The following is a 47057-nucleotide window of genomic DNA, read 5'->3' as shown; positions in this document are numbered from 1 at the left end:
ATCAGGATCACGCCGCTTTCGTTGCGCACACTTTGCAGTCTTTTCAATTCAGCCATAAGTATCAAGCTCCGCTGCGCGGATTGCGCAGTTTGATGGTTTTGGTCAACGTGCGGCGTACATAGCGGTCAGCTGTCCCCGCCGGGCGGTCTTCGAGTGCCGGGCGAGTTGAGGAGTCATACTGATCAGGTACTTTCGACCGCGCGACGATACTCACCCGCACGGCCACAATGCTGCTGTCGTCGGCAGGGTCGTTGACAAATGCCGCCGGGGTGTACCCCGCTGCCGGATAATCGATCTTGCCGTCGCGCGGGCTGACATCGACTCCGTAGGCAAACTGGATATCTTCGATGCCTTCGGCGACCACCTGCCGATCAGCCCCCCGCAGCTTGCTAAAATCCTTGGTGACCAGGCAGGGAAAGTTTTGTTTGGGATCCGTCGGGTAGCAATCAGCTCTGATCGAATAGGTGATCGCCTGGAGCATATAGACCGGGAGATTGTTCGCGTATTCGTTGTGGGTGTCGGGGGTAACCATGATGGCGTTACTTGATCCTCCGTCGAGAGAGACAGTACTGTAATCGCTGGCTGCGAGATATTCGACACCGCCAATGCTCAGGTGTTTCCTCGAAGTGAACAGTGGTGGTTCCGGTGTTCCGCCAGCGGGGAATTTGTCGCGATACAGAGGCTTGAGCGAGACAGTTTCAGGGAATGGCGCATCTTCGTGGTTGCCGTCGATGAAGCGGGTTTCCATATACCCCGCGATCTGGTCGTCGCCATTGAAGTCGGGGTTGATGTAGATCTTTTTGCCGACGGTATTATAGATGGTGCCGACCTTGTACCCAACGCCCAACAAAGTGATTTCGTCGGGGGCGGAGGAGCTGTTGGTTGCGGTGACCGGCGTTGAAAAACTGCCGCCATCGAAGGCCAGGGTTCTGTTATCTTCCGGCAAACCAAACCCGGCCTGACGAATATCCTGCGTAATCCGCTCCATTGCCACGCGCAGATTCTGCTGGATTTCGGAGACCTGCTCCTGTTTGCGGGCGGTGCGCGTGGTGGAAAAAAAGACGCTGTAGGCTCCGGAGGCCACCAGCATGCCGATGACCATCGCGACGAGCATTTCGGTCAGGGTAAAGCCGCGCTGATTTTTTAACAGGTGCATCATGTCAGGTTCCCCAGGTTTCCATGATCGTGGCAAATTGCAGGGTTTTGGTTGTCCCTGCCCCCCAGGTGACTTGTACGGTGATCGTGGAGGTCTTCTCAATCGGACTTTCCGTGACCACCGAGACGGTGCCGGTCAATCCCGGGAGTCTGGTGTCTGCCATGCGTTGTTTCCACTGGGTGCAATCGCCTCTGGCCGGGTCGGAGCCGGTGCAGGTGTTGGCGGTGTTGATGCCGTGATAAATCCCCGGATTATTGCCGCCGTTGACACGAATCCGTTCAACCATCTCTTCGACCAGTTGCACCACCACGGTATCGTCACGAGATTTGGCGTTGCTGCTCAACGCCGAAAGCTGCATGCTCGCAACCCCGAGCATACCGACCGAGAGGATGGTGATCGAGATCAGCACTTCAACGAGGGTGAAGCCTTTTGCGTTTTTTCGTGCAGTACAAAAGAGTTTTTTCGCAAGGGCCGAATATTTACGACACATAAAGTGGCTCCCTGTCATGGGCACGGGGTTGGGGGTGTTGGTTTCTCAATTTTTACCGATCCGGTGCCGGTGTTCGGCACATAAACCTTCCAGACGTTACTGCTCATTGAAATACGGACACTCCCGCCACCGGAAGTGCCGTTGGGATAAAAAACAAAATCGGTCGGCTTGTTACCGGTGGTTGGCGCACAGGCGGTGATCTGGCCATAGCTCGACACTCCGGTATAGGCTTTTTCTTCAATCCCCGGAGATTTTTCCACCCACACTTCATAGTTTCCGGTGTTGTCGTCACTAAACCGCAAACCGGTGACCTTCCCTTCCTTGATCGCCTGCGTGCGAACTTTGAGCGCATCGCTGTAAATCTGCCGCGCGGCACCTTTTAACTGGTAGGAACGCACCGTCGGCCCAAGAGCGACAAACGCAATCGCCGAGAGCGCGGCAAAGATGGCGATGACAACCAGAAGCTCAACCAGGGTGAATCCGGCTTCACGGGGATGTTTACCGCCTGATTGAGGCACTGGTTTTCGATCAGTAATCACGGACATTGATGGCCTCCACTTACGCATGCACAAGGAGAGGTGCAATGGATATTCCTTTTAAAATAAAAGGTAAGTTGCTGAAATGATAGTTTTCCATAAGTATTGTCAGGGCGCGACGCCGCTGCACATGCAAACTTTGCACTGTTTTCCTGTTTGAGGGCACCCCCCCCTTTCCGCTGCGCTCCCTTCCCCCCTGTTTCACAGGGGGGATAGCGGGGGGTCAGATTTCATATTCCTTGATCTTGTACTGTAAATTACGCAGACTGATTTCCAGCAATTCCGCAGCATGGGTGCGGTTGCCACCGGTGGCGTGCAGAGCTTTGCGAATATACTCTTTTTCCAGACGGGCAACGGCGGTTTTCAAGGAATATTCCGACCCGTTCTTTGCCCCCCGTAGCTGCGCGTCCCACGGCAGATCGGCGGTGTCAATGCAATCGCCGGGGGAAAAGACGATCATCTTTTCGACAAAATTTTCCAGCTCGCGAATATTCCCCGGCCAGTTGTACTTGCGCAGTCTGGTGATGGCTTCTGCCGTCAGCCGGGGCGGGGGGCGATTTTCACGTGAGGCGATGTGGTGCAAAAAATGCTCGGCGAGTGGCCCGATGTCCTCGCGCCGCTCGCGCAGTGCGGGGAGGCGGACTTCGGTGACGGCCAGACGATAATACAGATCTTCACGAAAGGTGCCGCGCGCGACTTCGTCATGCAGGTTTTTAACGGTCGCGGCAACGATGCGCACATCTACCCGGCGCGGTCTGGTTTCGCCGATCCGCAGGACTTCCCCCTCTTGCAGTACGCGCAGCAGTTTGGGCTGAAGGGCCAGCGGCAGTTCGCCGATCTCGTCGAGAAACAGGGTGCCACCGCTGGCGGCGGTAAAGAGACCGTCATGATGACGGTCGGCGCCGGTGAAGGAACCACGGGCGTGGCCAAAGAGTTCGCTCTCCATCAGCCCGGCAGGGATCGCGCTGCAATTAACGGCGATAAACGGCCCGGCGGCGCGGGGGCTGCCGCTGTGCAGTGCCCGCGCGATCAGTTCCTTGCCGGTGCCGGTTTCGCCGCTGATCAGCACCGGGACATGGCTGGCGGCCAGTTTTTCAACCATCACCGTGACCTGCTGCATGACCGGGCTGCGAAACACCACAAGCGGCCGGGTCGCACTCCCCTGACAGTGGCTCAACGCGGTCGCCAGCTTGCGGTTTTCGTCCTGTAGCCGCAGCCTTTCTTCGGCCTTTTTCAGTGTTAACAAGACTTCGTCCGGCTTGAACGGCTTGGAGATATAGTCGTAAGCGCCGTTTTTCATGCACTCAAGGGCGGTCTCGATCGAGCCGTAGGCACTCATCATAATCACCGTCGGGGCGAGGGAGCGTTGGCGTAATTCGCGCAGCAAACTCAGACCATCAAGTCCTGGCATGCGGATGTCACACAAGACCAGATCAAAATCCTCTGTTGCAAGGAGGGTGAGTGCCGCAGCGCCGTTGGCCACTTCGGTGACCCGGTAGTGCTCACGCTCCAGTGTCAGGCGCAGCATGTGGCGCATCGACGCCTCATCGTCAATCAGCAGAATGTTCAGTTGTTCACCTCGCACCGGTTACTCCACAAGCGGTAGTATTAGCGTTAACAGCGTCCCTTTTCCGGGCGCGCTGTCAACGTCGATGCGGCCTTTGGCGTCGTCGATAATCCGCGCGCAGACTGCCAGCCCCAGCCCGCGTCCCTGGTCGGGATCTTTGGTGGTGTAGAAGGGGTCAAAGATATGCGCCAGGATCTCGGCCGACATGCCGCAGCCGTCGTCGCGCACCGAAATTTTCACGGTGTTGTGCTCAATTGCAGTGGTCAGGACAATCTGTCCTCCGGCAGTCGTTGCGTCTCTGGCATTAAGCAACAGATTGACCAGGACCTGTTGCAGGCGGTGCCGATCGATCCGCACAGTTGCCGGGGTGGTGGCCGGAGTGCAAACGAATTGGCGGGAGTCGAAGATCCCCTGATGGCGGAGGAACTCGACCGCCGCGGTCGTCACTTCATTGATATCGACCGCGTCCAGGGTTTCGGCGGCGGGGCGGGCGTAGTCGAGCAAGTCACGCACCAGCCGATCGATCCGCGTTATTTCGATCATCGCTCGTTCCGCCAGCTCCTGCGCAAGGGTTGCGTCGGGTTCGTTGCGGATTAACGCCAGATAACCGCTGACCGCGCCGAGGGGATTGCCGAGTTCATGCGCCATGCCCGCGGCCAGATGACCAACGGTTGCCAGTTTTTCGGAACGCGCCAGCCGCTGTTGTGCATTGCGTAGTTCACTGTTGGCGGCTTCCAGAGAAGCGATATGCTCTTCGCTTTCGGCGCGGCTTTCCTTGAGTGCGGTGACCATGGTTGCAAACGCTGCTGACAATTCCGCAATTTCACGCGGGCCGGTGACTTGCGGTGCCTGTTCCAGGTCGCCGGCGGCAATGCGTTCGGTAGCGATGCGCAAACGTCCGATCGGGCGAACCACGTTACGGTTAAGCAGATAAAAACCGCAGCCGCTGAGGAGGATGCCGAAAATCAGGACATAACCGATAAACCAGCGTTGCGCCGCTCGAATCCGCATGGCCATCTCGGCAAGAGAAAAACGCAGTTGAACCGCGCCGACAAATTGCCCGCCACGGATCAGGGGCACCGAGATCAAAAAATGACCTTCGCTGTTGCTGCCGAACCAGGCGGGGCTGTCATAGCTCAGGCGGGTTGAATTTTCAAGCGTCTGGCGAACGGTCTGTAACGCGTTCATATCGAGAATAAAATCGAAGCGAGAGGACAATTGTTCGATCGGTGCCAGGGTGTCGTCTACCAGGCTCCAGGCATCGACCGGGACGGATGTCGGCAACGGCTGAGATTCGCCCAGACCGCGTTTTTCGGGAGGGAGGGATAATGATGCGGCAAAGATTTCCGCCGTTGCGGAAAAGGCCGCGATCTGTTGCGCCACCAGTTCCCGTTCGGTTAATTTGAGCAGCAGAAATCCGGAAAAAAGCAGGGCCGCACCGAGCAGGATGATAACATGGACAATGATTTCGGTCCGTAACCCGACCGGTTTTGCCATACGGACTCCGCAACTGCAAATACTTAAATAGAGAAAAAACATCAAAACCAGCAGATGACTCAAAATAGCATAACATGTGTCGCAGGCAAAGCAGAGAGCACAACGATTTTTTCAGCAGTGATTAAAGTGCTGATAATTGTGTACACCCCCTTGACACTGCCCTGTTAAATCATTAAATTACCGACGACCAAACTATTTGGAGGTAACGCATTATGCCAATGTACGAATATCAATGTGAAGCATGCGGGCTGGTTTTTGAGGCTCGCCAGAAATTTTCAGATGCGCCGCTGACTGAATGTCGCGCGTGCCAGGGGCAGGTCAAGAAGCTCATCTCCCAGAACGGATTTGCTCTTAAGGGGGGCGGCTGGTTCGACCAGGGCTATGGTGCGCAAGGTGCCGCACCCTGTGCTGCGGCAGAAGCGGGTGGCGGTTGCGCCGGTTGCCCGAAAGCGGTCAACGCATAAACTGATCTGCATCCCCGGCATTGTCCGGGGATTTTTTTTGGTCTTCCCCTCTCACGATTCCGCAACTCCGGCGGTCGCCTGTTGACGCACAAAAAATTGCCGGGGAACATTCCTGCTGCTTTACTTTCTTAAATCGGTTTCGTATAGTTTTGTTTCTTGTTTTCAGGAGGAAATAATATGGGTAAAATCATCGATGGCAAGGCGATCGCCGCGACGATGCGCGAGACGATCAAGGCAGATGTGGAGACGTTGACGGCGCAAGGGGTGACCCCCGGTTTGGCGGTGGTGCTGGTCGGCGAGGATCCGGCGAGTCGGGTCTATGTGTCGATGAAGGAAAAGGCGTGCGAGCAGGCCGGAATTTTTTCCGACGAACACAAGCTGTCCGCCGCAACGACCGAAGCTCAACTGTTGGCGTTGATCGATGAAATCAACAACGATGCGCGCATCGACGGCATTCTGGTGCAGCTGCCGCTGCCGCCGCATATCGACGAAAGTAAAATTCTCGAAGCGATTTCCCCGGCCAAGGATGCTGATGGCTTCCACCCGTATAATGTCGGGCGACTGGTGACCGGCAACCCCCTCTTTCAGCCGTGTACCCCTTATGGGGTGATGAAGATGCTCGAACATACCGGCGTTGACCTGAAGGGGAAAGAGGTGGTGGTGGTCGGACGGTCGAATATCGTTGGCAAACCGGTGGCGCTGATGTGTCTGGCCGAGCACGCGACGGTAACGATCTGTCATTCGCGCACCCGCGATCTTGCTGCCCAGGTCGGGCGTGCCGACGTGGTGATTGCCGCTGTCGGACAACCGGAGATGATCAAGGGTGCCTGGATCAAGGAAGGTGCGGTAGTTATCGATGTCGGGGTCAATCGCGTGGGGGATAAAAAACTGGTCGGTGATGTCGAATTTGCCGCGGCCAAAGAACGCGCCAGTGCCATTACTCCAGTGCCGGGCGGGGTCGGTCCGATGACGATCACCATGCTGCTCTACAATACGGTTGAAAGCGCCAAGCGCCGCGCCCGCAGATAAATCTTTTTTTGGGAGCAGCCCTGCATGATCATCAGTGAACAAAAAAGCCAGACTGAACTGCTTGCCCAACTGACGGAGAAAGAGCATATTTTTCTGATCGGTTGCGCGGCCTGTGCGACGGCTTGCAAGGTTGGCGGCGAGGAAGAAGTCTTCCAGATGCAGGAATGGCTGCAAACCCTCGGCAAAGAGGTGACCGGCAGCGTGGTGATCGATGAGGCGTGTCACATCATGCGCGCCGGGCGCGACCTGCGCCACCACAAAGTGGCGGTCGCCGCTGCCGATGCCCTGCTGGTGCTGGCGTGTGGTGCGGGGGTCCAGTCGATCTCAGCGTGCAGTGAAAAGCGCGTGGTCGGCGGACTTAACAGTCTGTTTCTCGGCAATATCCGCCGGTTAGGTCAGTTTGAGGAAAAATGTTCTCTGTGTGGCGAGTGTATCCTCAATGAAACGGCCGGTATCTGTCCGGTGACGATCTGTGCCAAGGGGTTGCTGAACGGACCGTGCGGCGGGGTGGAAGACGGCAAGTGCGAGACCGACCGGGAGCTGGACTGCGCCTGGCATCTGATCTTTGAACGACTCAAGGTACAGGGGCGGAGCGGAGTTTTTGCGCGCATCGTGGAACCGAAAAACTGGGGGAAAAAATTTAAACCGGGGCGCCATGAAAACAGGAAATAATACGGATTCGCGCCCATGAGTACCTTACGCCAGAAGATCGAAGCGGGCACTTTCGTGATTACGGCGGAGGTGGCGCCCCCCAAGGGGGTTGATGTGACAACAGCGCTGGCGACGGTGCGGTCGCTGGTCGGGATCGACGCGGTGAATGTCACCGACAATCAGGGGGCCAACATGCGCATGAGTTCGTTGGCACTGGCGTCCTTGTTGCCGCGCGAAGGGATCGAGCCGATTCTGCAGCTGACCTGTCGCGACCGTAACCGCATGGCGTTGCAATCTGACCTGCTCGGTGCGGCGGCGCTCGGTGTCACGAATCTGCTGCTGATCTCCGGCGACCACCCCGGCTTTGGTGATCATCCCCAGGCGCGGGCGGTATTTGATCTTGATTCCGTGCAGTTGTTGCAGACGGTGGGGCGGTTGAACAGCGGAGAGGATCTTTCCGGGGCGAAGTTGACCGGTGTGCCACAGTTTTTTGCCGGTGCGGCAATGACGCCGGAAGCGGAACCGTTTGAGCTGATTTTTCAGAAATACCGTAAAAAAGTGGAGGCCGGGGCACATTTTTTTCAAACCCAGGCGGTTTACGATCTGGCCAGAATGGAGCACTTCATGGCTGCCGCGCGGCCGCTGGGGCGACCGGTACTCCTCGGCGTGCTGTTGTTGCGGAGTGCGGGGATGGCACGTTTTCTCAATGCCCATATCCCCGGTGTCCGGGTCAGCGCGGCGTTGATCGAGCGCCTTGCCGCCGCCAAGAATCCTCTCGATGAAGGGATTGCAATCGCGCGTGAGCAGGTCGCCTATGCCCGCGAACACTGCCAGGGCGTGCATCTGATGACCCTCGGGCATGAAGACCGGATCCCTGCTATCCTGCGCTGAAGGAGCTGAATATGTTGAAGGTAACACCGTTGAACCGGGTGCATCGTGCGTTGGGCGCACGGATGGTCGATTTTGGTGGCTGGGATATGCCGGTGCAGTATGCCGGGGTGATCGAAGAGCATCTCGCCACCCGCGCGGCAGCAGGACTGTTCGATGTGTCCCACATGGGGGAGGTCGAAGTCAGTGGTGCCAACGCGCTCGACTATATTCAGCATCTGACCCTCAATGATGCTGCCAGACTGGTCGACGGGCAGGTGCAGTACAATGCTATCTGTTACCCTGACGGGGGGGTGGTCGATGATGTGACGGTCTATCGTTTCAGTGCGACGTACTACCTGTTTTGTGTCAATGCGTCGAATACCGATAAAGATTTTGCCTGGATGGAAAAAGTTCTTGCGGAACGCGATTTTGGCAATGTGGTGCTGCGCAATCGCAGTGATGAATTTGCCCAACTGGCGTTGCAGGGGCCGCTGGCAGAACAGATTCTGGCACGACTCACCACGGTCGATCTGGGGGCGATCCGTTACTACCATTTCAATGCCGGGGAGGTGGCGGGCAGCGAGACGATTATTTCCCGCACCGGTTATACGGGCGAGGATGGCTTTGAGCTTTACTGTGCCGCTGCCGACGCGGAAAAGGTGTGGCATGCCCTGATGACGGCCGGCGCGGACGACGGTCTGATGCCGATCGGTCTCGGCGCGCGTGACACGCTGCGTCTGGAAATGAAATACGCCCTTTACGGCCACGAACTTTCCGAGCGGATCACGCCGCTGGAAGCGGGGCTGGGCTGGATCACCAAACTCGACAAGGGGGATTTCATCGGTGGCGCTGCACTGCGCCAGCAAAAGGAGGCCGGTGTACCGCGCACGCTGGTGGCACTGCGCATCACCGAATCCGGTATCCCGCGCGCCGATTACCCGCTCTTTTGCGGTGAGCGCGAGGTTGGGGTGGTGACCAGCGGCACGATGTCGCCGTCGTTGCGCTGCGGGATCGGTCTGGGGCTGGTGGCGCGTGACTGCGCCGCGATCGGGACGCAATTAACGGTCGGTATTCGTAAAAAACGGGTCGCGGCGCAGATCGTTAAACCGCCTTTTATCGACAGATAAGCGTTGTTGAAACGCACCATATAGAACTGTTCAGCTTTTTATGTAGGAGCGGCTTTAGCCGCGAACAATCGCGCCTGAAGGCGACTCTTACAGCGTCATTCCGGCAAGATTTTAGCCGGAATCCAGATTTTTGAGGGTTAAAGCCTGGATCCCCGACAGGAGCGCTCGGGGATGACGGCCTTTGGTCGAGCAGGTGAATAATTACCAATTTAAATGATTCAAGGAGCGAAGACGCATGGAATTTCCGGACGAGTTGAAGTACACCGAAGAGCATGAATGGGTGTTGGTTGAGGACGACAGTGTGACGGTCGGTATTACTGATTTTGCCCAGGATGCGCTGGGGGATGTGGTTTTTGTCGAACTCCCCGATGTCGGCGAGATGGTGGAGCTGGGCAAGCCGTTCGGCGTGGTCGAATCGGTCAAGGCGGTCTCCGATATCTATGCCCCGGTCAGTGGCGAGGTGATCGAAATCAATGAGGCGTTGACTGACGAGCCGGAAGTGGTCAATTCCTCCCCCTACGAGGATGCCTGGATGATCAAGATCAAACCGAGCAATCCGGAGGAATTCAACGATCTGCTGTCGGTCGATGAATATCGCGCCCTGACCGAAGAGGACTGATGGCGTCGCCATTCACTCTTTTCGCTGACACATTATTACAACCGGGAGGCGCGGATGCGCTATCTGCCACAAACTGAAACTGATATCCGGGAGATGCTGGAGACCATTGCCGTCGATGATATCGAGGCCCTCTTCAGTGCGATCCCCGCTGAAGTCCGCTTGCAGCGACCGTTACGGTTGCCGGAGGCAATGGCTGAAAGTGAACTGCTGAGTGAACTGAAGCGTCTGGCGGCGGCCAACGCCGATCCTGACCGCTATCTGTCGTTTCTTGGCGGCGGAGCCTACAACCACTTTATCCCGGCGGTGGTTGACCAGCTGATTTCACGCAGTGAATTCTACACCGCCTATACCCCCTATCAGCCGGAGATCAGCCAGGGCACGTTGCAGGCGATCTTCGAATACCAGACGCTGATCTGTCAGCTGACCGGCATGGATGTCGCCAATGCGTCGCTGTATGATGGGGCCTCGGCGTGCGCCGAGGCGGGGTTGATGGCAGTGCGGGCGGCGCGTCAGCGGCGCAAGGTGTTGCTGTCTGGCGCGTTGCATCCAGAGTATCGGGAGACGGTACGAACTTACTGCCAGTATCTGCAGATTGAGCTGGTGGAAGTGCCGTTTGGCGCAGACGGCATAACCGATCGGGAGCGGCTGACCGAACTGCTCGATGCGGAGACTGCGGCGGTGGTGGTCGGCTATCCGAATTTTTTCGGAGTCGTCGAACCGCTGGCCGATTTTGCAGCAGCAGCCCAGGCTGCGGGGGCGCGACTGGTGGCGGCGGTTGCTGAGCCGCTGGCGCTCGGGCTGTTCAAGTCGCCGGGTGAACTCGGTGCCGATATCGTTGCCGGAGAAGGGCAGAGCTTCGGTATTCCGGTGTCGTTCGGCGGGCCGTACCTGGGGTTCTTTGCCGCCCGCGACAAGGATGTGCGCAGTATGCCCGGTCGCCTGATCGGGGAAACGGTGGATCGTGACGGGAAGCGTGGCTTTGTGCTCACTCTGGCGACCCGTGAACAACACATCCGCCGCGAAAAAGCGACCTCGAACATCTGTTCCAACGAGGGGCTTTGTGCGTTGACCGCGACGGTCTATCTGGCGCTGCTCGGCAAGCAGGGGTTGCGTGAAGTGGCACAGCAGAACTATGCCAAAGCAGCCTAAGCCAGGGAACAGATCGCGGCGTTGCCACATTGCTCCCTGCCGTTTGCGGCGCCGACATTCAACGAATTTGTGGTCGAGACCGACGCACCGGCCGCGGTGGTACTGCAACGCCTGGCTGGTGAGCGGATCCTTGCCGGGCTTGATCTGCAGCGTTACTATCCACAGATGGCAAACCGCTTGCTGGTCTGCGTGACAGAACAAAACTCACGGGCGCAGATCGATACGCTGGTCGCGGCGCTGGCAGGAGGTGCGGCATGAAGGGGGTCGGAACCAGCGGGTTGATACTGAACGAAAAACTGCTTTTCGAATACTCCGCCGCGGGGCGCAAAGGATATAAGTCTGGCGCAACTCGATGTGCCGGAGTCAACGCCGCCGCAGGAGCTCATCCGCGATGAGATTCCCGGTTTCCCGGAGCTGTCGGAGGTCGATGTGGTGCGCCATTTTACCGACTTTCAACCTGGAACTACGGTGTCGATTCCGGTTTTTATCGGCTCGGCAGCTGCACCATGAAATACAACCCCAAGGTCAACGAAACGGCTGCGCGTCTGCCCGGTCTGGCGCAACTTCATCCTGCCACGCCGCAGTCGCTGGCGCAGGGAGCGCTGGAGTTGATGTATGGCTTGCAGGGTGCGCTGGCAGAAATTTCCGGGTTTGCGGCGCTGACGTTGCAACCCGCCGCTGGATCGCACGGCGAACTGACTGGCATGCTGATGATTCGTGCCTGGCACGAGGCGCAGGGACGCCCGCGCACCAAGGTCTTGATCCCCGACACCGCTCACGGCACCAACCCGGCCTCGGCAGCGATGTGCGGTTACGAGGTCGTGCCGATCGCCGGGACCGGAGGGGTGCTCAGCGCCGCGCGGGTTGCGGCGCTGATGGATGAGGATGTTGCCGCGCTGATGGTGACCAATCCGAATACCCTCGGTCTGTTCGAGGCGGAAATTCGCGAAATATGCGCCGTTGTTCACGCCAGGGGTGGACTGGTTTACTGTGACGGGGCCAATCTGAATGCCTTGCTGGGGATCGCGCGCCCCGCCGATATGGGGATCGACGTGATGCACTTCAATCTGCACAAGTCTTGCCAATGATTGTCACACCCTCGACCTCGCCAAGCGCTTGATCGATTACGGATATCATCCGCCGACGATTTATTTTCCGTTGGTGGTTCACGGGGCGATCATGATCGAGCCGACTGAAACCGAAAGTAAGGAAGTGATCGACGCGTTTTGCGATGCGATGCTGGCCATTGCTGCCGAAGCGCAGGACAACCCCGCATTGCTCCATGCTGCACCCGTGCGCACCAAGGTGCAGCGCCTTGACGAGACCGGGGCGGCGCGTAAGCCGAAGCTGAAATGGACCGGGTGATCCCGTTTTACAGCAAGTAACTACTGTTCAGCTCTTTTGTAGGAGCGGCTTTAGCCGCGAACCATCGCGCCTTAAGGCGACTCCTGCAGCGTCATTCCGGCAGGGGTTTAGCCGGGATCCAGGGTTTTCAGGGTTGAAAGTCTGGATCCCCGACAGGATCGCTCGGGGATGACGACCTTTGGGTGGGCAAGTGAATAGTTACTACAGCAATACATAAACAGGAAATGGGTCGCTCTTGAGTGGCCCATTTCAGTTTATGCGGTTCAGTTGACATCGCGGCGTTGTCCGGAAATCTGATAAATAAAAGAGACGGAGAATTCCAGAAATTCCTGCTGATAATGGGAGGGAAACTCACCGTAAGGGGCACCGCGCCGCACTGCACCAATGGCGGTTTCATCGAGGATGGCATAACCGGAAGAACGAAGCAGTTTCACGTCGGCGACGCTGCCGTCGCGGTTGATGCGGATGCCCAGCAGTGCCACCCCTTCCTGCCCGCGCTCTCCCGCAGCAACCGGGTAGTTCCAAACCATGCGGATATTATCGCGAAAGCGGTAAAAAAATGAGCTGAGCAGGTCGTTTTGCAGGTCGAAATGCAGATATTCCCCTTCGCGCATGTCGTCGCGCCGGGCGCGGCGCGCTTCCTTGCCAAGGGTGGCGACAGCGGTTGCATCAGCAAGTTGCAGATACGATTTCGGGTCGAGGGCCGCAACTCCCTCCGGTTTTGGCGGGCTGGTCAGCGCGCTGTCAGGGCGTGCTTCGCCCGTTTTCCGGTCGGCCTCAGGGGTGGGCGGCGACGGCAGACCGGATTGCGGTGCGCCGGTGTGCCCGACCTCCGTCTCTTGGGTCTGGGGCGCGGCGGAAAATGGTGTGGTATCTTCAAAGGAGTCGCCTTGGGGGGCGGTTTCGACGGCGACCACCTGATTGATTGGGCCGAGACGTTTGGCCGGTCGGTCGCGGGGGATATCGAGTTGCTTATCCGGTTCGACATCAAGCTCGATTTTGCGCGGCTCCACGGAACGAATTTCAACAAAGACCGGTTTTTCCTGCACCGTTGGTGGCGACATCCTGACCCCCGGCAAGAATTGCAATGCCAGAAGGTGGAGCAGCAGTGAGAGGATAAGAAACCCCCACAGAAAAAGAGTGTGATGTTGTTTCAGGTTCATCGTGGGTAGATTAATCTCCGATAAAATTTGATGGCGTCGCAAAAAGTCCGCCCTACTGCGTTACGCCGGTTTTTCAGGACCTCGACCTACCTGCTGTAGGCCTTCGCCCCTGAAAAACCACCAGGCCTTGTAGGACGAAATTTTTGCTTAGCCATCCCATGAGTTTTTGCGAGTGCATCAAAATTTCGCCCATTATACACAAACTTTTTTATCCAGGTCAAAGAATGCACCGCACGTCGTCCGCGAGCCGATAAACGGTTGACCGGCGCGTCCTCTTCAGGTATAAAAGGAAAGTTTTGAGATAAATAAAGCTTTGTTTTGGAGGAGAAGAGCCATGCATCTAGTTGACCAGATTAAAGCAAAAGCAAGAGCAAATCGTCAGACTGTCGTGTTGCCGGAGGGCTACGACGAGCGCATGGTCGAGGCGGCGGGGAAGATTGTCGCCGACGGGCTGGCCAATGTTGTCCTGCTCGGCAACGTTGCCGCGTTGCAGGCCAAAGCGGCAGAGCTCGGTGCGTCGCTTGAAGGGGTCGAATTAATTGACCCGAAGAGTGCCACCACCCTGGATGTTTATGCGGCGGACCTTTGCGAAATCCGCAAAAAAAAGAAACTGACTACAGATGACGCAAAAAAACTTCTGACGGGGGAAGACAATCTTTATTTCGGAGCCATGATGGTTCAGAAAGGGGATGCGGGGGGGATGGTTGCCGGGGCGTTCAATACCACCGGTGATGTGCTGCGGGCGGCCTTTCAGGTGATCGGTACGGCTGCCGGGATGAAAACCGTGTCTTCGGTTTTTCTGATGGTTACCAAAACGCCGGAATTCGGTGTGAACGGTACCTTGTGCTTCGCCGATTGTGCGGTGAACCCGAACCCCGACGCCCAGGCGCTGGCCGAGATCGCGGTGGCGACGGCGAGCAGTTGCAAGAGCTTCCTCGGGGTTGACGCGAAGGTCGCCATGCTTTCGTTCTCGACCAAAGGAAGCGCCAAGCATGAGGATGCCGACAAGGTTCTCGAGGCGCTGCGCATCGCCAAAGAGCTTGCACCTGATTTACAAATTGACGGCGAATTGCAGGCCGATGCGGCGTTGTTGCCGAAGGTTGGCGCCAAGAAGGCCCCTGGTTCGTTAGTGGCGGGGCAGGCGAACACACTGGTCTTCCCCGATCTTGATTCGGGAAATATCGGCTACAAACTGGTCGAGCGCCTCGCCGGGGCGGAGGCCGTTGGCCCGATTATTCAGGGGTTGGCCAAGCCGGTGAATGATCTGTCGCGCGGTTGTTCGGTGGATGATATTATCTCGGTCGCGGCGATCACCGCGGTACAGGCGCAGGGCTGATTCCCCGAACCGACGCAGAAAAAGTGTAACCAAAAGAAAGCCCCCGACAGAATCTCTTCTGCCGGGGGCTTTCTTTTGTCGCGTTGCAACGGATGATCAGAGTTGGAAATCGCTACTCGCGAAGGTGTAGGGATATTTCATGTGATCGGTATAGGTCCCTTCGAGGATGGCGACAACATCCTCGGTGAAGACCAGCTCTTCGTTGGTTGGAATAACGAAGACCTTGATTGGGGAATCTGGTGTGGTGATGACACTCTCGCGCTTGCGGGTCATGGTGTTACGATTGACTTCCTTGTCGACAATAATACCCAGGTGCTCAAGTCCCTCGAGGGCAATCTCGCGAATTTTCCATCCCATTTCGCCGACACCGGCGGTAAAAACGACAGCATCGAGTTTTCCGGTCGCGGCCAGGTACGAGCCAATATATTTTTTGAGGCGGTAGCCCTCAATGTCAAGGGCCAGCTGGCAACGCGGGCAGCCGCCCTTTTCGGCCCCTTCAATCACATCACGGCGGTCAGTATACTGGCCGGTGATACCGAGGATGCCCGATTTCTTGTTGAGGATCGAATCGATTTCTTTGGCGGAAAGATTTTCCTGCTGCTGGATGAACATCGGAATTGCCGGGTCAATGTCGCCGCAGCGCGTGCCCATGACCGCCCCTTCCAGAGGCGTAAGCCCCATCGAGGTGTCGATCGATATACCGCCTTTGATGGCGGTGTGGGAAACACCGTTGCCGATGTGCATGGTGATGAGGTTGCAGTCTTGCGCCGCCTTGCCGAGCATCACTGCCGCACGTTTGGAGACATAGAGATGGCTGGTGCCGTGAAACCCGTAACGGCGTACACCGTACTTTTCATACCATTCGTGCGGCAGCGGGTAGGTGTAGGCATATTCCGGCATGGTTTGATGGAACGCGGTGTCGAAAATCGCAATATGCGGGACATCGGGCAGGACCGCCTGGGCCGCCTCAATCCCGGAGATGTTCGGCGGATTGTGCAACGGGGCCAGGTGCTGGACATCTTTGATCGCATCAAGAACTTCTTCCGAGATGCGTACTGAACAGGTGAATTTTTCGCCACCGTGAACAACCCGGTGTCCAACGGCGGAAATCTTGCTCATATCAGTGACAACGCCGTATTCCCGGTCACTGAGAGTTTTGATAATCAAATGAATTGCGACCTTGTGATCCGGGCATTCATACTCTTCACGGTAGGTTTCGCGACCGGGAACTTCGTGAATGATAAACGAATCACCAATCGTTACGCGCTCAACCATCCCCTTGGCGATAATTTCTTTTTTTTCCCAGTCAAATAATTGGTATTTGACGGAAGAACTTCCGCAGTTCAGTGCCAGAATATCCATGGAATAAAAACCTCCTTCGTAAGCGTTGATGTCGGGTATTTTAAGTGCAATGGTAAGTATAATGGTGTTTGATAGTTGTTTACACCGGCGCTTTCGGCAAAGGTGAAAATGGAGACATTCTGTCGCCAGAATCGCGCGTTGATAAGTTCTAGAGACTAACGAAAGTGGCTGCGGATTGCAAGAACTTTCGTTTTATTGTGGCCTGGCAAGAATCCTGCTGGACACCACAACGTAACTGGTGTATATAATTGCGAAACGGGGTGTCCCCGAACATTCTTTGATAAGGAGGTGATTCCATTGGCTCACGTAATTACTGATGAATGTATCAATTGCGCCGCTTGTGCCGATGCCTGTCCGGTCGACGCGATCAGCGAAGGTACCGACAAACACGTGATTGATGCTGACACTTGCACTGATTGTGGTGCTTGCAAAGATACCTGCCCGGTTGGCGCCATCGAGGGTTGATATTCTGAGCAGGTCGACGTAAGTTGTCTCTGTGAATTCCAAAAATGTCAAACAAAAAAAGCCGCGCAACAGCGCGGCTTTTTTTGTTTGAACCCTTTCGAGCTATTTCTCGGCTTTGAGCGGTTCGACTGAAAATTCAGTCAAGTTTTCGGGAAGATTTTTGAAAACAATCGTAAACGCGAGGGTTTTCCCGGAGGTGACCTCTGAATTAGTCATCGTGTCACCGAACGGGTTCTCCATTTTTGATTTAATTTTATCCCAGGAGAGCGTCTGCAGATCTTTCGGGGCAAGCGGATTGCCGCAATAAACCTTGGTGTAACGTAAAATTTCTCCGTTGGCGCCATAAATGACCCCTTTGACAGCGAGCGCCGAGCGCGTGTCGGGATATGCGTTGGTTGCTTTGCCCTCGACGACAAACAGCTGCCCTTCACCGGCATTGTCAACAAAGTAACCGTTTAATTCGCTCAGGCGAATTTTGATTTTATCCTCTTCCGCCGTGGCGTTGCCGAGCAGAACCTCGATGCGCTGCTGAATCCTGGCGATATCAAGCGTGCCGTCCAGCCAGTAGAAGTAGCCCCCTGCACCGGCAATACCGAGTACGAACAGCAAGAGCAGAAGTTTGAAGAAGGTGCCGATGGCACTCTGGCGTTGCGGGGGGCGCTCCGGAGCTGCTTCGCGCTCTCTGCGCGGTTCGCTGAAGTTGTCTGCAAAGTGGGTGTCTTCGGAAAGCCCGGAGCTGACGCGACTCTCATCCTCCGCTTCGTCGGGGGCCGTCTCAAGCGAAGCGGAACCACTTATTTCGATACCGGCGAACGAGTCATCGTCGCCGAACGAAAATTCTTCGCCGCCAGCGGCGTCTTTTTGAGGCGGGGCAGGGGGTTCTTCATCGTCAAAACCGAAGTCAAAGCCACCTTTCTCTTCTTCAAAAGAAAAATTATCACCCTCCGCTTCATCCGCACTGTCCGCCGGGAGGGTTGGTGTATCGTCGCTGTCCAATTTGAAGCCGAAGGCATCATCGCTCGCGCCACTCGTGGTGAGTCCCGCGTCTTCATTGCCTGCCGGTTCTTCCTCGGTAAAAGCAAAGTCGTCGGCAGACTCCCCAGGGGCGCCGAAGGTAAAATCCTCTGCGGAATCGCCCTCTGCAAAAGGATCTTTGGCGGCGCTGCTGTCATCAAAATCAAAATCAAAATCACCGCTTGACTCGGTCATTGCGTCTGCCGATGTGCCTGTGTCGTCAGCAAAATCATCGGACGGCGCATGATCATCTACGTCAATGTCGAACGCCAGGGAAGAATCATCATGTCCATCGTCACTCCTTTGGACAGGGACCGGTTCCTGAACCGGAGCAGGTTCGGGGGGGGCGGGAGCGGGCGTTGGTGCGGGCGCTGATGCATTGACGGTGAAAACGTGTTTGCATTTGGAGCAGCGGACTTTTGTCCCTTCCGGCTTGATCTTTTCGTCGGCGAGTTTAAAACGTGCCTGACATTCCGGGCATTCAATGATCATGGAAGGCTCTCCCTGATTCGATCTGAGGATTTGCTGATTTCAACTCTGCGGCAATAAACAGATAGTGCCCAGATTGCGATAACGTTCGTCCATGTCAAGACCGTAGCCGACCACAAAGCCGTTGTCGATTGAAAAACCGACATAGTCGGCGGCTATCGGAACCTCGCGACGCGCATGTTTGTCGAGCAGGGTGCAGACTTTTAATGAGCGCGGTCGGCGTTGCTGCAAAAGATGACAAAGTGTTTCCAACGTGCGTCCGCTGTCGATGATGTCCTCAATAATGACAACATCGCGGTCGGTGATTGACATGTCGAGATCTTTCCGGAATTCAACGATGCCGGATGAAGCAGTGTCCGAGCCGTAGCTGGCGAGGCTGACAAAATCGACGACTGTCGGCACCGCTATCGCTCGGATCAGGTCAGCGATGAAGATGAAAGATCCTTTCAGCACGCCGATGAGCAGAACGTTCCCTGCGGGGTAGTCAGCGCTGATTTCCGCGCCGAGGCGCTGGACCGTTGTGGCAATATCCTCGGCGGAGTAAAGTTCTTTCATGACTCTTTATTGTCCTGTATTGTTAATGGTGAGCAACATTGTATAGCAGGGGAATGGCCTTTTGTCAATTTTTTCACGATGTTGCAGCAAATTCGTGCGCAATTGTGCTACAATCCCGCTGTGGTTTGTGTGATGCTCAAAATAAAATTTCCGAGGAGCTCATTATGTCGTGTCGTTTGCTGTTACTCATCAATTTTATTCTTTGTTTTGCGTTGGCCGCGCATGCCGGAGCACCCCGGCTGGAGGTGTCTTCCCCGGAATTTGATTTTGGCCAGGTCTATGCCGGGGAACAGGTTGAACACCTTTTTCAACTCAGCAATCAGGGCGATGCTGCATTGGTCATCGATCGGGTACGCAGTTCGTGTGGTTGTACGGCGGCGCTGCTCAGTGAATCGACGCTTGCCCCTGGTGAGTCTGCCGAACTTAAGGTCCGCTTCGATTCCACCCGTTTTTCTTATGAAGTGGTCAAAACAGTTTATCTGTACAGCAACGATCCCCAACGACCGGTTGTGCAGTTGAGTTTGCGTGGTATCGTGCAGCCCGAGATTACGGTTGTCCCCCGCGAACTTGATCTCGATGATCTGCGTCCGGATGTTGTCCGTGAGGAAGTTGTGATCATTGAAAATCATGGCGCGCGCACTCTTCGTTATTCGTCAGTCACGGCGACCGCTGCGGAAGTTTCCGCAACCCTCGACAAAGCTGAACTGGGCGCCGGTGAACAAACCACCTTGCGGGTGCGACTGTCTCCGGGGGGGGGGCGTGATCGGTTGAACGCATATGTTATTCTCACCTGCGCCCAGAGCAATTGCGATCTGCGCGTACCGGTTTTCGGCCGTGTGCTGGCGGCGCATCAATAGCGCTGCGTTGGTGGCGCAATTTATTTACTGAGCCTCCCTCAATCATGTTACGCAAGAGGCAGACGATTCTTGCGCAGATCAGCTTGTCAAGCCCGTCTTGTTCGGTTAAGACTCGTAGCTGATTCAACATTCATGTACTCGCAAAAACTTGCAACCTGGAGGTCACATGGAAGATCCGTTGCCGACGCAACAGCGTCGCCGTTTTTTGCAGATGATATTGGGCGCGCTCGGTGTTGCGCTCGCAGCCCTGCTTGGCTGGCCGATTTTTCGTTTTTTGCTCCCCCCTGGCGGGGACGGCGGGGGCGGAGCGATCAGCCTCCCACGCGACATTGTCGCCGTCGGCAAAGCACACTTTTTCGATTTTAAGGGACGCCCTGCGGTGCTGATCGCACCGTCCGCTGGCGAGTATCTTGCGCTGTCCGCGGTGTGCACGCACCTTGGTTGTATTGTCAAGTGGGTCGCCGACCAGGATGAATTTCTTTGCCCGTGCCACGGCGGGCGCTTCGCGCCTGACGGTCGGGTGCTCGGCGGCCCGCCGCCGAAGGCGCTGGAAAGCTATGCGGTTGCGGTAGATGGCGACCAGTTGCTGGTTAGTCAGAAAAAGGTGGTCTGATGAAAAAATTCCTTATCGACTGGCTGGATGAGCGTCTTGCTGTGCGCGCACTGCTGCATGACCAGCTGACCGGTTATCTGCTTCCTCGCACCCTGACCGTCTGGCATACCCTCGGGGCGGTTCTGCTGGCACTCTTCGGGCTACAGCTTTTGACCGGGATTTTGCTGCTGGTGTATTATATCCCCAGCCCCGAAACGGCTTTTGCCAGCGTTGAGCGGATCATGAATGATGTTCCGTTCGGCTGGCTGATCCGCACCTTGCATGCGGTCGGTTCGAACATCATTGTTGTCGCGCTACTGCTGCACATGGTGTCCGTTGCTTTTATGGGGAGTTACAAAAAACCGCGTGAACTGACCTGGTTATCCGGGTTTATCCTGTTTAACCTCGGGCTGGTGCTGTGCCTGACCGGCTATCTCCTCCCCTGGAGTCAGTTGTCGTTCTGGGCGACGACGGTTGCCACCGATGCCGCCGGTGCGGTGCCGATAGTCGGTGCCAAACTGGTTGAATTTTTGCGCGGCGGGCCGATGGTCAGCGGGGTAACGCTGGGGCGTTTCTTTGCCCTGCATGTGATTGTCCTGCCGCTGGCCCTCTTTGGCCTGATCGGATTTCATCTTTACAGCATGCGCCGCACCGGCATCGCAACACCCCCGTTCGGAGCGGACTATCAGCAACCGGCTGCCGCCGATATTCGATTGCATGAAGAGCATCAAGGGGGGATCCCGTTCTTTCCCAACTTTGTGGTCAAGGATGGCGCAATGATCATGTTTTTTTTGGCGCTGCTCGTGATGGTGAGCTTCTTCATCCCGCAACTGTTTTTTCCCCCGACAACGCTGGAGCCTGCTGACCCCTTTACCACCCCGGAGAAGATCAAACCCGAGTGGTATTTCCTCTGGGCGTATCAGACGTTGAAGATCTTCCCCAGCAAATTGATCGGACTCGGTGTGCAGGGGGTATTTATGACATTTCTGGCGCTGTTGCCATTCATCGATGTTGGTGTTGAACGCCGTCCGGCGCGACGACCCGTCTTTTTAACCGTTTATTTTCTGATTTTGCTGATTTTTCTGGCGCTATCGATCTGGGGGCATCTCTCATGAAAGGGCGAAATTCTGGTTGCTGGTGTCTGCTGATGTTGACCCTGTTGTTCAGCTTCTGGCAGGGGCAGGCGTGGGCCGAGGAGGAAACGGTCTGCTTGCAGTGCCACGTCGCGCAGCCTGATGCATTGGGGGAAGCGGTGATCGCCTGGCGGCAGAGTGTCCACGCCGTCAACGGGATTTCGTGCCATGACTGTCATGGTGGTGACCCCACCGATTTTGCCATGGCAATGAGTCCGGAGCGCGGTTTTCTCGGTGTCCCTGCCGACAGCGATATCCCGGCTTTTTGCGGGAAATGTCATCTTGGCGTTGCTGACATTTATCAGGACAGCGCACATGGCCGGGCGCTGGGAAAGGGTGGTCCGCAGTGTGTCACCTGTCATGACAATCATCGCGTGCAGTTGGCAAGTCACGATTTGATCAACGAGCGGGATTGCAGCCGTTGCCATAGCTATGATCGGGCGGCAGAGATCAAACAGGCGGTCAAGGAAATTGACCTCGGTATCATTGCGGCGAACAATGATCTGGCGGCGCTTAAGCGGATCGGGATCCGCACCAGGCCGTTAGAGGATAAACTGTTTGCGCTGCGCAACGATTATCATCGCCTCTTTCATACCGTTGAAAGTGAAAAAGTACGTAAAGCCGCGACCGATTATCGCTCTCGCCTCGCCGCAATAACGGCGGAGACCACAGCTGTCAATGCCCGACTTGACACCCGCAAGATCTGGGGAGGAGCGGCCGTGGTGCTATTGATCATCGCCGCAGTGGTGCTGCTGCAACTGAAGAAAAGCTACGCTACCCGTACCAGCGGCGACGATTAGTTGTTTAAGGTCTCTTGCAGTTGTTGGTAGGCGCGCTCCAGGTTGACTTCCATGAAGCGCTCATACCCTTCGAGTTGACGGTAGCGCGGCAGGGCAAATTCCTGACGGATTTCTTCCAAGGGTTTCCCCTGTTCTATCGCTGCCAGCAGTTTTGAAAGAAAACTTTTGAAATATTTTATAAAATCGGTCACGGCCTGCGCTTTACTGACCGGGCCGTGTCCGGGAATGATTTTTTTCACCTGCAACTGTTCGATGAATTCCAGCGCGGTGATCCATTCACGCATATAACCGTCGCCGAGGTAGCCGACGCTGTTGACGTAGAGCAGGTCACTGGTAAAGAGGGTTTTCCTCTCGGGGAGATAGACCAGCAGATCCCCTTCACTGTGGCCGCGTCCCACCTCGGTGATCACCACGGTCGAGTTTCTGCCCAGGTCGAGGGTCAGCCCTTCACTGAAAAAGAGGATCGGATATTCCGGCTGACGCACTTCGCTGCGCAAGGCCTCCCGCGTCTGCCAGGTCATGATCACATCGACCCCGGCGGGAAAGTCAAAATCGATATAAGAAAAACCCCGGTGGTGGTGAGGCAGCACGAAATAGCGCAACGGTTTGGAGGTGATTTTGGGGATGATGCTGAGTAATCCTGCAATCGCGGCGCGAGTCATGTGCGCGCCCCCGGCGACGACGTAGCTCTCCCCCACCACAAAAAAGGCATTACTGCTCGCCCCCTCGCCATCGATAGCAAGCGCCGCATAGAGCCCATCCCCCAGGTCTTCGACACGGTACGCCGCGTGGGCCGCCGGTGGAAGGCTGAAGAGCAGACTGGCACAAAGGAGCAGAAGTATTTTCAGCATGAAGTTCATCGCGGAAGTATACCAGTTTGTGAAGCAGCGGAGCAACGGCGGAATTTCAGTTGCATTCACCGGGGGGATACGGTATAAAACCCATCCAATGCGCGATTAGCTCAGCTGGATAGAGCGCTGCCCTCCGGAGGCAGAGGTCGCAGGTTCGAATCCTGCATCGCGCGCCAATAAAATCAAGGGGTTAGCCAGTTTTTGGCTGCCCCTTTTTTGATGTGATTTTAAAAAGGTTCCCTATAGGTTCCGGTGAAACAGAAAAAAACCGCTCCGCAAAACTCAAGATGATGATCAATATCCGGCTGTAGATAGCAATGCAGGGGCTGACCTCCACGGCGTGGTGATCGTCCCTTGGCGGTCTTGTCAGGAGGTGGGGATTACCGTGGCTGGTGGTGAGAGGTGCGAGTGCAGGTGATCAGCGGCTTTTGTCTGATAGAACGCTCCCTGCATCGTCACTGGCCAAAAAAAAAGCGGCCCACCTGTGAGGTGAACCGCCTAAAAGGTTTTTATGGGATAAACCCACTATTCAGGGCCACTCACTATTTCAATAATATCTCCGTTCATATCTGCTTTTGCTTTAACTGAGTTAATGACGACTCCACCAAAAGCATTTTTACCTCTAAAGGTAGTCGCGCGGATTTACGAATTTGTGCAGGAAAGGCTGAATCCCCTCTGACCCCCTTTTGCTAAAGGGGGGATGCGCATTGGCCATCAACAAAAGGGAGAGACTGCTTGTCCTCCCCCTTAGTAAAAGGGGGACTGAGGGGGATTTGTTCGACGAAAATTTCAGGAGAAATTTTAAATGTCGGAGTCGATATTGCCACCTCTTAAATCGCTGTTTAAAACAGAAAAAATTGAGGGAATAACAAAGAACTTGATGTCGATATGAAAACACCTCCTGGCGCTGCGCCAGAAGGTGTTTCAGTGAAGTGATCTACCGGAAAATCCAGGAAATAATCTGTTGGTACCGAAGGCCGGACTCGAACCGGCACGCCGCGAGGCAACGGTGTTTGAGACCGTCGTGTCTACCAATTCCACCACTTCGGCAAGGCGGGGTGAATTATAATGATTTGACGTTGGTTGTCAAGCCTATTGAACAACGCTTATTGAATCGAGGGAAATTCGTGGCATTAGAGGTGTTGTGATGGTTGCGAAAAATTGTGATACGTATTATATTTCTGCGCGAGTGATTGAAGTCGCAATCAATTGAATGCAAGAGACGTTTTGAAAGGGTTTATTGATGAGGCTGTTAGCTGGGTTTTTAATCGTATGGCTGTGGGCTGTTCCCGGAGTTGCGTTCCAGAAGGATGGCTGTGGTGCGGGGAGTTGTGTGGATTGCCATTCTTTGGAAATTAAGGAAGCGGCTACCTTGCTTGAAAAAGGGGGCGTCAAGGTGCGCAGTGTGGAGTTCGCCGAAGTTCCCGGATTCTGGGTGGTCGATGCAACTCGTGGTGACCAGCGTTTCCCGTTGTATATCGATTTTTCGAAGAAATATATCCTGGCGGGGAATGTTATTCGGTTGCAGGATGGAAAAAATATTACCGCTGAGTGGATGGAAGATGCCAAGGAAGCTGATCCGCCGGAGAAGGTGACGGTTGATTTCTCAAAAATATCACTCGATGACGCGTTGATTCTGGGGAAGAAAGATGCTCCGGTCAAGGTTGCCGTTTTTACCGACCCCCTCTGTCCTTACTGCAAACGTCTTCATGAAGAGTTGAGCAAGGTTGTCGCCCAGGATCCCGCTGTCGCTTTCTATATCAAACTTTTTCCGTTAAAGATGCATGGTCAGGTTGCACGCAATATTTCCATCGCGGCATCTTGTCAGAATTCGCTGGCACTTCTTGAAAAGGGGTTTGATCTCGGAGATTTGGAGCAGGAGGCCAGGGCAGAAGGGTTGAGTGACGCGGACAAGGCCGGATTGACGGAGAAAATTCGCACCATCAAGGAGCTGATGCTGAGAAATCAATGTCAGACCGATGTGCTTGAACGAACCGCCGCCCAGGCCGCCGAGTTGGGTATTCGTTCGACACCGACGCTGGTATTTCCCAGTGGCGAAGTTGTCCCAGGGGCAAAGCCGGCTGACCGGATTCTTGAAATATTGGGGCGTGCTCCGGCCAAAGGAAACAAGACTAAATAAGATTTCACTCGCAAAAAAGAATTTGATGGCAATCGTGTGGTTGTTCTGTTAGATAATTAGCTGCTCGGGCAACAATTAAACTGGAGGATTTTAAATGGGGTTGATGGACGGAAAGCGCGGACTGATTCTCGGTGTCGCGAATGAATTAAGTATAGCCTGGGGTGTTGCTCAACAACTGCGTGCGGCAGGGGCTGAGCTGGCATTCACTTATCTGAATGATTCTTTGGAAAAACGCGTTCGTCCTTTGGCGGAAAGCCTCGACGCGAAACTTATTTTACCCTGTGATGTCGCACGCGATGAAGATATTGAAGCTCTTTTCGCCGAGCTCGAAAAAGCCTGGGGAAAGATTGACTTCGTTGTTCACGCGGTGGCGTTTGCCAATCGTGAAGATCTGAAGCACGACTTCAGTCAGACCAGTCGTGAGGGATTCCGTCTGGCACTGGATATCAGTGCCTATTCGATGGTCGCGGTTACGCGTTGCGCCGTACCGTTGATGAATCCCGGTGGGGGTATCGTCACCATGACTTATCTGGGGGCGGCGCGTGTTATTCCTGATTACAATGTCATGGGGGTGGCCAAGGCGGCTCTGGAAGCTTCGGTACGTTATCTGGCGGCGGAGTTGGGGGGCAAAGGCATTCGGGTCAACGCGATTTCTGCCGGGCCGATCAAAACGCTGGCGGCTTCGGGGATTGCCAATTTCCGTGAAAAGTTGCGGGTCGGCGAGGAGCGTTCGCCGCTCCGTCGCAGTATTACCCAGGACGAAGTTGGCAAGGCAACGCTCTATCTGTTGTCAGATCTTTCCAGCGGGGTCACCGGCGAGATTCATTATGTTGACGGTGGTTTCAACGTGACGGCCTGATGACTGGTCCGTTGTGTGATGTTCCCTTTTTTAAAAGGCCCGTAAGGGCCTTTTTCCGTCCGCAGTGGCCAGACACTGATGTTACACGGTAATCTTTCCGGCCTGAAGCCGGGCCAAATCAACGCGCTGGAACGGATTGAACGGCGACGGATACCTGCCGACAGCCTGATTTCTCCTGAACTTGGCCGTTTCCTCTGTGAGCAGTCCCGCGAACTGCGCCGCCAACTCGGCTTGATCATTGATCGGGCCGGGATCATCAAGTATGTGATCGTCGGCGATGATCGGGAAATCATGATCCCTGATCTGTCCGACTTTGGTCTCGGTCGCAGCGGCCTGCGCGGGTTGCGCTGTGTCCATACCCACCTGAAAAATGAACGCTTGTCACGTGACGACCTGACCGACCTGGAACTGCTGCGTCTTGACATGATGGCAGCACTGGTGGTTGATGATGACGGTCTCCCCGCTGCGGCTCATTACGCTCACCTGCTCCCGCCCAATCCCACCGGGCGCAAGGTTGCCGAATTTTCCGTACCGTCACTCCATGCTCTCGACCTTGATTTTGGTGCGTTGTTGTCCGGTCTGGAAACTGAACTTGAACGTTCCCTGGCTGAAACCGTCGATCTCAGTGACGGGCGCGAACGGGCGATTCTCCTCTCGGTCAGTATGGTGTCGCGGCAGGAAACGGATGATTCCCTTGACGAACTGGCCGAACTGGCGCGTACCGCTGATGTTGTGGTGCTCGACCGTTGTGTCCAGCGCCCGCGTCAGTTTAACCCGAAATATCTGATGGGAATTGGCAAGCTGAAAGACGTTGTGATTGATGCCTTGCGCCAATCTGCAACGTTGCTGATTTTTGACCAGGATCTGAGCCCGACCCAGGTGCGGTCGATCTCGGAATTGACTGAGCTCAAGGTTATCGATCGCTCCCAGTTGATCCTCGATATCTTTGCCCGTCGCGCCCACACTCTTGATGGCAAGGTGCAGGTTGAACTGGCGCAACTGAAGTACCTGCTGCCGCGTCTGGCCGGGAAGGGGACGGCTTTTTCCCGATTGGCAGGAGGGATTGGCGGACGCGGCCCCGGTGAAACGAAACTGGAAAATGACCGGCGGCGTATCCGCGACCGGATTGCGCGGCTCGAAAAGCAATTGCAGGCGCTGGCCAAAGGGCGGCGGCAACGGCGGCACAAGCGGCAGCGTGCCGACCTGCCGATTGTGTCGATCGTCGGCTATACCAATGCCGGCAAGTCGACCTTGCTGAATGCCTTGACCCAAAGCGCCGTGCTGACCGAGAATCTGCTCTTTGCGACCCTTGATACCGCCACGCGGCGGCTGCGTTTTCCGTTGGAGCGTGAGGTGATCATCACCGATACCGTCGGTTTCATCCGCAAGCTTCCGGCCAGTTTGCTGGGGGCCTTCAAGTCGACCCTGGAGGAGCTGGAAGATGCCGACCTGCTGTTGCATGTCGTCGATCTTTCCAATCCACGTTACGAGGAACAGATCAAGGCGGTCGAGCGGATTCTCGAAGAACTGGAGCTCGACCGCATTCCCCGGCGGCTGGTCTTTAACAAGGTCGATCTGGTCGATCCTGACGACATCGCACCCCTCTGTCGACGCTTCGATGCTTTTCCGGTCAGTGCCCTTGACCGCACATCGTTCGCCCCGTTATTGTCCGCTCTGGAGGCACGCTTCTGGCCTGATGAAAATCACAGTGGAATCGATCAGATTCTCAGTCCTTGACCCTGACGAGAATCCCGACGACAGATGCTTTTGCGGGAGCGGCTTACAGCCGCGGAGCCTTCGGTGGCCGATGAAAAACTATTCGCGGCTGAAAGCCGCTCCCACAGGGGTTGGTCTGCTTTCGGTGGTCGATGGGATTCTGTTCGCGGCTGAAAGCCGCTCCCACAGGAGAAAGCCGGAGTGTATTTGTAGGAGCGGCTTTTAGCCGCGAAGCGTGCAGCTTGACATGCTCAGCCGGATTGGCTACCTTGAGCGTCAATTTAACCACAAAAGGATTCTCCCCCACTGTGAAAGTATGGTTTCCGTTCCTGATCATGGCGCTACTGTCGTCCGGCTGTCAGACCAGCACCGCTCTGGTCACGTCCGAATTGCCGACCGCGCTGCCCGCTGCGCAAACCGGGTTGCTGGTGTTTGCGCACCCCGATGCCTTGACCTGCCGGGACGAGCGCTTTGTCAAGAATCCGGTTCCCGCCGACCTCGTTGAGTTGTGGAGCGCCGACGGTGTCGATCCGGAAACACTGGCGGACAATGCCCTGCTGACATCAGCTGATCAATTGCCACCGGACAATGAGGGGGAAACCCGACCGGTGCAGTCGGTTTACTCCGATTTCCCGGTGGTAGAAAATGCCAAGGTGCAGTTTTTTATCGACTATTATTCCTCCGGGAACGGCAAGCATACCTTCCGCCGCTGGCTGGAGAGGTCATCGCGTTATATCCCCCTGATGCAGGAGATTTTTGCCGCAGCAGGGCTCCCCCGTGATCTGGCCTACCTGGCCATGGTCGAGTCCGGGTTCAATACACGCGCCTACAGCTGGGCACACGCCGTCGGTCCGTGGCAGTTTATCGGCGGAACCGGCCAGATGTATGATCTGAAAAGCGATTGGTGGCGTGATGAACGGCGCGACTTTGAAAAGTCGACCCGTGCTGCCGCCGCTTATCTGCAAGATTTAAGTCGCCGCTTTGATGGCGAATGGTATCTTGCCGTGGCTTCCTACAACGCCGGGCCAGGTAAAATTTCCCGGGCAATCGACAAGTATAACAGCCGTGATTTCTGGGAGATCAGCCGCGGTAAATACCTGCAAACGGAAACCAAAAATTATCTGCCGAAGTTGCTTGCGGCGCTGTTGATCGCTGCCGATCCGGAAAAGTATGGTTTTGTTGACCTCGACTGGCAGGAACCATTGGCTTATGAAACCGTCACGGTACCAACGGCAACTGACCTCGAAGTCGTCGCCCGCTTGAGCGGTGTTGATTATGAGGAACTCAAGCAGCTCAATCCGGAATTGAAACGCTGGTGTACGCCGCCGGGTGAAACCGATTATACGCTCCGGGTTCCGCCAGGTACGGGTGAAACTTTTCTCACTGCCTATGCCGAGCTCCCGATGGCGGATCGGGCCAACTACAAGCATCATCGTGTGGTGGCGGGCGATACCCTGCTGATGCTGGCAAAAAAATACCGGATTCAGGTTGATGACATTGTCGCGCTGAACAAGATCAGCAATCCGCGCGCGCTGAGGATCGGCACCGACCTGGTGCTGCCGCTGAAAAAAGGGTATACGCAACGGCCGATTGCCGAAATGAAGGACGATTATAATCGGAGTCGACGCCAGCTTTATACGGTGCGTTCGGGAGATAGTCTGTGGAGTATCGCGCAACGTTTCAATGTGACCGAAAAGGAACTGCGGGTCTGGAATCGACTGGGCTGGAGCAATGTGATTCGCCCCGGCCAGATATTAATGGTCTCGGCCAGCGCAGCTAAAACCGCCAAACCGGTGCGAAGTGCGCAAGCGGCGACCGGTCCGCCGCGCAAGATCGTTTATCAGGTCCGCCCCGGAGATACGGTGTGGGAGATCAGTCGTCGTTTTGCGGTGGACACCAAACAGATTTTCAGCTGGAATAATCTTGAAGCCGGGCAGATCATTCGCCCCGGTGATCGTCTGACTCTGCTGGTGCGTGATGGTAAACGGGGTTGAGGTTGAAAAAGCTTTTTTTCTGAGTCGTCTGCCGGAGCGCGATTCAGATCGGGACAGGTTGTTTCGAGGGGTACAACGCCTTTACTTTGGTGCCGAATTCTGTCCCTGGACTATGCCGTCACCGCACGCTTGCATGCAAGCGTTACATCTGGCCCGCTCCCACGGGCTCGCTTTTACCCTGGCAACACCGGTGTTGATTGAATCCTGGTTGCCACGACTAACCAAGTTGCTCCACACTATTGCAGCCGAATTAACCGCCGCCGATGAGATTCTGATCTCTGATTGGGGCGCGTTGGACACTATTCGCAAGATTCTTCCCGCAGTTACAGTCATTGTTGGCCGCACCCTTTCCGGGCAGAAACGTGGGCCGCGCATTCTGGATCTTGAGCTGACGTTGGAACAGCACGACTATTTTCAACGCGGTAGCTGGTATTCTGCTGCTGCGGTAACGCTGCTGGCGGAACAAGGTATCCGGCGGGTTGAGCTTGACAATCTGTTGCAGGGCATTGCCCCGCTGCCGAAGCATCTGGACGGCTCGCTGCACTATCCCTGGATTATGGTGGCATCAAGCCGGAACTGTCCCTTCCGCCAGGACAATCCTGCCACTGGTTGTGATGTGAGCTGTGGCGAGGCCTTTTCCCTGACGACGGCACAGACCCGTATCCCTTTGCTTCAGGCGGGGAATACCCAATTTATCGAGCATCGAAAGTTGCCTCAAAATCTTGCCGACCTTGGTATCTCGCGCCTGGTAGAACACCGCGTTATCCCGCGTTGACCGTCCGTCATCATCCCCGCCATATTGTTTCCTGATTAGCGACTCACGCCCCGTGGGGCGAATTTTCATAGAGTAACTTTAATTTTCTAAAGAATGTGATTTCAGATAGTTACCTTGAAGTATAGTGGACCCCTGTTTCCGGACAATAGTTTAAGATGGTGCCCGCAGTAAAAAAGGAGCGGGTAATGAGCGAAAAGAAGCGTAAGAGTTTCAGCAGCCAGTACAAGGCGAAAGTAGCACTGGAAGCGATCCGAGGCGTCAAGACGGTGAATGAAATCGCCCAGGAATTTTCTGTGCATCCGACCCAGGTCGGTCAATGGAAAAAAGAACTGCAAGCACAGGCTTCAGCCATCTTCGACACCAAGCGCGGCCCTAAGCCCGAGGATCCGTCCGCCAGCCCGGAGCGGCTCTACTCCGAGATCGGGCGGTTGAAGATGGAACTGGATTGGCTTAAAAAAAAGTCCGGGATCAGCCAGTAGTGGATCGCCAACCTTGGGTAAGCCAGCTTGATTCCTTGCCAGTGGTCCGGCAATGCGCACTCGCGGGCGTCGCCCGATCCGCCGTCTATGCACCCCTCCTGGTCGCCGGTCCAGACAAAGAGGAGTTGCTGCTTCTGGCGCTGATTGATGCCGAGTATACGCGTCACCCGTTCTACGGCAGCCGCAAGATGGTGGTGTATTTGGCCCTCCTGGGGCATACGGTCAACCGCAAACGGGTTCAGCGTCTGATGGGGGTCTTGGGCTTGGCGGGCATGGCGCCGGGGCCGAACACCAGCCGTCCTCACCCTCAGCACAAGATCTATCCGTACCTGCTCAGAGGCGTGAATGTTACGCGTCCCAACCAGGTGTGGAGTACAGATATAACCTACATCCGCCTGGCGCGCGGGTTCGTGTACCTGGTGGCAGTGATCGACTGGTACTCACGCAGGGTGCTGGCATGGCGGTTGTCGAACACACTCGACAGCGGGTTCTGTGTGGACTGCCTGGAGCAGTCGCTGAAGACATATGGCACCCCTGAGATATTTAATACCGACCAGGGCTGCCAGTTCACCAGCGAAGCATTTACCGGCATACTCAAGGCGCACAACATCGCGATCAGCATGGATGGACGCGGCCGCGCATTGGATAACATTTTTGTGGAACGGCTCTGGCGAAGCGTCAAGCACGAGGATGTATACCTGAAAGGGTATGTCACCATGCCTGAATTGCAGCTGGGTCTGACGGAGTATTTTGTGTTTTACAATACGGAAAGAACCCATCAATCGCTACGTTACCGCACGCCGGACCAAGTCTACCAAGCGGCCAGCGGTGGCGGCGCGAGGATTGTGGATAAATTTGTTGAGCGTAAAGCCACGCTCAAAATCGGGGCAGCGCCGGCCAGCTGCTTGTCATCGGCCACCATCTTAAACTCGATGGATTATTGTCTTGACCAAGGGGTCCAGTAAAAAGTTACTCAGAAGCACTGATCTTCCGCTGGGGCAATTTCCTCTTCGTTGGGGGTGATGACCTGCGCCTTGCTCCTCCCCTTGGGCAGTTCGCCTTCGCAAATCTGATCGCAAAACGGCTGGTTGTTCGATTTTCGGTGAATGTGATTCCCTTCCTGACCTCTCAGAAGTGGAGAGAAGCAGGCGTGTTTGGTCGGTAGCCAGCGTTCAGTCGGAGGGAGGCGAATAAAATTATAGCAATCTTTAACTCAGCGGATATAATGCGCAAGGTGTTTCGGTTTCAATGACTTGTCGGTAATCAGCCCCATCTGGAATTCATTCAGCATAATGACCCTCCGTTCTTATATTGACACGCCGCATAACCATACCGTTCACGGACTATCGTTGCAAAATGCCGGTTGAGGAAGGGCCGTTTGCGCATTTATTGGACAGATTGGCTGCAAAATTCATGGAAAAATCGCGGATTAAAAAATTGACTGCGCAAGTCTGTCTCGCGTCAACTATCTTGTCCGGTTTGACGACAATTATGATGGCCGGTTGAGTTTCGTTATTTTCTCAGGTGTTGCTTCTTCCGATAGATCCCTCCTTCGATTTCAATATTGCTGGCATGATGAATAATCCGGTCGATCGCGGCCACGGTCATCAACGCATCGGGAAAGATTTGATCCCATTGGCTGGAGGGCTGGTTTGAGGTGATGATCAGGCTACCGCTTTCGTGATGATCTGGGAGGTAGCGCCTGGAATCCTCCAGCCCACGCAAAAGAAGCAGTGACTGCTGCATTTAAGGAAAAGATTGAGAAGCTTTTGAATAGCAAGGAGGTCATAGCTGCGCTTAATTCTTAAAGCTTTACGAGATGTTTTAGAAAAACAATAGGGGGACATAGTTAAGTTGGTTGACTTTTTGTTTCCCACAGACGCGCAAAAGCGCCCCTCCGGTTGCTCTACGTTCGCAACATAAAGGCAAAAATGAAAATTGACAGCCTCCAAACCAAGTGTGTATAATACACATCATGAAGAGTGGGGAAATTATAAAAAGACTGAAACAGGACGGGTGGATTCTCCATCATATCAAAGGAGATCATCACCAATTTAAGCACCCAGAAAAGCCAGGGAAGGTCACAGTTCCTCATCCCCAAAAGGACCTCCCGATCGGCACGCTTCGAAATATCTTCAAGCAAGCCGGTTGGGAATGGAGGTGAAACATGAGATACCCAATTGTAATTCATAAAGACGAAACATCGGATTACGGAGTTACCTTTCCCGATCTTCCTGGCTGTTTCTCCGCAGGAGACACTATCGAGGAGGCAATAATCAATGCACAGGAGGCAGCAGAATGCCATATCGAGGGAATTTTGCTCGATTCCGAACCCGTTCCTGTGCCAACAGACATTGAAAAATATAAAGAAAATTCAGACTATCAGGATGGTGTGTGGGCTCTTGTTGATGTGGATTTAAGCAAACTATCACTTAAATCAAAACGAGTTAATGTCACTATCCCTGAGAGAATTCTTAATTCCATCGATTATTATGCAAAAAAACATGGAGAAACCCGCTCAGGCCTTTTGACGCAAGCAGTTACTGAATACATGGCATCACATCAATGAAATGAAAGAATGGCAAACCAGGCGCTGCACATTGACCGCAAGGGGCACCGGCTTATTGCCTGTTGCCCTTTTTGTGTTTACGGGGCGTGTTGCAAACGCTGAGTTCCCTTGTGGCCGCTAGACTGGCAATCATAAAATGACCTGATTAGCACTGATCTTCCGCTGGGGCAATTTCCTCTACGTTGGGGTGAGGATCTGCGCCTTGCTCCTCCCCTTGGGTTAAGGAGATGCCGGGAGGGGTTACGCTTGGCCATGTGTTTCAGAACACCCGACAAACTCTAACTCCCCCCGGCCCCCTCTTAATCTGAGCGGGGGTGAAAATCTACACTTTGCTCCCCGTTGGAGCGTTGCCGCCAGACTTTAGCGGAAGATCAGTGCTGATCAGGTATTGTTTTGACAATTCCTTCGGGTGTTGCTAGACTTCCGCTTTTAAAAATCCTGAAAGGACTTGAATATAATGTATAACATACTCATTTCAACCCTCGCTGCCGCAGCTCTTGGCGCCGGACTTTTTTTCGGCGCAGGACTCAGTCCCTGGATTGCCGGATTTGCCGGACTCGTCCTTTTTACTGCGCTTTATCTTTTGTTGATGCGCCATTTTATGAACAAACTCGTTGCGCTGATGGAACAGTCTCAACGGGAATTGCAGGGACGTCATATCGAAAGAGCGATCAATACGCTCGAAAAGGGGTACCGGTTTGCTGCCTGGCAACTCTATGTCAAGGAGCAGATTAACTCGCAGATCGGCACCGTTCATTATCTCAACAGAAATTTCAGCGAAGCTTTCGAGCTTTTGAAAAAAGGGTTCATGCGCCACTGGGTCGCTCTGTGTATGTTGGCAATTTGTTACATGAAGCGCAACCGGACCAAAGATATGATTGCCGCTTTTGAGCGGGCTGTTGCCGCCGGTAAAAAAGAACCTCTGGCGTGGGCGGTTTATGCGTTTTGCCTGGAGAAAGTCGGCCAGCGTGACAAGGCGATCAGCATCCTTGAAAAAGGGTTGAAGAAGACCGGCAATGATGTCAACCTGCAATTAAATCTGGAGGATTTACGTGAGGGCGAGCGGATGCGGATGAAAGGATACGGCGATATGTGGTATCAGTTTCACCTCGACAAGCCCGGTGCGCTGATCAAAAAGCAGACCAAAGCGGTGCAGGGACGGCGCAAGATTGTCCGTCGTTAGTACCGATGACCGACAAGCGCTGCAAATATGACAAATCATCCCCGCGGTGTTCAGCCACCCCCTTCAAGTCGCTGAAGGGGGTGGTCGTTTCCGCGGAGCAAACGTTGCCTGGGGCAGAAGAAGCTGACGGCGCTAGTTCACACCATGCCCGGCCCGGCATAAACGATGATGATGACCTCTTTGCGCGTGAGATGGCGCGACTCGGCCTGCATCGTTCTGACCGGTGCGACGCGACACCGACGGTGTCTGCACCAAAGGCAGCGCTGGAACTCCGGGACGAGAGTGAAGGCGCGGAATTTTTGACCGCGATGCGCGAATTGCGCGTCGATTTTCGTGACCAGCTGCCGGAAGATACCCCTGTTGCACAGGCGTCAGCTTACCGCCAGCGACAATTGCGGCGGGGGCAGCTGAAGCCTGAAATGGAGCTCGATCTGCACGGGCTGACGCGCGACGCGGCGCGGGAAAAGGTCGGTTTTTTTCTTGCGGATGCCCGCTTCCAGGGTGCCCGCACGGTGTTGATTATCACCGGTCGTGGCCATGGCTCAACCACAGCACCGGTGTTGCGTGGCGAGGTTGAACGATTGTTGCGGACGGAAGAGGGGGTGTCGGTGGTGGAGTGGATGGTCGCCCCGCGTCGTTACGGGGGTGCCGGAGCACTGGTGGTGTTTTTAAAGAAACGATAATGGGTGACGTTCAAAGCAACTCTTCCAGGGCACATTCCGCACAGATCGTGGTCATTTCATAGAGCCCACTGTTTTTATTAAGTCGCATTGCTCGTTGCAGATGGGCATTGCAGGTGATTTTGTAACACTGGTCGCAAGCACGACTCTCGGTTGTGGATGATGTGTAACCGCAGTAATGACATATCCACGGTGATCTGTCGGGGTCGCTCATCGATATTTTCCTCTTGATCCTGAACAGGGGATGTTGGTCAGGTATGATATGCGCGTTGACGACTTTTTTCAAGGCTGAGCCTTGTGCACCTGAAAGCTTTTTTTCGACCTATGTAAATTGACCTGTTACGCGCTTGTGACAACCCGGCAAGATGTGCTGATGTACGCGTTTTGAAAGGTGCGGGGGAGGGGGGATCATGGAACAGTGAAGTGATTCAGATTTCGGAAGCGATCGAAGTTGCCGAAACGCTTTATTAATGGGATGACGTGATGACAAAGGATAGCAGAATGAAAAATATACTGGTTACCGGCGGTGCCGGTTTTATCGGTTCGAATTTTGTACGGTTGGCACTGAGTCGGTTGCCTGACTGCCGTTTGATTAATCTTGACAAGCTGACCTATGCCGGGAACCCCGGCAATCTGGTTGATATTCAGGAGGACCCCCGCTATCGTTTTGTGCAGGGGGATATCTGTGACGCGGCGCTGGTTGGAAAGCTTTTTGCCGATGAGCAGATTGATACCGTCGTTCACTTCGCCGCGGAATCGCACGTCGATCGCAGTATCGATGGCCCGGCTGAATTTATTCAGACCAATATTGTCGGAACCTTCACGTTACTCGAAGCGGCTCGCCAGGCGTGGCTGGTTAACGCAGCGGATGCCGGCGATAAACGTTTTTTGCACGTCAGTACCGATGAGGTTTACGGCTCGCTCGGCGAAACCGGGATGTTCACTGAGACCACCGCGTATGATCCACGCTCTCCGTATTCTGCCTCCAAGGCGTCATCTGACCATCTGGTCAGCGCTTACTTTCATACCTACGGTCTGCCGACGGTCATCACCAATTGTTCAAACAACTACGGACCGTATCATTTCCCCGAAAAACTTATTCCGTTGATCATTAATAATGCCCTGAACGGTAAAGATTTGCCGGTCTACGGAGATGGCAAAAATGTGCGTGACTGGCTCTATGTGGTCGATCACTGTACGGCGATCCTTACGGTGCTGCACCAAGGGCTGGTGGGTGAGACCTATAATGTCGGTGGCAACAACGAGAAACAAAATATCGAAATTGTGCAGACCGTTTGCGATATTCTTGATCAAAAGGTCGGGCTGCTGCCTTCTGGGGAGCCGCGCCGCAGTTTGATCCGCTTTGTCAAAGATCGTCCCGGACATGATCGCCGTTATGCGATTGATGCCGGAAAAATCGCGGCGGAACTGGGGTGGAAGCCATCCGTGACGTTCGCGGAGGGGATCGTCAAAACGATCGACTGGTATCTCGCCAATCCCGACTGGGTCGCGGCGGTAGTTGATGGATCGTATCAGGAATATTATCGACAAATGTACGCCGGACGGTGAATATGGCAGGCAAAAAAGTTGCACTGATCGGTGCGCAGGGGATGCTGGCGAGTCAGGTGCGCGCTCTGGCCCCGGTTGAGGTTGAAATTCATTCCTTCGATTTGCCGGAGTTCGATTTGACCGATGCCGCTGCCGTGGCGACGACATTGGCGTTGTTGCAACCGCAGATTATTATCAATTGTGCGGCCTATACCAACGTCGATGGGTGTGAAAGCAACGCGTCGCTGGCGTTTTTGGTAAACGGGGAAGGGCCGGGTCACCTGGCGGCAGCCGCGAAGCAGCTCGGCTCCACCCTGGTTCATATCTCGACCGACTATGTCTTTGCGGGGACGAAAAATGAACCCTATGAGGTGGATGATGATCCTGATCCGCAATCGATCTACGGTCAGTCGAAACTGGCCGGAGAACAAGCCATTCTGAACAGTGGTCTTGAGCACTATTTCATGGTTCGCACCAGTTGGTTGTATGGTCCGGACGGAAACAACTTTGTCGAAACGATCTTGCGTCTGGCGGGGGAACGTGACGACCTCGGTATCGTCTCCGATCAGGTTGGCAGCCCGACCTATACCGGCGACCTGGCCGAGGCGTTGTGGCGATTGCTGGCAACTGATGACTACGGAATGTACCACTTTTCCAATCACGGTGAGTGTAGCTGGTATGAATTCGCTCGGGAAATAATCGCTCAAGCAAAGTCACGCGGTCTGCCGCTCAAGTTAAAGACCCTCAGGCCGATCCGCACCGAAGATTATCCGCTCCCGGCTCGGCGGCCCGCTTACTCGCTGTTATCGAAAGACCGTTATCTGCAAGTGACAGGGGCGTCAATTCCCTTTTGGCGCGACAGTTTGCAGCGTTATTTTGCACTTCGTTAAGGAGAAAGATTCCATGGCACAGGTCAAAAAAGCTATTATCCTCGCTGGTGGGGCGGGGACCCGACTTTATCCGCTTACGCTGGTTGCCAGTAAACAGTTGCAGCCAGTTTACGATAAACCGTTGATTTATTATCCTCTTTCGACCCTGATGATGGCGGGAATCGAAGATATCCTGATAATATCCACTCCCCACGACACCCCTCGTTTTGAGGCTTTACTTGGCGATGGAAGTCGTTTTGGAATAAAGCTGACTTACGCTGTGCAGCCGGAGCCGAAAGGGATTGCTCAGGCGTTTCTGGTTGGTGAAGCGTTTATTGCCAATGATCCTGTCTGTCTGATTTTGGGGGATAACCTTTTTTACGGTAAGCTGGGACTTGACAAGATTGTCAGTAATTTTTCCGGTGGTGCCTGGATTTTCGGATATCCGGTCACCGATCCGGAACGCTACGGAGTCGTTGAATTTGATAAAGACGGCAAAGTGCTCAGCCTTGAAGAAAAACCGGAAAAACCGAAATCGCATTATGCTGTTCCGGGACTTTACCTGTATGATGAGCATGTTGTTGAGCTGACCAAGGGGATGAAACCCTCAGCGCGCGGCGAGCTGGAAATTACCGATCTGAACCTCATCTACTTGCGCCGTCATCAGTTAATGGTGGAGAAACTCGGTCGCGGTATCGCCTGGCTCGATACCGGCACCCATATGAGCCTGCTTGAAGCAAGCCATTTTATCGGCACACTTGAGGCGCGTCAGGGGCTGAAGATCGCCTGTCTCGAAGAGGTGGCCCTGCGCAAGGGATATATCGATATTGGCCGATTTAAAGAAATTATCAAGGATACGCCAAAGTCCAGTTACCGTGAATATCTGGAAATGATTCTGCAGGGAGAATTTTAGGATGAAGGTGGTTAAGTCGATTATCCCTGACGTATTGATTATCGAACCGCGCGTTTTCGGTGATGATCGTGGGTTCTTTTTCGAGAGTTTCAATCAGCAGGGCTGGATAGCCGCGACCGGATTGACGGATGTTTTTGTGCAGGATAATCATTCGAAATCGTCCTGCGGGGTACTGCGCGGACTGCACTATCAGTTGCCTCCCCGGTCGCAGGGGAAGCTGGTGCGTGTTGTCGCCGGAGAAGTGTGCGATGTTGCTGTCGATCTGCGCAAGAGCTCATCGACCTTTGGTCGCTGGGTCAGTGCCATTCTTTCCGCCGAAAATAAACGCCAGATGTTTATCCCGGCAGGGTTTGCACACGGATTTTTAACTCTGAGTGAAAGCGCAGAGTTTCTCTACAAAACGACCGATTACTACGCGCCGGAATATGAACGAAGCATTGCGTGGAATGACCCGACCTTACAGATTGACTGGCCAAAGGTTGCGGACGGGCCACTCCTTGCGGCTAAAGATGCCGTCGCGCCGCTATTTTCCGATGCAGAGTTATTTGCCTGAGCATGAAGTGGAGAACATGATGTTGAACAGCATGACAGGATACGGAAAAGGGCAGGCACTCTGCGGCGATGTGACTTATGTTATTGAAATCAAATCAGTCAATCACCGCCACTGTGATGTGTCCGTTAAAGCGCCACGAGGGCTGATGGGGCTGGAAAATGAGATCAGGAAGACGGTTTCAGAGCGCCTGAAACGGGGCAAAATCGACGTATTTATCAATCGGGAATTTGCTGAATCGAATTCCATCATACCCCAGTTGAATTCCGCGCTGGCTGCTTCTTATGTCAGGATTTTTGAGGAATTGCGTCACCAACTGGGTTTGTCCGGTGACGTCCCGCTGGAGTTAATTGCTGCGCAGCGGGATGTCATTGTTACGACTGAGGCTGATATCAGCCTCGCCGATGTGCGTGAAGGTCTTTTCTCCGCTCTGGATTCAGCCCTGGCCGCGATCAAGATGATGCGCGCCAATGAAGGCCAGGCGACTTGTCTGGATATGGAGGTGCGTTTGCATACCGTTGACGCCCTGGTCAGCCAACTGTCAGAGCGTTCATCCATGGTTCCGATTGAGTGGCGTGACAAGCTGATGGCGCGTCTGGAAAAATTGCGGACAGATTTTGACTATGATCCCCAACGGGTGGCGCAAGAGCTGGCAATTTTTGCTGATCGCTCTGATATCAGTGAGGAATTAGCGCGTTTGAACAGCCACCTGCAGCAGTTCCGCGATCTTCTTCAGGGTACGGATCCGGTCGGGCGTCAGATGGATTTTCTGGTTCAGGAAATGAACCGTGAGGTGAATACCTCGGGCTCAAAGTCGAATGATATCGAATTGAGCCGCATTGTAGTTGCACTCAAATCCGAGCTGGAAAAAATTCGCGAACAGGTGCAGAACATCGAGTAGGTTATGGAACGAGAAGGAATAATATTCGTCGTCTCGGCTCCCTCGGGGACCGGGAAAACGACGCTCTGCAAGGAACTGATTGACTTTTTCCCTGATCTGCGTCAGTCTGTTTCCTTCACAACGCGCGCGATGCGTCCTGCTGAAAAAGCCGGTCGTGACTACCATTTTATCTCCGCATCATCTTTTTCCATGATGGTTGATAAAGGTGAGTTTGCTGAGTGGGCGGAGGTTCATGGTCATTATTACGGAACCGCACTCGCAACCCTTGATGGCTGTCGTCAGAACGGTTGTGACGTGTTGCTTGATATCGATTTTCAGGGTGCTGAGCAGTTACGTCGCAATTATAGTCACGCGGTTTTTATCTTTATCGTCCCTCCGGACATGGCAGAGCTGGAGCGGCGGCTGCGGTTGCGGGGCACCGAGAGTGATGAGGTCATTAACAATCGCCTGGAAAATGCGCGGAGCGAATTACAGGCAGGCGACTGGTATGATTATCTTGTCACCAACGATGATTTTGATAGTGCATTATCCAAATTAAAAGCAATTGTGATTGCAGAGGCGTGCAAGCGCAGCCGGATTCCCTTCTCGGTAGCGGAACTGGTAGGCCTGTCGGTTTAGTTAAACAGTCAAGTGTCATGAAAGGTCTGTAAAATAATGGCAAGAGTAACAGTTGAGGATTGTCTGGAACAGATTCCTAATCGTTTTTTGTTGGTGATGGTCGCCACGAAGCGCTCGAAGCAGCTTTATAAGGGGGGCGCATCGCTGATCGAAAATAAGGCGGAGAACAAAAATATCGTTTTGGCCTTGCGCGAAATCGCCGCGGGCAGGGTTGAATACGAAATTCCGAACCGCAAGTAAACAAATCCACGTCTCCGCCGGGCAGGGTTTAATCGTTGCCCGGCGCGTTGTCCACCCTGAATGATCGTCGGTCGTTCACACCGTAGCCCTGGTGATCTCTTTATCCATCGATATGACTCGCTTAGAAGACATCCTCGAAATAGTCGCCGGTTATATACCGGGCACCGATCTGGCGCTGATTCGCAAGGCCGGTTTGTTTTGTGTCCAAATTCATGAAGGACAACAACGTCTTTCTGGTGACCAGTTTTATACACACCCCTATGAAGTAGCGCTGATCCTGACACACTTGCGTCTCGATATCCCGTCGATTGCCGCTGCCCTGCTACACGACGTTCTTGAAAATACTGCGGTTACCAAAAAATATATCGCGGACGAGTTTACCCCCGAGGTTGCCGAATTGGTTGACGGTGTAACCAAACTGGGGAAGATGAGCTTTCGCCCCGGTGAAGAGCGTCAGGCGGAAAGCTTTCGTAAAATGCTGCTCGCCATGGCGCGCGACCTGCGTGTCATTCTGGTCAAACTGGCCGACCGGCTGCACAATATGCGGACCCTTGGCTTCCTGCCCGAAGAACAGCAACTAGCGATTGTCCGGGAAACGCGTGACATCTATGTTCCACTGGCCAACCGGTTGGGAATCAGCTGGATTAAAAGTGAACTCGAGGATTTGACCTTTCGCTATCTGCATCCCGTGGCTTTTGCCGAGCTGGAAGCCAAGGTTGCCCGTCATCGCGGGGAACGCGAAGATTATCTGACTGATGTCCAAAAACTCATTCAGGGTAAATTGGTGGAACATGATATCCATGGCGAGGTTTCCGGGCGGTTCAAACATCTGAGCTCGATTTATAACAAAATAACCCGCCAGGGGGTTGACCTTCATGAGATTTACGATCTGATTGCCTTTCGTGTACTGGTTGACAATGTTCGCGACTGTTACGCGGTTCTGGGAACGATCCATGCCACGTGGAAGCCGATTCCCGGACGTTTCAAGGATTATATCGCCATGCCGAAGGCGAACCTTTACCAATCCTTGCATACCTCGGTGATCGGTCCTCATGGGGAACGGATGGAAGTCCAGATTCGTACCCACGAAATGCACCGTATTGCCGAAGAAGGTATCGCGGCACATTGGAAGTATAAGGAAGGGCAGGGGTCGCTTCCCACCGTTGGTCGCGACGAACGGCGGTTCAATTGGCTGCGCCAGCTGCTTGAATGGCAAAAAGAGTTGAAAGACGCTGGCGAGTCGATGACTTCTGCCAAGGTTGATCTTTTCCCGGAAGAAGTCTACGTCTTTACCCCGAACGGGGATGTCTTCGATTTGCCCCGCGGGTCAACGGCGGTTGATTTTGCCTTTCGGGTTCACTCCGATGTCGGACTGCGTTGCAATGGTGCCCGCATTAACGGAAAAATGGTACCACTTAAAACGGTTCTCAATCATGGAGATACGGTTGAGGTGTTGACCTCACCGAAGCAACGCCCCAGTAAAGACTGGCTGACTTTTGTACAGAGTTCCAAGGCGCGCAATCGTATCCGCCAGTGGTTGAAAGCGGAACAGCGTGAAGAGAGTCTGGAGCTCGGGCGTGAGTTACTCGATAAAGCTTTTCGTAAGCATGGTTACAATCTCAACAAGTTGATCGCTTCCGGAAAACTGGATGGGGCATTGAAAGAATTCGGGCTGCCGAATGTTGACGACCTGATTGCAACCGTTGGTTATGGCAAGTTAACCTCATTGCAGGTTGTCGGCGCGGTCATCCCGCAGAATGAAATTAAAAAGCCGGTCAAACAGGGGAAAATTGGTCAGGTTCTCGATAAGATCCGCAAAAAACCATCCAGTGCCATTCGCATCCAGGGGATAGATAACATCCTCGTGCGTTTCGCCAAATGCTGTAACCCTCTTCCGGGTGACCCGATTGTTGGCTTCATTACCCGCGGACATGGCGTTTCGATTCATGCATCGGAGTGCCCGCATACGCTTGATATTGATCCGGTGCGGCGTGTCGATGTTGAGTGGGATGGTCGGAAAAAAGAACTTCATGTTGTCGGCATTCGGGTTTTCTGCAATGACCAGAAAGGCTTGCTGGCAAATATTTCAGCAGCCTTGACGAAAAATGAGGTTAATATTGTCAGTGCCCACGTTTCCGCCTCTGGCGACGGCCAGGCAAGTTGTCTTTTTGACATTGAGATTGTTGATCTTGAACATTTGCAAAAAGTGATTACTACGTTGCGCAAGGTCAAGGGAGTGAAGGATATTGAACGGACAAGACAGCGACAGGAGACGTCTTGATGGAAAAAAAGATAATAACAACGGATACCGCACCGGCGGCCATTGGTCCCTATTCACAGGCGGTCAAGGCCGGACCCATGGTTTTTTTCTCCGGGCAAATTCCGTTGCGCGCTGATGGATCTTTGGTCGACGGGGATATTGCTGGCCAAACTGAACAGGTGATGAAGAATCTCGGGGCGGTTCTGTCTGCCGCCGGGCTGGATTACGCTGCGGTCGTCAAAACAACGATTTATCTTACCGATCTGGCTGATTTTTCCGTGGTTAATGATATTTACGGTAAATATTTCAAACACGCCCCCCCCGCCCGTGCCTGCGTGCAGGTCTGTGCGTTGCCAAAGGGTGTTGATATCGAAATAGAGGGGATCGCCTGTTGCGAATAGTTTTTCGCTTGTCCGATAATTAAAAACCCGTTGTTCCGTGGGGACAACGGGGCTGGTTGGTACGCCGGGCCTCCATAAAATGGAGGCCTTGTTATGTGTAGCCGGGAAGAATCAACAGGCATTTTCTGCAATAAAAATTTTCACCACAGCGATGTCGGCGGGGATCTTTTTACACCGCTTTTGCGCCGGATCAAGAGCCGCGATTGCAGCAGGTAATTCCGGGTCACGGCCGATGGCCTCGCGGACCGCCGCACCAAATTTTGCCGGATGTGCGGTGGCAAGGCAGATCAAGGGGATATCGCTGTCAGCCAGAAGTTGTCCGGCGTAGACCCCCACCGCAGTATGTGGGTCGAGGGTGTACCCGGTTGCTGTGTAAAAGTTTTTAATCGTGGTAACTGTTGCGGCACTGGAGCCGCTGGCGGAGCGCAGATCAGCACCGATGCGAGCAACAGTGGCGCTGTCAAACTGCAACCGTCCCTCGGCCTGAAATGTCGCCATCGCCTCACGAACCCGGCGTGGATCTTCATCAAACAGATAATACAAGTAACGTTCCAGGTTACTTGCCAGTTGAATATCCATCGAGGGGGAGAGCGTTTGATGTACGCTGCTGATACTGTAGTCACCGGCATTGACAAAACGGGTAAGGATGTCATTTTCGTTGGTCGCCAGAATCAGGGTGCGGATTGGTAGCCCCATGCGCTTGGCAATGAACCCTGCGAAAATATCCCCGAAGTTGCCGGTTGGTATCGAGAAGGTCACTGCCTGGCAGTTGGTCTGCGCACGGACTTGGGCGTAGGCGGAGAAATAGTAAACAATCTGCGCCAGAACACGTGCCCAATTGATCGAATTTACTGCGCCGAGGGCGTATTTTTTTTTGAATTCAAGATCACCGAAGATCTGCTTGACGATCGACTGGCAATCGTCAAAAGTCCCGTCCATGGCAAAATTGAAGACATTGTCATCCGCTACGGTCGTCATCTGCAGTTCCTGCACCGGGGAAACCTTGCCGTGCGGATGAAGAATAAAGATGTTGATATTTTCCTTACTGCGTACGCCGTAGATCGCGGCACTGCCGGTATCCCCCGACGTCGCGCCGATGATATTCATCCGTTCGCCACGTTCCTTGAGCAGGTATTCAAATAAATTCCCAAGAAATTGAAGCGCAACATCTTTGAATGCGAGCGTTGGCCCGTGAAATAACTCAAGGATATAAATGCCATCCTTATTGACTGTCGGGGTAATTTCCGGGTGGTCGAAGGTTGCATAGCTGCGATCAATCAAATCTTTGAGATCCGCCGCAGGAATATCGCTGACGTAACGGGAAATGATCTGTAAAGCGAGCTCGGGATAATCGAGCATACCCAGGGCGTCGATATCCCCCGGGGTCAGACGGGGGATCGATTGTGGCAGCAACAGGCCGCCATCGTCGGCAAGTCCCATCATAACGGCATCCTTGAATGAAATGCCGCTAACTCCGCCACGGGTGCTGATATAGCGCATGATTCTTCTCCTGAACACTGATAAGTCTTTTAAGTTGCGCGCGCATTCTAGCAGGATTGCTTTGTACAGGGGAAGGATAAATTTTCGGCTGGAAGGTAAGGGTTTGCGTTGCGGTGACATTACCGGTCGTAACCACACACGACAACCCAAAGAGGCCGCAGAACAATCCGCGGCCTCTTTGGGGGGGAAGCTGATCTCAATTAAACCAGTTTCTCTGCGACCTCCTGGGCATCGACGACGGCCACTGCGGCCATGTTGACAATATCCGAGACATCATCACCGCGCTGCAGGACGTGTACCGGTTTTTTCATTCCCATCAGGATCGGTCCGACCGCCTCGGCACCCCCCAGTTTGTTGAGCAGTTTGTAGGTGATGTTCCCCGATTGCAGATCGGGAAAGATCATGACGTTGGCGTCTCCCTTGAGCGGTGAGAAAGGGTATTGCCTACCGACCAGTTCGGGGTCGAGAGCGACATTGGCCTGTACCTCGCCGTCAACAATCATGTCGGGCACCTGCGCCTTAATCAGCGCCGTTGCCTTGGCAACTTTGATCGTTTGTGGACAGCTTACGCTGCCGAAGTTGGAAAACGAGAGCATCGCAACTTTCGGTACAATGTTAAATTGACGAGCTTTGTTGGCGGTCAGAATGGCGGTCTCGGCCAGTTCTTCGGCAGTTGGGTCGATGGTTACGGTGGTGTCGGCGCAAAAGACAACTTCTTTCTTAAAGACCATCATGTACATGCCGTGGACTTTTGAAAGGCCCTCCTGCTTGCCAATAACTTCCAGCGCCGGACGGATGGTGTCAGGGTAGTGTGAGTTAATGCCGGACAACAATGAATCTGCTTCGCCATTTTCAACCATCATTGAACCGTAGTAGTTGTGGTTGTTATAGATAAGTTTCTTTGCTTCAGAAAGGGTAATCCCTTTGCGTTGCCGCAGTTTAAAAAGATCCAGCGCATATTGTTCCATATTCGGAGAGGTCTTCGGATCGATGATTTCGACCCCGTCAAGTTCAAGGCCAAGCTCCTTGCTTTTGCTCATGATGTCATGTTCGTCGCCGAGCAGAATCGGCGTGGCGATTTTTTCATCGACCAGAATCTGTGCCGCGCGCAAAATCTTTTCCTCATTCCCTTCCGGGAAGACGATCCGTTTCGGATTGTTTTTGGCTTTGTTGATTAATCCGCGCATGATTTCTTTCGAGCGTCCCTGGAGTGATTCCAGGTACTCGACATATTTACTCATGTTTTCGATCGGGCGGCGGGCAACTCCGGTGTCCATCGCCGCTTGCGCGACAGCCGGTGCAACGTGAAGGAGTACGCGGGGATCAAACGGTTTCGGGATCAGGTATTCGCGGCCGAAGGTAATAACCTCGCCGCTGTAGGCTTTGCGAACCGAGTCCGGCACGTCTTCCTTGGCCAGTTTCGCCAACGCCATGACTGCCGCAAGTTTCATTTCATCATTGATCGCACTGGCGTGCGTGTCGAGCGCGCCACGGAACAAAAACGGGAAGCACAGGACGTTATTGACCTGGTTATTGTAATCGGAGCGACCGGTGCCGATGATGATATCGTCGCGGACGGCCTTGGCCTCGGGAGGGGTAATCTCCGGGTCAGGATTCGCCATGGCGAAGACCACCGGATTTTTTGCCATGCCCTTGAGCATCTCGGCGGTCACCGCACCTTTAGCGGAAACACCAAAGAGAATATCCGCGCCGACCATGGCTTCT

At 54.4% G+C, this 47057-nt stretch carries 43 protein-coding genes, 2 tRNA genes and 3 pseudogenes (1 of these 48 only partly in view); 34 read left to right on the top strand and 14 right to left on the bottom strand.

Annotation, left to right across the window (positions count from 1 at the left end):
* Positions 1-61 precede the first annotated feature (61 nt).
* From K0A93_05620 to K0A93_05600, 5 genes are all read right to left on the bottom strand, one after another.
* On the bottom strand, positions 62-1159 hold the full coding sequence (locus K0A93_05620) for a PilW family protein (GenBank protein ID MBW6511583.1): 1098 nt from the start codon (positions 1157-1159) through the stop codon (positions 62-64).
* Position 1160: 1 nt separating this feature from the next.
* The gene (pilV, locus tag K0A93_05615) at positions 1161-1646 is read right to left on the bottom strand and encodes a type IV pilus modification protein PilV (protein MBW6511582.1); all 486 of its coding nucleotides are present in this window, start codon (positions 1644-1646) and stop codon (positions 1161-1163) included.
* A gap of 14 nt (positions 1647-1660) precedes the next feature.
* Complete coding sequence (locus tag K0A93_05610) at positions 1661-2191, bottom strand: GspH/FimT family pseudopilin (protein MBW6511581.1); 531 nt, start codon at positions 2189-2191, stop codon at positions 1661-1663.
* Between the two features lie 214 nt (positions 2192-2405).
* Positions 2406-3719: a sigma-54 dependent transcriptional regulator gene (locus K0A93_05605; protein ID MBW6511580.1), complete on the bottom strand. Its 1314-nt coding sequence runs from the start codon at positions 3717-3719 to the stop codon at positions 2406-2408.
* Between the two features lie 51 nt (positions 3720-3770).
* Entirely contained in the window at positions 3771-5246 is a 1476-nt protein-coding gene (locus K0A93_05600) for a HAMP domain-containing protein (GenBank protein ID MBW6511579.1), read from the bottom strand.
* Positions 5247-5458: 212 nt separating this feature from the next.
* On the opposite strand from K0A93_05600, the gene K0A93_05595 reads away from it, so the two are divergent.
* The 8 genes and pseudogenes from K0A93_05595 (at position 5459) to K0A93_05560 (ending at position 12520) form a co-directional block, all read left to right on the top strand.
* The gene (locus K0A93_05595) at positions 5459-5710 is read left to right on the top strand and encodes a zinc ribbon domain-containing protein (GenBank protein MBW6511578.1); all 252 of its coding nucleotides are present in this window, start codon (positions 5459-5461) and stop codon (positions 5708-5710) included.
* 177 nt (positions 5711-5887) lie between these two features.
* Positions 5888-6739: a bifunctional methylenetetrahydrofolate dehydrogenase/methenyltetrahydrofolate cyclohydrolase FolD gene (folD, locus tag K0A93_05590; GenBank protein ID MBW6511577.1), complete on the top strand. Its 852-nt coding sequence runs from the start codon at positions 5888-5890 to the stop codon at positions 6737-6739.
* 24 nt (positions 6740-6763) lie between these two features.
* A complete protein-coding gene (locus K0A93_05585; protein MBW6511576.1) occupies positions 6764-7411 on the top strand; it encodes a methylenetetrahydrofolate reductase C-terminal domain-containing protein in 648 nt (215 codons plus the stop codon).
* Between the two features lie 15 nt (positions 7412-7426).
* Positions 7427-8281, top strand: a complete 855-nt coding sequence (locus tag K0A93_05580) for a methylenetetrahydrofolate reductase (GenBank protein MBW6511575.1) — start codon at positions 7427-7429, stop codon at positions 8279-8281.
* Positions 8282-8292: 11 nt separating this feature from the next.
* The gene (gcvT, locus tag K0A93_05575) at positions 8293-9387 is read left to right on the top strand and encodes a glycine cleavage system aminomethyltransferase GcvT (protein ID MBW6511574.1); all 1095 of its coding nucleotides are present in this window, start codon (positions 8293-8295) and stop codon (positions 9385-9387) included.
* 235 nt (positions 9388-9622) lie between these two features.
* A complete protein-coding gene (gcvH, locus tag K0A93_05570; GenBank protein ID MBW6511573.1) occupies positions 9623-10006 on the top strand; it encodes a glycine cleavage system protein GcvH in 384 nt (127 codons plus the stop codon).
* 54 nt (positions 10007-10060) lie between these two features.
* Positions 10061-11413: pseudogene (gene gcvPA / locus K0A93_05565) on the top strand (aminomethyl-transferring glycine dehydrogenase subunit GcvPA).
* Positions 11410-12520: pseudogene (locus K0A93_05560) on the top strand (aminotransferase class V-fold PLP-dependent enzyme). Before gcvPA ends, K0A93_05560 begins: the two co-directional pseudogenes overlap by 4 nt.
* Before the next feature lie 263 nt (positions 12521-12783).
* Here the strand turns inward: K0A93_05560 and K0A93_05555 are convergent.
* On the bottom strand, positions 12784-13683 hold the full coding sequence (locus K0A93_05555) for an energy transducer TonB (protein MBW6511572.1): 900 nt from the start codon (positions 13681-13683) through the stop codon (positions 12784-12786).
* Between the two features lie 334 nt (positions 13684-14017).
* Here K0A93_05555 and pta point away from each other — a divergent pair, with 334 nt between their 5' ends.
* Positions 14018-15019 carry a phosphate acetyltransferase gene (gene pta / locus K0A93_05550; protein MBW6511571.1) on the top strand — a complete coding sequence of 334 codons (1002 nt, stop codon included), beginning with the start codon at positions 14018-14020 and terminating at the stop codon, positions 15017-15019.
* Positions 15020-15115: 96 nt separating this feature from the next.
* Here pta and K0A93_05545 read toward each other — a convergent pair whose 3' ends face one another.
* Entirely contained in the window at positions 15116-16381 is a 1266-nt protein-coding gene (locus tag K0A93_05545) for an acetate kinase (GenBank protein MBW6511570.1), read from the bottom strand.
* Between the two features lie 297 nt (positions 16382-16678).
* Here K0A93_05545 and K0A93_05540 point away from each other — a divergent pair, with 297 nt between their 5' ends.
* Positions 16679-16846 carry a 4Fe-4S binding protein gene (locus K0A93_05540; protein MBW6511569.1) on the top strand — a complete coding sequence of 56 codons (168 nt, stop codon included), beginning with the start codon at positions 16679-16681 and terminating at the stop codon, positions 16844-16846.
* Between the two features lie 102 nt (positions 16847-16948).
* Here the strand turns inward: K0A93_05540 and K0A93_05535 are convergent, their stop codons facing one another.
* Entirely contained in the window at positions 16949-18352 is a 1404-nt protein-coding gene (locus K0A93_05535; GenBank protein MBW6511568.1) for a zinc-ribbon domain-containing protein, read from the bottom strand.
* Positions 18353-18391: 39 nt separating this feature from the next.
* Complete coding sequence (gene hpt / locus K0A93_05530) at positions 18392-18904, bottom strand: hypoxanthine phosphoribosyltransferase (protein MBW6511567.1); 513 nt, start codon at positions 18902-18904, stop codon at positions 18392-18394.
* A gap of 164 nt (positions 18905-19068) precedes the next feature.
* On the opposite strand from hpt, the gene K0A93_05525 reads away from it, so the two are divergent.
* The 4 genes from K0A93_05525 (at position 19069) to K0A93_05510 (ending at position 22286) form a co-directional block, all read left to right on the top strand.
* Positions 19069-19761, top strand: a complete 693-nt coding sequence (locus K0A93_05525; GenBank protein MBW6511566.1) for a DUF1573 domain-containing protein — start codon at positions 19069-19071, stop codon at positions 19759-19761.
* A 211-nt stretch (positions 19762-19972) separates the two neighbouring features.
* Positions 19973-20374 carry a ubiquinol-cytochrome c reductase iron-sulfur subunit gene (locus K0A93_05520; GenBank protein MBW6511565.1) on the top strand — a complete coding sequence of 134 codons (402 nt, stop codon included), beginning with the start codon at positions 19973-19975 and terminating at the stop codon, positions 20372-20374.
* Positions 20374-21468 carry a cytochrome bc complex cytochrome b subunit gene (locus K0A93_05515; protein ID MBW6511564.1) on the top strand — a complete coding sequence of 365 codons (1095 nt, stop codon included), beginning with the start codon at positions 20374-20376 and terminating at the stop codon, positions 21466-21468. Before K0A93_05520 ends, K0A93_05515 begins: the two co-directional genes overlap by 1 nt.
* A gap of 32 nt (positions 21469-21500) precedes the next feature.
* Positions 21501-22286 carry a cytochrome c3 family protein gene (locus K0A93_05510; GenBank protein ID MBW6511563.1) on the top strand — a complete coding sequence of 262 codons (786 nt, stop codon included), beginning with the start codon at positions 21501-21503 and terminating at the stop codon, positions 22284-22286.
* On the opposite strand, the gene K0A93_05505 is transcribed toward K0A93_05510, so the two are convergent.
* Positions 22283-23137 (bottom strand): MBL fold metallo-hydrolase, encoded by an 855-nt coding sequence (locus tag K0A93_05505; protein ID MBW6511562.1) that lies wholly within the window; start codon positions 23135-23137, stop codon positions 22283-22285. The genes K0A93_05510 and K0A93_05505 overlap by 4 nt on opposite strands.
* 99 nt (positions 23138-23236) lie before the next feature.
* Between K0A93_05505 and K0A93_05500 the strand changes: the two genes are divergently transcribed.
* A tRNA-Arg gene (locus tag K0A93_05500) sits at positions 23237-23313 on the top strand.
* A gap of 789 nt (positions 23314-24102) precedes the next feature.
* On the opposite strand, the gene K0A93_05495 is transcribed toward K0A93_05500, so the two are convergent.
* A tRNA-Leu gene (locus K0A93_05495) sits at positions 24103-24187 on the bottom strand.
* Between the two features lie 193 nt (positions 24188-24380).
* Here K0A93_05495 and K0A93_05490 point away from each other — a divergent pair.
* The 6 genes and pseudogenes from K0A93_05490 (at position 24381) to K0A93_05465 (ending at position 31957) form a co-directional block, all read left to right on the top strand.
* A complete protein-coding gene (locus tag K0A93_05490; GenBank protein ID MBW6511561.1) occupies positions 24381-25277 on the top strand; it encodes a DsbC family protein in 897 nt (298 codons plus the stop codon).
* Between the two features lie 94 nt (positions 25278-25371).
* The gene (gene fabI, locus K0A93_05485) at positions 25372-26136 is read left to right on the top strand and encodes an enoyl-ACP reductase FabI (GenBank protein MBW6511560.1); all 765 of its coding nucleotides are present in this window, start codon (positions 25372-25374) and stop codon (positions 26134-26136) included.
* Positions 26137-26214: 78 nt separating this feature from the next.
* The gene (gene hflX / locus K0A93_05480) at positions 26215-27873 is read left to right on the top strand and encodes a GTPase HflX (protein MBW6511559.1); all 1659 of its coding nucleotides are present in this window, start codon (positions 26215-26217) and stop codon (positions 27871-27873) included.
* 314 nt (positions 27874-28187) lie between these two features.
* Positions 28188-29846 (top strand): LysM peptidoglycan-binding domain-containing protein, encoded by a 1659-nt coding sequence (locus K0A93_05475; protein ID MBW6511558.1) that lies wholly within the window; start codon positions 28188-28190, stop codon positions 29844-29846.
* Entirely contained in the window at positions 29830-30621 is a 792-nt protein-coding gene (locus tag K0A93_05470) for a hypothetical protein (protein ID MBW6511557.1), read from the top strand. The genes K0A93_05475 and K0A93_05470 overlap by 17 nt, the downstream gene beginning before the upstream one ends.
* Before the next feature lie 185 nt (positions 30622-30806).
* Positions 30807-31957 (top strand): annotated as a pseudogene (locus K0A93_05465) (IS3 family transposase).
* A gap of 655 nt (positions 31958-32612) precedes the next feature.
* Here K0A93_05465 and K0A93_05460 read toward each other — a convergent pair.
* Entirely contained in the window at positions 32613-32846 is a 234-nt protein-coding gene (locus tag K0A93_05460; protein ID MBW6511556.1) for an ATP-binding protein, read from the bottom strand.
* A 229-nt stretch (positions 32847-33075) separates the two neighbouring features.
* Here K0A93_05460 and K0A93_05455 point away from each other — a divergent pair, with 229 nt between their 5' ends.
* From K0A93_05455 to K0A93_05395, 13 genes are all read left to right on the top strand, one after another.
* Positions 33076-33264, top strand: coding sequence for a type II toxin-antitoxin system HicA family toxin (locus K0A93_05455; protein ID MBW6511555.1), 189 nt, complete (start codon positions 33076-33078; stop codon positions 33262-33264).
* A gap of 3 nt (positions 33265-33267) precedes the next feature.
* A complete protein-coding gene (locus tag K0A93_05450) occupies positions 33268-33669 on the top strand; it encodes a type II toxin-antitoxin system HicB family antitoxin (GenBank protein MBW6511554.1) in 402 nt (133 codons plus the stop codon).
* A 457-nt stretch (positions 33670-34126) separates the two neighbouring features.
* Complete coding sequence (locus K0A93_05445; GenBank protein MBW6511553.1) at positions 34127-34852, top strand: hypothetical protein; 726 nt, start codon at positions 34127-34129, stop codon at positions 34850-34852.
* Positions 34853-34857: 5 nt separating this feature from the next.
* Positions 34858-35535: a Smr/MutS family protein gene (locus K0A93_05440; GenBank protein ID MBW6511552.1), complete on the top strand. Its 678-nt coding sequence runs from the start codon at positions 34858-34860 to the stop codon at positions 35533-35535.
* A 498-nt stretch (positions 35536-36033) separates the two neighbouring features.
* Positions 36034-37101, top strand: coding sequence for a dTDP-glucose 4,6-dehydratase (gene rfbB, locus K0A93_05435; protein MBW6511551.1), 1068 nt, complete (start codon positions 36034-36036; stop codon positions 37099-37101).
* Between the two features lie 2 nt (positions 37102-37103).
* Positions 37104-37970 (top strand): dTDP-4-dehydrorhamnose reductase, encoded by an 867-nt coding sequence (rfbD, locus tag K0A93_05430; protein ID MBW6511550.1) that lies wholly within the window; start codon positions 37104-37106, stop codon positions 37968-37970.
* A gap of 13 nt (positions 37971-37983) precedes the next feature.
* Positions 37984-38862 (top strand): glucose-1-phosphate thymidylyltransferase RfbA, encoded by an 879-nt coding sequence (gene rfbA / locus K0A93_05425; GenBank protein MBW6511549.1) that lies wholly within the window; start codon positions 37984-37986, stop codon positions 38860-38862.
* 1 nt (position 38863) lies between these two features.
* Positions 38864-39415, top strand: coding sequence for a dTDP-4-dehydrorhamnose 3,5-epimerase (rfbC, locus tag K0A93_05420; GenBank protein ID MBW6511548.1), 552 nt, complete (start codon positions 38864-38866; stop codon positions 39413-39415).
* A gap of 19 nt (positions 39416-39434) precedes the next feature.
* On the top strand, positions 39435-40313 hold the full coding sequence (locus tag K0A93_05415) for a YicC family protein (protein ID MBW6511547.1): 879 nt from the start codon (positions 39435-39437) through the stop codon (positions 40311-40313).
* Between the two features lie 3 nt (positions 40314-40316).
* Positions 40317-40931 carry a guanylate kinase gene (gmk, locus tag K0A93_05410; protein ID MBW6511546.1) on the top strand — a complete coding sequence of 205 codons (615 nt, stop codon included), beginning with the start codon at positions 40317-40319 and terminating at the stop codon, positions 40929-40931.
* A gap of 36 nt (positions 40932-40967) precedes the next feature.
* Positions 40968-41171 carry a DNA-directed RNA polymerase subunit omega gene (gene rpoZ, locus K0A93_05405; protein MBW6511545.1) on the top strand — a complete coding sequence of 68 codons (204 nt, stop codon included), beginning with the start codon at positions 40968-40970 and terminating at the stop codon, positions 41169-41171.
* A gap of 112 nt (positions 41172-41283) precedes the next feature.
* Positions 41284-43452 carry a bifunctional (p)ppGpp synthetase/guanosine-3',5'-bis(diphosphate) 3'-pyrophosphohydrolase gene (locus tag K0A93_05400; protein ID MBW6511544.1) on the top strand — a complete coding sequence of 723 codons (2169 nt, stop codon included), beginning with the start codon at positions 41284-41286 and terminating at the stop codon, positions 43450-43452.
* On the top strand, positions 43452-43832 hold the full coding sequence (locus K0A93_05395; GenBank protein MBW6511543.1) for a RidA family protein: 381 nt from the start codon (positions 43452-43454) through the stop codon (positions 43830-43832). The genes K0A93_05400 and K0A93_05395 overlap by 1 nt, the downstream gene beginning before the upstream one ends.
* 111 nt (positions 43833-43943) lie before the next feature.
* Here the strand turns inward: K0A93_05395 and thrC are convergent, their stop codons facing one another.
* Complete coding sequence (thrC, locus tag K0A93_05390; protein MBW6511542.1) at positions 43944-45332, bottom strand: threonine synthase; 1389 nt, start codon at positions 45330-45332, stop codon at positions 43944-43946.
* 200 nt (positions 45333-45532) lie between these two features.
* Positions 45533-47057, bottom strand: the 3' portion of a protein-coding gene (locus K0A93_05385; protein MBW6511541.1) for an NADP-dependent malic enzyme. 743 nt of this gene lie beyond the right edge of the window; the window shows 1525 of its 2268 coding nt (coding positions 744-2268); the start codon falls outside the window, past its right edge — the gene reads right to left on this strand; it ends in the stop codon at positions 45533-45535.

It is taken from the genome of Desulfuromonadaceae bacterium (assembly GCA_019429445.1).
Taxonomy (GTDB): domain Bacteria; phylum Desulfobacterota; class Desulfuromonadia; order Desulfuromonadales; family JAHYIW01; genus JAHYIW01.
The sequence above is the reverse complement of the archived record's forward strand: the minus strand, read 5'-3'. Positions and strand labels throughout refer to the sequence as shown.

Bases quoted from the DNA above. Each gene is read 5' to 3' on its own strand.
- rpoZ (MBW6511545.1), top strand. From the start codon at position 40,968: ATGGCAAGAGTAACAGTTGAGGATTGTCTGGAACAGATTCCTAATCGT.
- K0A93_05535 (MBW6511568.1), bottom strand. From the start codon at position 18,352: ATGATCATTGAATGCCCGGAATGTCAGGCACGTTTTAAACTCGCCGAC.
- K0A93_05515 (MBW6511564.1), top strand. From the start codon at position 20,374: ATGAAAAAATTCCTTATCGACTGGCTGGATGAGCGTCTTGCTGTGCGC.
- fabI (MBW6511560.1), top strand. From the start codon at position 25,372: ATGGGGTTGATGGACGGAAAGCGCGGACTGATTCTCGGTGTCGCGAAT.
- rfbA (MBW6511549.1), top strand. From the start codon at position 37,984: ATGGCACAGGTCAAAAAAGCTATTATCCTCGCTGGTGGGGCGGGGACC.
- K0A93_05455 (MBW6511555.1), top strand. From the start codon at position 33,076: ATGAAGAGTGGGGAAATTATAAAAAGACTGAAACAGGACGGGTGGATT.
- K0A93_05510 (MBW6511563.1), top strand. From the start codon at position 21,501: ATGTTGACCCTGTTGTTCAGCTTCTGGCAGGGGCAGGCGTGGGCCGAG.
- K0A93_05460 (MBW6511556.1), bottom strand. From the start codon at position 32,846: ATGCAGCAGTCACTGCTTCTTTTGCGTGGGCTGGAGGATTCCAGGCGC.
- thrC (MBW6511542.1), bottom strand. From the start codon at position 45,332: ATGCGCTATATCAGCACCCGTGGCGGAGTTAGCGGCATTTCATTCAAG.
- K0A93_05555 (MBW6511572.1), bottom strand. From the start codon at position 13,683: ATGAACCTGAAACAACATCACACTCTTTTTCTGTGGGGGTTTCTTATC.
- pta (MBW6511571.1), top strand. From the start codon at position 14,018: ATGCATCTAGTTGACCAGATTAAAGCAAAAGCAAGAGCAAATCGTCAG.
- K0A93_05450 (MBW6511554.1), top strand. From the start codon at position 33,268: ATGAGATACCCAATTGTAATTCATAAAGACGAAACATCGGATTACGGA.
- K0A93_05525 (MBW6511566.1), top strand. From the start codon at position 19,069: ATGTCGTGTCGTTTGCTGTTACTCATCAATTTTATTCTTTGTTTTGCG.
- K0A93_05490 (MBW6511561.1), top strand. From the start codon at position 24,381: ATGAGGCTGTTAGCTGGGTTTTTAATCGTATGGCTGTGGGCTGTTCCC.
- K0A93_05580 (MBW6511575.1), top strand. From the start codon at position 7,427: ATGAGTACCTTACGCCAGAAGATCGAAGCGGGCACTTTCGTGATTACG.
- K0A93_05600 (MBW6511579.1), bottom strand. From the start codon at position 5,246: ATGGCAAAACCGGTCGGGTTACGGACCGAAATCATTGTCCATGTTATC.
- K0A93_05610 (MBW6511581.1), bottom strand. From the start codon at position 2,191: ATGTCCGTGATTACTGATCGAAAACCAGTGCCTCAATCAGGCGGTAAA.
- rfbC (MBW6511548.1), top strand. From the start codon at position 38,864: ATGAAGGTGGTTAAGTCGATTATCCCTGACGTATTGATTATCGAACCG.
- K0A93_05605 (MBW6511580.1), bottom strand. From the start codon at position 3,719: ATGCGCCACATGCTGCGCCTGACACTGGAGCGTGAGCACTACCGGGTC.
- K0A93_05415 (MBW6511547.1), top strand. From the start codon at position 39,435: ATGTTGAACAGCATGACAGGATACGGAAAAGGGCAGGCACTCTGCGGC.
- K0A93_05445 (MBW6511553.1), top strand. From the start codon at position 34,127: ATGTATAACATACTCATTTCAACCCTCGCTGCCGCAGCTCTTGGCGCC.
- K0A93_05505 (MBW6511562.1), bottom strand. From the start codon at position 23,137: ATGCTGAAAATACTTCTGCTCCTTTGTGCCAGTCTGCTCTTCAGCCTT.
- K0A93_05620 (MBW6511583.1), bottom strand. From the start codon at position 1,159: ATGATGCACCTGTTAAAAAATCAGCGCGGCTTTACCCTGACCGAAATG.
- pilV (MBW6511582.1), bottom strand. From the start codon at position 1,646: ATGTGTCGTAAATATTCGGCCCTTGCGAAAAAACTCTTTTGTACTGCA.
- K0A93_05520 (MBW6511565.1), top strand. From the start codon at position 19,973: ATGATATTGGGCGCGCTCGGTGTTGCGCTCGCAGCCCTGCTTGGCTGG.
- K0A93_05585 (MBW6511576.1), top strand. From the start codon at position 6,764: ATGATCATCAGTGAACAAAAAAGCCAGACTGAACTGCTTGCCCAACTG.
- K0A93_05545 (MBW6511570.1), bottom strand. From the start codon at position 16,381: ATGGATATTCTGGCACTGAACTGCGGAAGTTCTTCCGTCAAATACCAA.
- gcvT (MBW6511574.1), top strand. From the start codon at position 8,293: ATGTTGAAGGTAACACCGTTGAACCGGGTGCATCGTGCGTTGGGCGCA.
- folD (MBW6511577.1), top strand. From the start codon at position 5,888: ATGGGTAAAATCATCGATGGCAAGGCGATCGCCGCGACGATGCGCGAG.
- K0A93_05440 (MBW6511552.1), top strand. From the start codon at position 34,858: ATGACCGACAAGCGCTGCAAATATGACAAATCATCCCCGCGGTGTTCA.
- rfbB (MBW6511551.1), top strand. From the start codon at position 36,034: ATGAAAAATATACTGGTTACCGGCGGTGCCGGTTTTATCGGTTCGAAT.
- gmk (MBW6511546.1), top strand. From the start codon at position 40,317: ATGGAACGAGAAGGAATAATATTCGTCGTCTCGGCTCCCTCGGGGACC.
- rfbD (MBW6511550.1), top strand. From the start codon at position 37,104: ATGGCAGGCAAAAAAGTTGCACTGATCGGTGCGCAGGGGATGCTGGCG.
- K0A93_05595 (MBW6511578.1), top strand. From the start codon at position 5,459: ATGCCAATGTACGAATATCAATGTGAAGCATGCGGGCTGGTTTTTGAG.
- K0A93_05475 (MBW6511558.1), top strand. From the start codon at position 28,188: ATGGCGCTACTGTCGTCCGGCTGTCAGACCAGCACCGCTCTGGTCACG.
- hflX (MBW6511559.1), top strand. From the start codon at position 26,215: ATGTTACACGGTAATCTTTCCGGCCTGAAGCCGGGCCAAATCAACGCG.
- gcvH (MBW6511573.1), top strand. From the start codon at position 9,623: ATGGAATTTCCGGACGAGTTGAAGTACACCGAAGAGCATGAATGGGTG.
- K0A93_05470 (MBW6511557.1), top strand. From the start codon at position 29,830: ATGGTAAACGGGGTTGAGGTTGAAAAAGCTTTTTTTCTGAGTCGTCTG.
- K0A93_05400 (MBW6511544.1), top strand. From the start codon at position 41,284: ATGACTCGCTTAGAAGACATCCTCGAAATAGTCGCCGGTTATATACCG.
- K0A93_05395 (MBW6511543.1), top strand. From the start codon at position 43,452: ATGGAAAAAAAGATAATAACAACGGATACCGCACCGGCGGCCATTGGT.
- hpt (MBW6511567.1), bottom strand. From the start codon at position 18,904: ATGAAAGAACTTTACTCCGCCGAGGATATTGCCACAACGGTCCAGCGC.